This is a genomic window from Amycolatopsis saalfeldensis, from assembly GCF_900110575.1.
GTDB lineage: Bacteria > Actinomycetota > Actinomycetes > Mycobacteriales > Pseudonocardiaceae > Amycolatopsis > Amycolatopsis saalfeldensis.
In genome coordinates, this window is the sequence record NZ_FOEF01000005.1 from 338280 (window position 1) to 393062 (window position 54783).

Annotated in this window: 56 protein-coding genes (2 of these 56 running past the window's edge); 28 read left to right on the forward strand and 28 right to left on the reverse strand. The window is 71.4% G+C overall.

What is annotated here, in order from left to right; genetic code table 11:
• The 3 genes in view from BMY97_RS14935 to BMY97_RS14945 are tightly spaced (each overlapping or abutting the next) and all read right to left on the reverse strand, a layout consistent with a single transcriptional unit that may run on beyond the window.
• A protein-coding gene (locus tag BMY97_RS14935) for a TetR/AcrR family transcriptional regulator (protein WP_091617398.1) crosses the window boundary here: on the reverse strand, window positions 1-398 show its 5' portion. Its footprint begins 253 nt before the window's first position; 398 of the gene's 651 nt are visible here — the first part of the coding sequence; the start codon lies at window positions 396-398; its stop codon lies off the left edge, out of view.
• A complete protein-coding gene (locus tag BMY97_RS14940; protein ID WP_091617399.1) occupies window positions 395-1930 on the reverse strand; it encodes an ATP-dependent acyl-CoA ligase in 1536 nt (511 codons plus the stop codon). The genes BMY97_RS14935 and BMY97_RS14940 overlap by 4 nt, the downstream gene beginning before the upstream one ends.
• Window positions 1927-2670: an enoyl-CoA hydratase/isomerase family protein gene (locus tag BMY97_RS14945; RefSeq protein ID WP_091617400.1), complete on the reverse strand. Its 744-nt coding sequence runs from the start codon at window positions 2668-2670 to the stop codon at window positions 1927-1929. Before BMY97_RS14945 ends, BMY97_RS14940 begins: the two co-directional genes overlap by 4 nt.
• A 47-nt stretch (window positions 2671-2717) precedes the next feature.
• On the opposite strand from BMY97_RS14945, the gene BMY97_RS14950 reads away from it, so the two are divergent.
• On the forward strand, window positions 2718-4406 hold the full coding sequence (locus BMY97_RS14950) for an amidohydrolase (protein ID WP_091617401.1): 1689 nt from the start codon (window positions 2718-2720) through the stop codon (window positions 4404-4406).
• Window positions 4407-4437: 31 nt separating this feature from the next.
• On the opposite strand, the gene BMY97_RS14955 is transcribed toward BMY97_RS14950, so the two are convergent.
• Window positions 4438-4758, reverse strand: coding sequence for a CHAT domain-containing protein (locus BMY97_RS14955; RefSeq protein ID WP_091617402.1), 321 nt, complete (start codon window positions 4756-4758; stop codon window positions 4438-4440).
• A gap of 47 nt (window positions 4759-4805) precedes the next feature.
• Here BMY97_RS14955 and BMY97_RS14960 point away from each other — a divergent pair, with 47 nt between their 5' ends.
• From BMY97_RS14960 to BMY97_RS14985, 6 genes are all read left to right on the forward strand, one after another.
• A complete protein-coding gene (locus BMY97_RS14960) occupies window positions 4806-5246 on the forward strand; it encodes a GNAT family N-acetyltransferase (RefSeq protein WP_091617403.1) in 441 nt (146 codons plus the stop codon).
• Between the two features lie 62 nt (window positions 5247-5308).
• Window positions 5309-5992: a metal-dependent transcriptional regulator gene (locus tag BMY97_RS14965; RefSeq protein WP_091617404.1), complete on the forward strand. Its 684-nt coding sequence runs from the start codon at window positions 5309-5311 to the stop codon at window positions 5990-5992.
• Between the two features lie 80 nt (window positions 5993-6072).
• Window positions 6073-6894, forward strand: coding sequence for an LLM class flavin-dependent oxidoreductase (locus tag BMY97_RS14970; protein ID WP_091617405.1), 822 nt, complete (start codon window positions 6073-6075; stop codon window positions 6892-6894).
• Between the two features lie 76 nt (window positions 6895-6970).
• Complete coding sequence (locus BMY97_RS14975) at window positions 6971-7321, forward strand: transcriptional regulator (protein ID WP_091617406.1); 351 nt, start codon at window positions 6971-6973, stop codon at window positions 7319-7321.
• A gap of 20 nt (window positions 7322-7341) precedes the next feature.
• Window positions 7342-8397: an alcohol dehydrogenase catalytic domain-containing protein gene (locus tag BMY97_RS14980; RefSeq protein WP_177231344.1), complete on the forward strand. Its 1056-nt coding sequence runs from the start codon at window positions 7342-7344 to the stop codon at window positions 8395-8397.
• Window positions 8397-9017 carry an alpha-ketoglutarate-dependent dioxygenase AlkB family protein gene (locus tag BMY97_RS14985; RefSeq protein ID WP_425425274.1) on the forward strand — a complete coding sequence of 207 codons (621 nt, stop codon included), beginning with the start codon at window positions 8397-8399 and terminating at the stop codon, window positions 9015-9017. Before BMY97_RS14980 ends, BMY97_RS14985 begins: the two co-directional genes overlap by 1 nt.
• Here the strand turns inward: BMY97_RS14985 and BMY97_RS14990 are convergent.
• The 7 genes from BMY97_RS14990 to BMY97_RS15020 form a co-directional block, all read right to left on the reverse strand.
• On the reverse strand, window positions 8986-9582 hold the full coding sequence (locus BMY97_RS14990; protein WP_091617408.1) for an ArsR/SmtB family transcription factor: 597 nt from the start codon (window positions 9580-9582) through the stop codon (window positions 8986-8988). The genes BMY97_RS14985 and BMY97_RS14990 overlap by 32 nt on opposite strands.
• Window positions 9583-9756: 174 nt before the next feature.
• On the reverse strand, window positions 9757-10302 hold the full coding sequence (locus BMY97_RS45950) for a hypothetical protein (protein WP_143086199.1): 546 nt from the start codon (window positions 10300-10302) through the stop codon (window positions 9757-9759).
• 516 nt (window positions 10303-10818) lie between these two features.
• On the reverse strand, window positions 10819-11676 hold the full coding sequence (locus BMY97_RS15000) for a 5-oxoprolinase subunit C family protein (protein ID WP_091617409.1): 858 nt from the start codon (window positions 11674-11676) through the stop codon (window positions 10819-10821).
• Between the two features lie 699 nt (window positions 11677-12375).
• A complete protein-coding gene (locus tag BMY97_RS15005) occupies window positions 12376-12981 on the reverse strand; it encodes a 5-oxoprolinase subunit B family protein (protein WP_091617410.1) in 606 nt (201 codons plus the stop codon).
• A complete protein-coding gene (locus BMY97_RS15010) occupies window positions 12978-13727 on the reverse strand; it encodes a LamB/YcsF family protein (protein WP_091617411.1) in 750 nt (249 codons plus the stop codon). The genes BMY97_RS15005 and BMY97_RS15010 overlap by 4 nt, the downstream gene beginning before the upstream one ends.
• A 1-nt stretch (window position 13728) precedes the next feature.
• On the reverse strand, window positions 13729-14523 hold the full coding sequence (locus BMY97_RS15015) for a putative hydro-lyase (protein ID WP_091617412.1): 795 nt from the start codon (window positions 14521-14523) through the stop codon (window positions 13729-13731).
• A complete protein-coding gene (locus BMY97_RS15020; protein WP_091617413.1) occupies window positions 14520-15788 on the reverse strand; it encodes an MFS transporter in 1269 nt (422 codons plus the stop codon). The genes BMY97_RS15015 and BMY97_RS15020 overlap by 4 nt, the downstream gene beginning before the upstream one ends.
• Window positions 15789-15912: 124 nt before the next feature.
• Between BMY97_RS15020 and BMY97_RS15025 the strand changes: the two genes are divergently transcribed.
• Window positions 15913-16599 (forward strand): GntR family transcriptional regulator, encoded by a 687-nt coding sequence (locus BMY97_RS15025; protein WP_091617414.1) that lies wholly within the window; start codon window positions 15913-15915, stop codon window positions 16597-16599.
• A 343-nt stretch (window positions 16600-16942) separates the two neighbouring features.
• On the opposite strand, the gene BMY97_RS15030 is transcribed toward BMY97_RS15025, so the two are convergent.
• The 3 genes from BMY97_RS15030 to BMY97_RS15040 all read right to left on the reverse strand — a co-directional run bounded on the left by BMY97_RS15030 (window position 16943) and on the right by BMY97_RS15040 (window position 21089).
• Window positions 16943-18301, reverse strand: a complete 1359-nt coding sequence (locus BMY97_RS15030) for a chitinase (RefSeq protein WP_091617415.1) — start codon at window positions 18299-18301, stop codon at window positions 16943-16945.
• Between the two features lie 28 nt (window positions 18302-18329).
• Window positions 18330-19571: a glycoside hydrolase family 16 protein gene (locus BMY97_RS15035; RefSeq protein WP_091617534.1), complete on the reverse strand. Its 1242-nt coding sequence runs from the start codon at window positions 19569-19571 to the stop codon at window positions 18330-18332.
• A gap of 279 nt (window positions 19572-19850) precedes the next feature.
• Window positions 19851-21089, reverse strand: a complete 1239-nt coding sequence (locus tag BMY97_RS15040; protein ID WP_091617416.1) for an ROK family transcriptional regulator — start codon at window positions 21087-21089, stop codon at window positions 19851-19853.
• 121 nt (window positions 21090-21210) lie between these two features.
• On the opposite strand from BMY97_RS15040, the gene BMY97_RS15045 reads away from it, so the two are divergent.
• The 9 genes from BMY97_RS15045 to BMY97_RS15085 all read left to right on the forward strand — a co-directional run bounded on the left by BMY97_RS15045 (window position 21211) and on the right by BMY97_RS15085 (window position 31909).
• Window positions 21211-22416 carry an ROK family transcriptional regulator gene (locus BMY97_RS15045; RefSeq protein WP_091617417.1) on the forward strand — a complete coding sequence of 402 codons (1206 nt, stop codon included), beginning with the start codon at window positions 21211-21213 and terminating at the stop codon, window positions 22414-22416.
• A 224-nt stretch (window positions 22417-22640) separates the two neighbouring features.
• Window positions 22641-24308, forward strand: coding sequence for an ABC transporter substrate-binding protein (locus BMY97_RS15050; protein ID WP_177231345.1), 1668 nt, complete (start codon window positions 22641-22643; stop codon window positions 24306-24308).
• A 3-nt stretch (window positions 24309-24311) separates the two neighbouring features.
• Entirely contained in the window at window positions 24312-25418 is a 1107-nt protein-coding gene (locus BMY97_RS15055; RefSeq protein WP_091617419.1) for an ABC transporter ATP-binding protein, read from the forward strand.
• Complete coding sequence (locus tag BMY97_RS15060; RefSeq protein WP_091617420.1) at window positions 25415-26395, forward strand: ABC transporter permease; 981 nt, start codon at window positions 25415-25417, stop codon at window positions 26393-26395. Before BMY97_RS15055 ends, BMY97_RS15060 begins: the two co-directional genes overlap by 4 nt.
• Window positions 26396-27388, forward strand: a complete 993-nt coding sequence (locus BMY97_RS15065; RefSeq protein ID WP_091617421.1) for an ABC transporter permease — start codon at window positions 26396-26398, stop codon at window positions 27386-27388. It begins immediately after the preceding gene.
• Window positions 27385-28410, forward strand: coding sequence for an ABC transporter ATP-binding protein (locus BMY97_RS15070; protein ID WP_091617422.1), 1026 nt, complete (start codon window positions 27385-27387; stop codon window positions 28408-28410). Before BMY97_RS15065 ends, BMY97_RS15070 begins: the two co-directional genes overlap by 4 nt.
• Before the next feature lie 19 nt (window positions 28411-28429).
• Window positions 28430-29836: a GH1 family beta-glucosidase gene (locus BMY97_RS15075; protein ID WP_091617423.1), complete on the forward strand. Its 1407-nt coding sequence runs from the start codon at window positions 28430-28432 to the stop codon at window positions 29834-29836.
• A 240-nt stretch (window positions 29837-30076) separates the two neighbouring features.
• Complete coding sequence (locus BMY97_RS15080) at window positions 30077-30799, forward strand: DUF2306 domain-containing protein (protein ID WP_091617424.1); 723 nt, start codon at window positions 30077-30079, stop codon at window positions 30797-30799.
• A gap of 210 nt (window positions 30800-31009) precedes the next feature.
• A complete protein-coding gene (locus BMY97_RS15085) occupies window positions 31010-31909 on the forward strand; it encodes a TIGR03619 family F420-dependent LLM class oxidoreductase (protein WP_091617425.1) in 900 nt (299 codons plus the stop codon).
• A gap of 4 nt (window positions 31910-31913) precedes the next feature.
• On the opposite strand, the gene BMY97_RS15090 is transcribed toward BMY97_RS15085, so the two are convergent.
• Window positions 31914-33050, reverse strand: a complete 1137-nt coding sequence (locus BMY97_RS15090) for an acyl-CoA dehydrogenase family protein (RefSeq protein WP_091617426.1) — start codon at window positions 33048-33050, stop codon at window positions 31914-31916.
• Window positions 33047-35398: a bifunctional salicylyl-CoA 5-hydroxylase/oxidoreductase gene (locus BMY97_RS15095; RefSeq protein ID WP_091617427.1), complete on the reverse strand. Its 2352-nt coding sequence runs from the start codon at window positions 35396-35398 to the stop codon at window positions 33047-33049. The genes BMY97_RS15090 and BMY97_RS15095 overlap by 4 nt, the downstream gene beginning before the upstream one ends.
• A 67-nt stretch (window positions 35399-35465) precedes the next feature.
• Here BMY97_RS15095 and BMY97_RS15100 point away from each other — a divergent pair, with 67 nt between their 5' ends.
• The gene (locus tag BMY97_RS15100; RefSeq protein WP_091617428.1) at window positions 35466-35858 is read left to right on the forward strand and encodes a RidA family protein; all 393 of its coding nucleotides are present in this window, start codon (window positions 35466-35468) and stop codon (window positions 35856-35858) included.
• A gap of 4 nt (window positions 35859-35862) precedes the next feature.
• Here BMY97_RS15100 and BMY97_RS15105 read toward each other — a convergent pair whose 3' ends face one another.
• Together BMY97_RS15105 and BMY97_RS15110 are read right to left on the reverse strand one after the other, a co-directional pair.
• Complete coding sequence (locus BMY97_RS15105) at window positions 35863-36711, reverse strand: PaaX family transcriptional regulator (RefSeq protein WP_091617429.1); 849 nt, start codon at window positions 36709-36711, stop codon at window positions 35863-35865.
• On the reverse strand, window positions 36708-37487 hold the full coding sequence (locus tag BMY97_RS15110; RefSeq protein ID WP_091617430.1) for a tyrosine-protein phosphatase: 780 nt from the start codon (window positions 37485-37487) through the stop codon (window positions 36708-36710). The genes BMY97_RS15105 and BMY97_RS15110 overlap by 4 nt, the downstream gene beginning before the upstream one ends.
• A gap of 52 nt (window positions 37488-37539) precedes the next feature.
• Between BMY97_RS15110 and BMY97_RS15115 the strand changes: the two genes are divergently transcribed.
• The gene (locus BMY97_RS15115) at window positions 37540-38208 is read left to right on the forward strand and encodes a GNAT family N-acetyltransferase (RefSeq protein WP_091617431.1); all 669 of its coding nucleotides are present in this window, start codon (window positions 37540-37542) and stop codon (window positions 38206-38208) included.
• A 33-nt stretch (window positions 38209-38241) separates the two neighbouring features.
• On the opposite strand, the gene BMY97_RS15120 is transcribed toward BMY97_RS15115, so the two are convergent.
• Window positions 38242-38655, reverse strand: a complete 414-nt coding sequence (locus BMY97_RS15120) for a MarR family winged helix-turn-helix transcriptional regulator (RefSeq protein ID WP_245787328.1) — start codon at window positions 38653-38655, stop codon at window positions 38242-38244.
• A gap of 185 nt (window positions 38656-38840) precedes the next feature.
• On the opposite strand from BMY97_RS15120, the gene BMY97_RS15125 reads away from it, so the two are divergent.
• Window positions 38841-39245, forward strand: a complete 405-nt coding sequence (locus tag BMY97_RS15125; protein WP_091617433.1) for a nitroreductase family deazaflavin-dependent oxidoreductase — start codon at window positions 38841-38843, stop codon at window positions 39243-39245.
• A 15-nt stretch (window positions 39246-39260) separates the two neighbouring features.
• Here the strand turns inward: BMY97_RS15125 and BMY97_RS15130 are convergent, their stop codons facing one another.
• Complete coding sequence (locus BMY97_RS15130) at window positions 39261-40418, reverse strand: acyltransferase family protein (RefSeq protein WP_177231346.1); 1158 nt, start codon at window positions 40416-40418, stop codon at window positions 39261-39263.
• Between the two features lie 240 nt (window positions 40419-40658).
• Between BMY97_RS15130 and BMY97_RS15135 the strand changes: the two genes are divergently transcribed.
• A complete protein-coding gene (locus tag BMY97_RS15135; RefSeq protein WP_091617435.1) occupies window positions 40659-41195 on the forward strand; it encodes a DUF4232 domain-containing protein in 537 nt (178 codons plus the stop codon).
• A gap of 141 nt (window positions 41196-41336) precedes the next feature.
• Here BMY97_RS15135 and BMY97_RS15140 read toward each other — a convergent pair whose 3' ends face one another.
• A complete protein-coding gene (locus BMY97_RS15140) occupies window positions 41337-42437 on the reverse strand; it encodes an FAD-binding oxidoreductase (protein ID WP_091617535.1) in 1101 nt (366 codons plus the stop codon).
• A gap of 70 nt (window positions 42438-42507) precedes the next feature.
• On the opposite strand from BMY97_RS15140, the gene BMY97_RS15145 reads away from it, so the two are divergent.
• Window positions 42508-43401: a LysR family transcriptional regulator gene (locus tag BMY97_RS15145; RefSeq protein ID WP_091617436.1), complete on the forward strand. Its 894-nt coding sequence runs from the start codon at window positions 42508-42510 to the stop codon at window positions 43399-43401.
• 71 nt (window positions 43402-43472) lie between these two features.
• A complete protein-coding gene (locus BMY97_RS15150) occupies window positions 43473-44948 on the forward strand; it encodes an alpha/beta fold hydrolase (protein WP_177231347.1) in 1476 nt (491 codons plus the stop codon).
• A gap of 13 nt (window positions 44949-44961) precedes the next feature.
• Here the strand turns inward: BMY97_RS15150 and BMY97_RS15155 are convergent, their stop codons facing one another.
• Genes BMY97_RS15155 through BMY97_RS15165 form a run of 3 tightly spaced genes read right to left on the reverse strand, consistent with a single transcriptional unit; the run spans window position 44962 to window position 46876 of the window.
• Window positions 44962-45411 carry a GNAT family N-acetyltransferase gene (locus BMY97_RS15155; protein WP_091617438.1) on the reverse strand — a complete coding sequence of 150 codons (450 nt, stop codon included), beginning with the start codon at window positions 45409-45411 and terminating at the stop codon, window positions 44962-44964.
• A 43-nt stretch (window positions 45412-45454) separates the two neighbouring features.
• Entirely contained in the window at window positions 45455-46279 is an 825-nt protein-coding gene (locus BMY97_RS15160) for an NAD(P)H-binding protein (RefSeq protein WP_091617439.1), read from the reverse strand.
• Window positions 46280-46876, reverse strand: a complete 597-nt coding sequence (locus BMY97_RS15165; RefSeq protein ID WP_091617440.1) for an antibiotic biosynthesis monooxygenase — start codon at window positions 46874-46876, stop codon at window positions 46280-46282.
• Between the two features lie 94 nt (window positions 46877-46970).
• Here BMY97_RS15165 and BMY97_RS15170 point away from each other — a divergent pair, with 94 nt between their 5' ends.
• A complete protein-coding gene (locus tag BMY97_RS15170) occupies window positions 46971-47765 on the forward strand; it encodes an oxygenase MpaB family protein (RefSeq protein ID WP_245787320.1) in 795 nt (264 codons plus the stop codon).
• A 39-nt stretch (window positions 47766-47804) separates the two neighbouring features.
• A complete protein-coding gene (locus BMY97_RS15175; RefSeq protein ID WP_091617441.1) occupies window positions 47805-48770 on the forward strand; it encodes a DNA polymerase domain-containing protein in 966 nt (321 codons plus the stop codon).
• Here BMY97_RS15175 and BMY97_RS15180 read toward each other — a convergent pair.
• The 3 genes from BMY97_RS15180 to BMY97_RS15190 are packed head-to-tail and all read right to left on the reverse strand — an operon-like array spanning window position 48753 to window position 50883.
• Entirely contained in the window at window positions 48753-49502 is a 750-nt protein-coding gene (locus tag BMY97_RS15180) for a methyltransferase domain-containing protein (RefSeq protein WP_091617442.1), read from the reverse strand. The two genes, BMY97_RS15175 and BMY97_RS15180, sit on opposite strands and share 18 nt — an antisense overlap.
• Window positions 49499-49897: a 6-pyruvoyl trahydropterin synthase family protein gene (locus BMY97_RS15185; RefSeq protein ID WP_091617443.1), complete on the reverse strand. Its 399-nt coding sequence runs from the start codon at window positions 49895-49897 to the stop codon at window positions 49499-49501. Before BMY97_RS15185 ends, BMY97_RS15180 begins: the two co-directional genes overlap by 4 nt.
• Window positions 49898-49908: 11 nt before the next feature.
• Window positions 49909-50883, reverse strand: coding sequence for a zinc-dependent alcohol dehydrogenase (locus BMY97_RS15190; RefSeq protein ID WP_091617444.1), 975 nt, complete (start codon window positions 50881-50883; stop codon window positions 49909-49911).
• 55 nt (window positions 50884-50938) lie between these two features.
• Here BMY97_RS15190 and BMY97_RS15195 point away from each other — a divergent pair, with 55 nt between their 5' ends.
• The 3 genes from BMY97_RS15195 to BMY97_RS15205 are packed head-to-tail and all read left to right on the forward strand — an operon-like array spanning window position 50939 to window position 53486.
• Complete coding sequence (locus BMY97_RS15195) at window positions 50939-51715, forward strand: CDP-alcohol phosphatidyltransferase family protein (protein ID WP_091617445.1); 777 nt, start codon at window positions 50939-50941, stop codon at window positions 51713-51715.
• 56 nt (window positions 51716-51771) lie between these two features.
• Window positions 51772-52329 carry an eCIS core domain-containing protein gene (locus BMY97_RS15200; protein WP_091617537.1) on the forward strand — a complete coding sequence of 186 codons (558 nt, stop codon included), beginning with the start codon at window positions 51772-51774 and terminating at the stop codon, window positions 52327-52329.
• The gene (locus tag BMY97_RS15205; RefSeq protein WP_091617446.1) at window positions 52251-53486 is read left to right on the forward strand and encodes a hypothetical protein; all 1236 of its coding nucleotides are present in this window, start codon (window positions 52251-52253) and stop codon (window positions 53484-53486) included. Before BMY97_RS15200 ends, BMY97_RS15205 begins: the two co-directional genes overlap by 79 nt.
• A 13-nt stretch (window positions 53487-53499) precedes the next feature.
• On the opposite strand, the gene BMY97_RS15210 is transcribed toward BMY97_RS15205, so the two are convergent.
• Window positions 53500-54783: the final stretch of an AfsR/SARP family transcriptional regulator gene (locus BMY97_RS15210; RefSeq protein ID WP_091617447.1), read on the reverse strand. 1449 nt of this gene lie beyond the right edge of the window; 1284 of the gene's 2733 nt are visible here — the last part of the coding sequence; the start codon falls outside the window, past its right edge; its stop codon occupies window positions 53500-53502.

Consider the following 54783-nt stretch of genomic DNA (forward strand, 5'->3'; position numbering starts at 1 on the left):
CCGTCCTCGATGGCCTGTGCCCAGAGCTCTTCGTATTCGTCCCGCAGCGCGACGACACGGGCACGCGCGGCGTCCGAAAGCGCGTCGACTTCGTTGTCCACCACCCGGGTTTCGGCCGGCTGGGCGGCGTGCGCGAGGACGTGCAGCGCGACCAGCGCGCGCAGCCGGGCCACCGGATCGCCGGCGCCGGCCGTGGCCTTCGCCGCGGCGTCGAGCAGGCGCCGCAGCGACGTCGCCATGATCTCGACGAGCAAGTCCTCCTTCGTGCCCATGTAGTGGTAAAGGCTCGCGGACGACAGCTCCGCCTCCTGGGCCAGATCCCGGATGCCCGTGCCGTGGAAACCCTTGGCGGCGAACAGTTTCACCGCCGCCGCGCGCACCCGTTCGCCACTGCTCACAACCACTCCCCGGTGCTGCGGTCCCAGGCTCCGGCGCGCGGGTTCGGCGTCTTGCGCAGCTCGCCCTTCGCGACGCGCTCCGAAGGCGTCAGCGGCAGGTCTTCGGCGAACGCCCAGAAGCGCGGCACCTTGAAGTAGGCCAGCTTGTCCGCGCAGAACTCGGCCAGCGCTTCGGGTTCCGGCCGCGCGCCTTCACACACGATGTACGCCTTCACCTCTTCGCCGCGCAGCTCGTCCGGCACCGCGATGACGGCCGCGAGCCGTACCGCCGGATGGAGCAGCAACGCGCGCTCCACCTCGTCGGCCGAGACGTTCTCGCCGCTGCGCCGGATCATGTCCTTAGTACGGCCAACGAAATACACCCGGCCTTCGGCGTCCATGCGCGCCAGGTCGCCGGTGTGGAACCAGCCGCCCGCGAACGCGCGCGTGGTCGCCTCGGGATCTTCGTGGTAGCCGTGCATCAGGCCGATGCCGCGGATGAGCAGCTCGCCGGTTTCCCCGCGCGGCAGCGGCTTCCCGTCGTCGCCGGCGATCATCACCTCGCGGTCGCGGGTCGGGCGCCCGATGCAGCCGGTGCCGACGGCGGCTTCGTGGTCCGCTTCGGACACCCGGATGTCGCCGCCCGTCTCGGTCATCCCGAACGCCTCGTACCACGGCACGCCCCAGCGCTCTTCCAGCTCCGCGTGCAGTTCGCGCGGGATGGCGGACGCGCAGACCGCGCGCACCCGGTGGTTCCGGTCGTCCTCGTGGGGCGGCTGGCGCAGCAGCAGCGTCGGCATCAGGCCGAGGCAGTAGAACCAGGTGACGCCGTGCTCGCGGACCTTCGCCCAGAACGTCGACGGGTGGAACCGGTCCAGCACCACCAGGGTGGCGCCGCCCGCGAGCCCCAGCGCGACGTTCCACTGTGGATCGATGTAGTGGAACGGCTGGGCGGTGAGCAGCACGTCCTCCTCGCCGACGGCCGGGAAGTCCGCGGCCAGCCCGATCGCCAGCGTGGTCCAGTAGCGGTGCGGCAGCACACAGCCCTTGGGCGCGCCGGTGGTGCCGGAGGTGTACTGGAGGTTCACGGGCTGCTCGGCGACCACCGGGGCGGGCTCGTACGGCTTGGTGGCTTGTAGTTCGTCCGCCGTCAGGACGCGTTCCAACGCGGTGTCCGGCGCGATCTTCCGCAGCAGCTCGACGAATTCCCCGGCCGCCACGGCGAACCGCGCGCCGGAATGACGCAGCACGTGGGCGCCGTCGAACTCGCGGTAGCTCGTGTTCACCGGCACGAGCACCGCGCCGAGCTTCGCCAGCGCCAGCCACAGCAACGGGAACTCGGGCTGGTTGCGCAGCATCACCGCGACCCGGTCGCCCGGGCGGACGCCCAGCCCGTGCAGCGCGGCGGCGAAGGCGGTGCTGCGGGTGTCCACGTCCGCGAAGGTGAAGCGCTCGCCGGTCACGTCGAAGACCCACGCGGTGCGCTCCGGCCAGAGCCGCGCGGCCCGCGTGACCAGCTCGACGAGGGTGTCCGCCTGGGCGAGCGACGTCACGACCGGCTCCGGAACGCCTCGGTCGACGCGCGGACCGCGGCCGAGTGCTCGGTCACCAGCGCGTGGCTGACTTCCAGCTCCAGCGCCGATTCCAGGGCGTGGTCGATCCCGGCGTCGAGCGCGCGCTTGGCCATGGTGGCGGCCTCCGCGGGGTGGTGCGCGATCTTCTCGGCCCAGCCCTGGGCGAGAAGCATCAGCTCGGCGGCCGGGACGGCGGCGTTGACCAGGCCGAGGTCGTGCGCGCGAAGGCCGTCGAAGCGCTCGCCGAGCAGCAGCAGCTCCTTCGCCTTCATCGGGCCGACCAGCAGCGGCAGCAGCCGTGAGGCCGCGCCCGTGACGCTGAGCCCGAGCGACACCTCGGGGAACGCGAACACGGCGTCGTCCGCGGCCAGCACCAGGTCGCAGCCCAGCGCGAACTCCGCGCCGGCGCCGATCGCATAGCCGTGCACGGCGGCGATCACCGGCTGCGGCAGTGCGCGCAGCCGCCGGGTGACGTCCTGGAGCCGGTCGAGCCGGACGCGCGAGTCGCCTTCCGGCGTCGGCTCCTTCAGGTCGTGCCCGGCGCAGAACGCCCGGCCGTTGCCGGCCAGCACGACCACGCGGGCGTCGCAGCGCGCGACGCCGTCCAGCGCGGCGAGGAAGTCGTCCACCAGCACGGGGGCGACGGCGTTCAGCCGCTCGGGCCGGTTCAGCCGGATCTGCGCGATGCCGCCTTCGACGGTCAGGTCCACGGTGCTCATGGCGGCGAGCCTAGACGTTCGATCGATCGATCGATAGTGTCAGCGGCATGCGGGTCGACGCGGTTTACGAGAACGCACACCTGATCACCGGCGAGAGCGCGCTGGCCGTGCTGAACGGCCGGGTGGTGGCGCTGGGCGAGGACGCCGAGGGGCTTTCGGCGCGCCGCCGGGTCGACCTCGGCGGCGCGTACGTGGTGCCCGGCTTCCACGACGCGCACAACCACATGGCCTGGTACGGCATGGGCCTGGACGACGTGCCGCTGAGCGGCTGCCGCAGCGTCGAGGAGGTCTACGACGCCGTCGCGCGCCGGGCCGCCGGGCTGCCTGCCGGGAGCTGGGTGATCGGCAGCGGTTACGACCAGAACAAGCTGGCCGGCGGCCACCCCGACCGGCACGGCCTGGACCGCGCCGCGCCCGGCATGCTGGTCCGGCTCAAGCACACCTCCGGGCACATGACCGTGGTCAACTCGGCGGTGCTCGACCGCCTGGACCTGGCGAATGTGCCGGTGGGCGGCGACGTGGTGCTCGACGCCGCGGGCTCGCCGACCGGGCTGCTGCGCGAGCAGGCCCAGCTGCTGCTGCGACCGTTGACCTATCCGACGCCGCTGGAGTCCGTGGTCCGCGGCCTGGACCGGGCGGGCGAGCAGTACCTGTCCGAGGGCATCACCAGCGTGCAGGAGGCCGGGATCGGCGGCGGGCTGGTCGGCGAGACCCCGGCGGAACTGGCGGCGTACCAGCTGGCTCGCTCGCGCGGGCTGCTGCGCGTACGGAGCACCGTGATGGTGGCCGCGAGCGTGCTGCACGACCTGCCCGACGGCGCCGGTTTCGGCCTGGACCTCGGCCTGCGCACCGGCCTCGGCGACGACTGGCTGCGCGTCGGGCCGATGAAGCTCTTCGCCGACGGCTCCCTGATCGGGCGGACCTGCGCGATGCACGAGCCGTTCGCCGGCACCGGCCCGGATGCCGGGGCTGCCGCAAGCTCCGGCGCGGCCGCTGGTTCCGGAGCTGCCTCAGCTCCCCGCGCTGCCTCAGCTCCCGGCGCTGTCTCGGATCCCGGCGAGGCACAGAACCGCGGCTACTTCCAGGTGCCCGAGGACGAGCTGGCCCGCACCATCCGCCTCGCGCACGAGGCCGGCTGGCAGATCGCGACCCACGCCATCGGCGACCGTGCCGTGACGGTGGTGCTCGACGCGTACGAAGCCGCTCTGGCCGCTTCGCCGCGCGCGGATCACCGGCACCGCATCGAGCACTGCGCGGTGCTTCAGCCCGCAGAGCTGAGGCGGCTCGCCTCGCTGGGCCTGATCGCCTCGCCGCAGGGCCGCTTCGTGAACGAACTCGGCGACGGCATGCGCGCAGCCCTGGGCGAGCACCGCGTGCCGTGGTGCTACCGGCTGCGCAGCGTCCTCGACGCGGGCGTTGTCCTACCCGCCAGCTCCGACCGCCCCGTGGTCAACGGCGCGCCGCTGCTCGGCCTGGCGGACATGGTGCGCCGCCGGACCTCGTCGGGAGCACCGTTCTCCCCCGAGGAGGCGATCACCCCCGCGGAAGCCCTGCGCGCGTACACGTACGGCTCGGCGTACGCGACCTTCGCCGAAGACCGGCTCGGCACCCTGGAGCCGGGCAAGCTGGCGGACTTCGCCGTGCTCTCCGGCAATCCCCTTGACGAGTCCGGAATGGACGATCTGCGCGTGCTCGCCACCGCGATCGACGGCGAACTCCGTTACGAGGCCCCATGACCGATCGGTCCATGACTCAGCACCCCATCATTCACCTCCCGCCGACGAACGCCAGCGCCTCGCGAGCGAGCGCTTCCCACTGGTACGAAGATTCGGTGTCGAGGGTGAACCACTCCTTCATCGGCGTTCCTTTGTTGGCGTCGAACCGGATTCCGTGGCCCTCGTCGACCAGCGCGTCGACCCGGGGCCGCGGCAGTTTCAGCACGAGGTGCCCGCGCACGAACTTGGCGAAGATCCGGTTGTCCACGCGCAGGGCGTGCGAACCGAACCCGCGCCCGGGCGTGGGCGGGGTGACGCCTTCGGCACCCAGCATCTCGTCGATCAGGTCCTCGAACCGCTCCTGCGGAGTCATGCCAGCACGATAACCACGACCACCGACAGAAATGAGGCTGCTCGCCGATGCCCGTTCGCGAAGCCGTGTTCGAAGACGCCGAAGAAATCTGCGCGCTCATCGAAGAACACGCTGTCTACGAAGACAAACACGACCTGAAGCTGGACCGCGCCGAGATGAGCGGGCACCTGTTCGGGCCGGAGCCGAAGGCCTGGGTGCTGATCGCCAGCCCACCCGGCCGCCCGGACCTGGTCGCGGGCTTCGCCTTCTGCAGCTGGAACTTCTCCACCTGGGAGGCCCGCCCCGGCATCTGGCTCGACGATCTGTTCATCCGCCCGGAGCACCGTCGCCACGGCCTCGGCCGGGAGCTGCTGAACGCCCTGCGCGAGCGCACCGCCGGCCGCGTCGAATGGGACATGCAGGCCGGGAACGAAAAGGCCGCGGCCTTCTACGCGCAGCTGGGCGCCGAGCCCGTGCCCGGCTGGACCCGGTACCGCTGGCGGCCGTGACGCGCCCGCGCACCTCGCGCCGGACGGCAGGAGTGTCGGGGCGGCCCCGTATCGTATGCGGCATGGGAGATGGTTCCGTCCGGAGGTCGTCGTCGGTCGAGGACTACGTGCGGGTGATCTACGGGCTGGTCGAGCGAGGTGAAGCGGTCACGAACGCGTCGCTGGCGGGGCGGCTCGAGGTCAGCCCCTCGTCGGCCTCGGGCATGGTGACGAAGCTTTCCCAGCTCGGCCTCGTGGCGCACGTGCCGTACCGCGGCATCGAGCTGACCGCCGAGGGGCGGCTGCTCGCGCGGTCCGTGCTGCGCCGGCACCGGCTGATCGAGACGTACCTGGTCTCCGAGCTGGGCTACACCTGGGACGAGGTGCACGCCGAGGCCGACGCCCTCGAGCACGCGGTGTCCGATTGCCTGGTCGAGCGCATCGCGGCCAAGCTCGGCAACCCCGTCCGCGACCCGCACGGCGACCCCATCCCCGCCCCGGACGGCAGCGTCGAGGAGCTGCCGATGCGCATCCTGGACGACCTCCCGCCGGGCGCCGTCGGCGAGATCGTGCGCGTCTGGGACACCGACCCCGAGCTGCTGCGCTACCTGACCGAGCACGCGATCGGCCTCGGCGAGCGGATCGAGGTCGTCGAGCGCCAGCCCTTCGGCGGCCCGATGGTCGTGAAGGTCGGCCAGCCGCCGGACGCCGCCACCCACGCCATCGGCAAGGAGATCGCGCAGGCCCTGTCGGTCGCGGTGCGCTGAGACTGCGTCGCCGGACGTACGCCGGGGTGACGTCGCCTGGCGGATGTGCCCGCACCCGTCGCGGGCCGAGGATGACGTCCATGACCACCAAGCCGTTCCGCTTCGGCATCGTCTCCGGGTTCGCCCCCGACCTGGCCGCCTGGACCGCCCAGGCCCGCCGGTTCGAGGAGCTGGGCCTCGACACGATGCTCGCCACCGACCCCGTCGGCGACCTCGACCCGCTCACGCTCGTGCCGGCCGCCGCGGCCGTGACCAGCGAGCTCACCCTCGGCACATTCGTGCTGGCCGAACCGTTCCGCGACCACCGGCAGCTCGCCTGGGCGGTGCGCACGCTGCACCAGAGCACCGGCGGCCGGTTCGAGCTCGGCCTCGGCGTCGGCCGTCCCGACGCCGGCGTGCGCGCCCAAGCCTTGGGTCGCGCGTTCGGCTCGCCGGGCGAACGGATCGCGCGGCTGGCCGACACTGTCGCATTCCTGAAGGAGACCCCGGACCGGCCGCGCCTGCTGCTGGCCGGCAGCGGGCCGAAGATGCTCGCGCTCGCCGCCCGCGAGGCGGACGTCGTCACCCTCTCCTGGATGCCCCGGACCACCGAGGCCGAGGCTGACTCCATTGTGGACAGATTCCGCGAACTCGCGGGCAACCGACTGTCGGACATCGAACTGTCCATGAACTTGATGGCCATCGGGGACCGGCCGGCGCCGCACGTCGCGCGCTTCGCCGGGGTGGACGTGCCCGAGCTGGTCGCGGGTGGCGCGGTCACGGTCCTGCCGGAAAACGTGGCTGCGGCTGGGGAAACCCTTCTCCGCTGGCGCGAACGGTGGGGGATTTCCTACGTCACGGTCAATTCCGGCTATGCGGAACCCTTCGCCGCGATCGCCCGATCGCTGCGCGCACCCGGGTGAGAGCCCTTCCGATCAAGCCCGGACCCGGCCTACGCTCCTGTGTTTTCGAGGCGACTTGGTTCGGAGCGTGTTAACCATGACCGGTCAGCGGACACCGACAGTCGACCGGGGGGAACAAGCGGAGCGGGAGCTCGGGCGGCTGCTCGAAGTGGGACCGTTCGCCGAAGCCTTGCGGGCGGCCATCCGGGCCCGCGGCCTCGGCCTGGAGCGCATCAGATATCGCCTGCGGGGCCGGGGGACCTCGCTGAGCCTGGCGACGCTGAGCCACTGGCAGTCCGGCCGCTGCCGCCCGGAGCGACCGGAATCGTTGCAGGCGCTCAGATATCTGGAGGAAATCCTCCGCGTACCGGACGGTTCGCTGCGGAGACTGCTGGGCCCGCCGCGCTCCCGCGGCCAGTACCACCAGCCGGCACCGCCGCTCGGCTGAGCTCACTTACGATCGGGCGCATGCGTGCCGTGGTGATCGAGGAGTTCGGGCTGCTGCCCCGGGTGGTCGAGGTGCCGGACCCGGTCGCGCCGCCGGGTGGCGTGGTCGTCGCGGTGGACGCGACCGGCGTCTGCCGCAGCGATTGGCACACCTGGCAGGGGCACGACCCGGACGTCTCGCTGCCGCACGTCGCCGGGCACGAGCTGGCCGGTCGGATCGAGGCGGTCGGTGAAGGGGTGCGGGGCTGGGCGGTCGGCGCGCGCGTGACCGTCCCGTTCGTGTGCGCCTGCGGCGTCTGCGCCCAGTGCGCCCGCGGCGACCAGCAGATCTGTGACGACCAGTTCCAGCCCGGCGCGACGCACTGGGGCTCGTTCGCCGAACTGGTCGCCATCGAGCACGCGCAGGCGAACCTGGTGGCGTTGCCGGACGGCCTGTCCGCAGTGGAGGCGGCGGCGCTCGGCTGCCGCTTCGGGACGGCGTTCCGCGCGGTGGTGCGCCAGGGCGGCGTGCGCGCCGGGCAGTGGGTGGCGGTCTACGGCTGCGGCGGCGTCGGCATCTCCGCGGTGCTGCTCGCCGCGGCCGCGGGCGCGAAGGTCGTCGCCGTGGACGTCTCGCCGCACGCTCGCGCGCTGGCCGAGCGGTCCGGCGCCGTGCTCAGCGTCGACGCCGGCGCGTTCGACGGGCCGGAAGCGGTGGCCGCGCACGTCCGTTCCCTGACCGACGGCGGCGCGCACGTTTCGCTCGATTGTCTTGGCTCGCCGCAGACGTGCGCCGCGTCCGTCGGCAGCCTGCGCAAACGCGGCCGTCACGTGCAGGCGGGGCTGATGCCGCCGGGCCAGGGCGTCGCGCCGATCCCGATGCACCGCGTGATCGGCGGGGAGCTGGAGATCGTCGGGATCCACGGGCTGCCGGCGTACGAGTACCCGGAGCTGCTGAGCGTCGTCGAGACCTCGGGCATCAACCTCGCGGCGCTCGTCGGAAAGCGGATCGGGCTGGACGACGTGCCCGCCGCGCTCGAGGCGATGAACGACCCGGTGCCGGCGCAGGCGGGCGTCACCGTGGTCGAATTTCCTTGATGGAGCTGCTGCCCCGCCCCCGGCGGGAGGTCGCGCCCGGGGCGGTTCACGTGCCGGACTGGCTGAATCCCGAAGCGCAACGCGAGCTGGTCGAGTCCTGCCGCGGCTGGCGCGGCTACCGCGCGACGCGCCTGCCCGGCGGCGGCGTGATGTCGGTGCGGACGGTCTGCCTCGGCTGGCATTGGAGGCCGTACCGGTACACGCGCACGGTCGACGACGGCTCGCCCGTGCTGCCGTTCCCGGGCTGGCTGGCCGACCTCGGCCGTCGCGCGCTGGCGGAGGCGTACGGCGCTGCTGCCGACTATCGCCCGGACGTCGCGCTGGTGAACTTCTACGACGCCGCCGCCAAGATGGGCCAGCACCAGGACAAGGACGAGCGCGCGCTGGACCCGGTCGTGTCGCTCAGCCTCGGCGACACGTGCGTATTCCGCTTCGGCAACACGGAGAACCGCAACCGGCCCTACACGGACGTCGAACTGCGCTCCGGCGACCTGTTCGTCTTCGGCGGCCCTTCGCGGCTGGCGTACCACGGCGTGCCGAAGACGTTGCCCGGCACGGCGGAGCCGGAGCTGGGGCTGAAGGGGCGGCTCAACCTGACGTTGCGGGTTTCGGGGTTGTGAGTTCTTCCTCGGGCAGGACGACGAGCCGGATGGCCATCTCGCGGGCGTCGGGGCTGTCGGAGTTGTGGTACTTCCACAGCAGCGCCCGGTAATCCTCGACGAAGCTTTTGACCTGCTCTTTCGTCAGGGTGAGCCCGCTGCGGTAGATCTGGTTCCAGCCCTCGGCTTCGTCGTAACCGGCGTATGCGCGCACGACGAGGTTCAGGTCGTGGCTCATCTTCAGCACGCCGATCTGCATCGCGGCCTCGCGCTCGTCGGGGCTCATCGGGATGCCGGGCGGGGTGTAGATGTCGGTCATCAGCGACCGCCACCACCGCTCCCGCCCCGCCGACCGCTCGACGACCTCCGTGATCAGCCGGAGCTCCGCCAGCTTGCGGAGGTGGTAACTCGTCGTCCCGGTGCTCTCGCCGAGCGCCTGCGCGACGCTCGTCGAGTTGGCCTCCCCGTGTTTGCCCAGGTAGGTGAGGATGTCGCGGCGCACGGGGTTGGTGAGGGCCTTCTGCAACGCCTTGAGGTCAGCGCCGGTGAGGACGCGCTGTTCCGGTGGCTCCGGTTGTTCCGCCATGGGGGTGAGGGTACTGCAGAGAAGTGCTGCAGAGAAAGTTTGCAGAAAGTCTCTGCAGTTGGCTATGGTGGGGCGGTGACGAAGGGGGACGTTATGGAGCAGGCGATGGAGGACGGGCGTGGAGCTGGTGGCGCTGAGGGCGCTCGGCTTCGGCGGGGCGGGGACTCCGCGGGTTCAGTGGGTTCGGCGGACGCCGGTGGGTTTGCCGCAGGGGCGGCGGGGCGCGCCGGTGAGACTGGGGTTGCGGGCGAGGCGGCTGGGCCGAGGGAAGGTTCCGGTGAGGCTGGGGTTGAGGTTGCGCGAGATGGGCGGGCGGCCGGTCGTGCTGGTGAGGCTGGGGTTGTGCCGGGTGCGTGGCAGGTGGGTCGTGTGGGTGAGGCCGGGGTTGCGCGAGGTGCGGGGCGGGCTGGTCGTGCTAGTGAGGTCGAGGTTGCGCGGGATGCTCGGTGGGCTGGTCGTGCCCGCGAGGGCGGGGCTGCGCGTAGCGCGGGTCACGAGGGTGAGGCCGCGGCTGTCCGAGGTGGGCGGCGGGTGGGTCACGAGGGTGAGGGTGGGGCCCGGCGAGGTGCCCGGTGGGCTGGTCGCGTGGATGAGGCCGGGGGTGCGCGGGGTGTGCGGCGGGTGGGTTACGAGGGTGAGGGTGGGGCCCGGCGAGGTGCCCGGTGGGCTGGTCGTGTGGGTGAGGCCGGGGTTGTGCGGGGTGTGCGGCGGGCGGGGCACGAGCGCGAGGGCGGGGCTGTCCGAGGTGCCCGTTGGCCTGGTTGGGTTCGTAAGGCTGAAGTTGCATGGCGCGCCTGTCGGGCGGGCCGCGCACGTCGGGCCGGGGTGGCGCGAGGTGGGGTGTTCGCCCGGTGGATGCGGCGCGTCGGAGTCGGGTGGGTGGTGGGGGTCGCCGGGGTGGCGATGGTGCCGTGGCTGGGGGTCCTGGCAGCGACGTTGCCCGACACTTACCCCGCGCAGCATTGGCGGTTCGCGTGGGTCGGGCTGGACGTGCTCGAGATGTCCGGATTGTTGGCCACCGCGTGGCTTCTTCGCCGTCGGGACCACCGCGCGGCGCTTGCGTCGGCCGGGACTGGGGTGTTGCTGATGGCCGATGCGTGGTTCGACGTCACCACTGCTGGGCCGGACGTCGGGGAGTCGCTGCTGATGGCCGTGGGGTTCGAGTTGCCGTTGGGGGCCCTGTGCGTGATCACGGCGCTGCGGGTCGCCGGACGTTCGGCGCGATCCCCGCTGGTCTCAAGCGAGGGTGAAACGCAGCCGTTGACCCGGTCTGAGCTGGGCGGCGATGTCCAGGTCGGGCTCCTCGACGACGGCCGGGACGGGATAGCCGCCCGTCACGGGATGGTCGGCCAGGAACAGGATCGGCACGCCCGACGGGGGGACCTGCAGGGCACCCGGCACGCAGGCCTCCGGGGCCAGTTCGCCGGCGCGGGCGCGGGTGAGGGCGGTCCCGGCGAGGCGGATGCCGATGCGGTCCAGCTCGGCCGTCACCGTGTACGGCGTACTGACCAATGTGGACAGTGCGGCCGACGTGAACCAGTCCAGCCGGGGGCCCGGGGTGACGCGGAGCGTGGGCTCGTCGGGCAGACGGCCGCGCGGCGCCAGGTCGACGGCGGGCGGCGGGCCGGCGACATCGCCGATGGGCAGCGTCATCCCGGGCGTCAGCACCGCCGGGCCGAGCCGGCCCATGGTGTCGGTGGAGCGCGCGCCCAGCACCGGCCGGACGTCGAAGCCGCCGCGCACCGCCACGTAACAGCGCAGGCCGCGGTCGGCTGTGCCCAGCGTCAGCTCCTCGCCGGGGCGTAACGCGATCGGCGCGTTCGGCGCGGCCGCCCGCCGTCCCGCGCGCACGGGCACCTCCGCCCCGGTGACGGCGACGGTCGTGTGTTCGGAAACTCGCAGCCGCAACCCACCCAACGTCACCTCCAGCGCCGCATGCCCCTCAGGATTCCCGACGAGCCGGTTCGCCAACCGCAGCGAGCCCCGGTCCGCAGCGCCCGCCCGCCCGACGCCGACCGCCGCCAGCCCCGGACGGCCGAGGTCCTGGATGGTCGCGAAGGGGCCGGTGGTGAGGATTTCGGCTTTGCCGCTCATGTAGGGGTTCCGTGGGCTGGGTCGGGTTGCCGGGTACCGGTTGCCGCCGGTTCTGGGTGGGTGACGATCTCCGCTTTGCCGCTCATGACAGGGCTCCGTGGGCTGGGTTGGGCTGCCCGGTGCCGATCGGCGCTGGGTGGGTGGTTGCGAAGGGGCCTGTCGCGACCATCGGCGCGAGGGTGGGGTGAACGGCGGCTTGGTCGGCTCCCCAGATAGCGGGCATCGATCGACCGCCTGCCGTCGCCGGCAGGTTCCGGCCGCCGGGGCTCGGGCGGACGTCAGCCGCCGACGGGCTCACGACGGCAGCCGTCGCTGGCGGCGCCACGAAGACGGCGGTCCCTGGCGGCGCCACCAGGGCGGTGGTGGGCGGTACCGCGACGGCGGTGGTGGTGGGTGGTGTCGCGACGGCGGTGGTGGTGGGTGGTGTCGCGACGGCGGCGGTCGCTGGCGGTGCCGCGATGGCAGTGGTTGTGACAGGCCCCGTGACGACGGCGGTCGCTGGCGGTGCCACGACGGCAGCGGTCGTGACAGGCCCCGCGACGACGGTGGTCGTGGGTGGTGCCACGACGGCGGCGATCGTGACAGGCCCCGCGACGGCAGCAGCCGCGGGCAGCGCCGCGAGGGCGGCGGTCGTGACAGGCCCCGCGACGGCAGCGGCCACGGACGGCCTCGCGGCCACAGCCGTCGCGGGTGGTGGCATCACTGGAGCACCTCGAACCGCACCCGTGTCCCCGGTACCAGCAGGTTCGGTTGACCCCGGTCGGTGTCCCAGACCGGGGTCATCGTGTGGCCCAGCAGGTGCCAGCCGCCCGGGGAGGGGTGGGGGTAGACGGCTGTGTAGGCGCCCGCGATGGCGATCGCGCCGGAGGGGACGCGGGTGCGCGGGGTTGGGCGGCGCGGCAGGTGCAGGGCCGGGTCCAGGCCCGTCAGGTAGGCGAAACCCGGGGCGAAACCACAAAAAGCCGCGACGTACGTGACTGACGAGTGCCGCTGTACGACCTCCGCAGCCGTCAGCGAAGACGCGGCCGCCACCAAGTTCAAATCACTGCCGTCGTAACGCACGGGCAGTGTCACAGTGGCGGGAGAAGCAACCGAAGAGTCCACAGAGGACACAGAGCGCAACGACGAGGCCAGCGTGTCCCAGGAAGTCGCCGAAGGGTCGTAGCGGACCAGCAGGGTTTGCGCCGCCGGGACCAGTTCCACCACGCCCACCAGTGGCGAGAGTTCCAGCGCGGCCTGGAAACCCAGCACGTCCGACGTCTCCACCAGCGCCGCGGAACCGCCGTACCGCAGAACCTCCGTCATGCGAACGGCGCCAGCGTCACGCCCGCGGCCTCCAGCGACTCCCGGATCCGCCGCGCCAGCTCCACCGCGCCGGGCGTGTCCCCGTGCACGCACAGGGAATCCGCGCGCATCGTGAGCTTTCCGCCGGACGCGTCGAGCACCTCGCCCGTCGTCGCCATCGTGACGGCGCGCGAGGCGACGGCCGCCGCGTCGTGCAGGACCGCGCCCGGTTCCTTGCGTGACACCAGGCGTCCTGAAGGCGTGTACGCGCGGTCGGCGAAAGCCTCCGCGTGGCCGGTTAAGCCCGCTGCCACGGCCGCGTGCAGCATCGCCGAGTCCGGTGGGCACAGCAGCGCCAGGTCCGAGCCGTAGCGGCGTACGCCCTCGACGAGCGCCGCCGCCTGCTCCGCGTCCACCGCCGCCGTGTTGTACAGCGCGCCGTGCGCCTTCACGTAGCGGACGCGGCTTCCGGCCGCGCGCGCGAACGCGTCGAGCGCGCCGATCTGGTACAGCACGTCGTCGGCCAGGTCCTCCGGCGCGATGTCGAGCGCGCGCCGCCCGAAGCCGGCCAGGTCGCGGTAGCCGACGTGCGCGCCGATCGTCACGCCCCGCTCGGCCGCGCGCTCGCACACCCGCCGCATCACGCCCGGGTCGCCCGCGTGGAAGCCGCACGCGACGTTCGCGCTGGTCACGATGTCGAGCATGGCTTCGTCGTCGCCCATTTTCCAGGCGCCGAAGCCCTCGCCGAGGTCGCTGTTGAGATCCATGTCAGTCCACCCGGTAGTCGCTGTCGAGCTTGTCCGTCACGAGCATGTACCCCGGCGCGTGCGTGATGGCGAACGGTGGCCGCGAAGCCATCAGCGCCGCCTGCGGGGTGACGCCGCAGGCCCAGAACACCGGCACGTCACCGGGTTCCGGCAAGGCGTACTCACCGAAGTCCGGCCGCTGCAGGTCCGTGATGCCCAGCTTCGCCGGATCCCCCACGTGCACCGGCGCGCCGTGCACCTCGGGCATCGCGGCGGTGAGCCGCACCGCGTCCGCCACGCGCGCGGCCGGGATCTGCCGCATCGACACCACCATCGGCCCGTGCAGCCGCCCCGCGGGTTCGCACGGCCGGTTCGTCACGTACATCGCGACGTTGCGGCCCTGGTCCACGTGCCGCAGCGGCACGCCCCCGGCGCGCAGCGCCGTTTCGAACGTGAAGCTGCAGCCGATCGAGAACGCCACCATGTCGCTGCGCCACAACCCGGTCGCGTCCGTCACCTCGCCGGTGAGCACGCCGTTGTGCCAGATCCGGTAACGCGGCAGGTCGGTGCGCAGGTCCGCGCCGGGCGCGAGCCGGGTGGCCGGGTCGCCGGGCGCGCTGACGTCGAGCACCGGGCAGGCCTGCGGGTTGCGGACGCAGAACAGCCGCACGTCCTCGGCCCAGTCCTGCGGGACGGCGATCAGGTTCGTCTGCGTGTACCCGGCCGCCCAGCCGGTGGTCGGCCGCTCGGTGCCGGCGCGGAACAACGCGCGGGCAGCGGACGGCGCGAGCGTCGCCGGGTTCTCGAACGTGGTCATGATCCCTCCTGCGCCACAACGCTTTCCGGCAGCTCGGTGCCGCGCGTCTCGGGCAGCCCGAGCAGCGCGAGCGCCGCGATGACGTAGCCGACGGCGCCGAGCGCGATCGCGCCGCCCGCGCCCATGAACCCGACCACGGCCGGGAACGCCGCCCCCACCGCGCGGCCGAAGTTGTACGTGAAGCCCTGTCCGGTGGCGCGCAGCTCGCTCGGGTACAGCTCCGCGAGGTAGGCGCCGAAGCCGCTGAAGATCGCCGATGTCGAGAAGCCGAGCGGGAAGCTGATCAGCAGCATCAGCCCGTTCGCGCCGTAGGGCAGCTGCACGAACAGCAGGATCAGCGCCGCCGAAAGCACCGAGAAGAGCAGGAAGGTTTTCTTGCGCCCCAACAGGTCCGCGAGGTAGCCACCGCAGACGTAGCCGACGAACGCACCCGGGATGAGCAGCGCGAAGTACCCACCGGTGCCGACCACGGACAGGCCGCGGCTGACCTTCAGGTAGTTCGGCATCCAGGTGAACAGCGTGTAGTAGCCGCCCTGGACGCCGGTCGCGAGCAGCGCGGCGAACAGCGTGGTGCGCAGCAGACCGGGCCGGAAGATCCCCGCGAGAGAGCCGCGGACGGGTGCTTTCTTCCGTCGTTCCGTGACCGCCGGCGCGTCCTCGACGCTGCGCCGCACCCACAGCACGAGCAGTGCCGGGATGACGCCGACCCAGAACAGCACCCGCCACGCGACGGCCTCGTCGAGCACGCTGAACAGCACCGTGTAGACGATCACCAGCAGGCCCCAGCCGACGGCCCACGCGCTCTGCACGAACGCGACGGTGCGGCCGCGATAGCGGGCCTGGCAGTACTCCGCGACCAGCGCGGCGCCCACCGCCCACTCGCCGCCGAAGCCGAGGCCCTGCAGGCCGCGCAGGACCAGCAGCGTCTCGAAGTTCGGCGCGAAGCCGCAGAGCACGGTGAAGATCGTGTACATCGCGATGGTCAGCTGCAGCGTGCGGACGCGGCCGATCCGGTCGGCCAGCACGCCGGCGCCGATGCCGCCGATCGCGGACACCACCAGCGTGGTCGTGCCAAGCAGGCCGGCCTCACCCGAGGAGATGCCGAAGTACGCGGTGATGGCGGCCAGCCCGAACGGCAGGGTCTGGTAGTCGAAGGAATCGAGCCCGTAGCCGCCGAACGCGCCGGCGAAGGCCCGTTTTCCCTTGTGGCCAAGGGAATGGAACCAGTCGAACGGCCGGGTGGCGGAGCTGGCTGTCACGTTCATGGGGTACCTCGCAGGGGGAGCACTCATCGTGGCACGGGTCACATGGCCACCACCGTACGGATCGTTCAACAATCCCACAAGACTCCGATTGCATTGTTCTCATCGCGCTGGCTAGGCTGGGTCCGTGGTCAACGAGGACGCCCCCTTGGGCCTGGAAGCCGACCGCGGCCTGCTCAGCCGCACGAGCACCGCGGAGCGCGTCGCGGGAGTGCTGCGCACCCGCATCGCCGAGGGCTATTTCCTGCCCGGCGGCCGGCTTTCCGAGCAGGACATCGGCAACGCGCTGGGCGTCTCCCGCAACACGCTGCGCGAGGCGTTCCGCCTGCTGACCCACGAGCGGCTGCTCACCCACGAGCTGAACCGCGGGGTGTTCGTGCGCGTGCCGACGGTCGAGGACGTGCGTGACATCTACCGCGTGCGCAAGATCGTCGAATGCGCCGCGGTCCGCGGGATCACGGTCAAGCCCGGTTCGTACGCCAAGATCGCGGGCACCGTGGCGGACGGCGATCTCGCCGCGAAGCACGGCCGCTGGCAGGACCTCGGCACGGCCAACATCCGGTTCCACCGCGAGCTGGTGGCGCTCACCGGCAGCGAGCGCGTCGCCGAGCTGATGCAGGGCCTGGCCGCCGAGCTGCGGCTGGTCTTCCACGTGATGGCCGACCCGCGCCGGTTCCACGAGCGCTACCTGCCGCGCAACCACGAGATCCTGGTGCCGCTGGGCGCCGGGGACGGGGCGCGCACGGCGGAGCTGCTGGACCAGTACCTCACCGACGCCGAGGCTCAGCTGGTGGAGGCGTACGCGGAACGCTGAGTTCCAGCGGCGTCGCGCAGTTGCTTCACCTGGCGAAACTCCGCACGGATGGGCATTCGCCGGTGTCCGATCGGGTCGTCCGGCGCCCGGGTGCCTGCCGCGGGCGGGTGGGGCTGGCTACCGTCGGCGGCAGGTCGCGTGATTCGAAGCCGTCCCGGGCCCTGGGCCCCCAGCCGGGGCGCGGGACTTCGAAGCGCCGGATCGGCGCTGGTCGCCCCAGGCCGGTCCGGCGCCACGCGACCAGGGAGATGGTGGAGGGCAGCGGCGGACCGTGAGCCAGGGGGGTGTACACGGTCCGCCGTCTGCGTTCTCGATGCTATCCATTAAGGACAGTGCCAGGCCTTCAGCCCGCGTACGAGGCGAAAGCCCTGGTGTAGTCCCAAGCCTGCTGGGACACACCGGAACAGCTGTCCGCCGGGCCGCCGGTGCAGGGCCGGTCCCGGTTGGCGGACCAGAAGGTCAGGCGCGCCAGGTGGTGGGAGTTCGCGTAACCCAGGATGGTGCCGAAGTCCGCCACGGTGACGATCTCGTTCTGGTCCGTGACCCCGTTCATGGACGAGATGCCCATGTGCCGGTACGCGGTGTCGTCGCTGTAGCCGTAGGCGTTCTTGACGACCGTCTTCAGCCCCTCCGCCGCCCGCGTGGTCAGCGTGCCCATGTTCTGGCCGGCGCCGCCGAAGTCGAACGGCATGATCACCCAGCCGTCCACGGTCAGGCCGGACGAAGCGGCGCGGTTGACCAGGCTCGAGTCCGGGCCGTTGGTCCCGGTGCCGAACGTGACGTAGATCTTGATGCCGGAGTTGTTGGCCCGGATGGTTTTCAGCGCGTCGACGGTGCGCTGCTGCACGGTCGGGTTGCTGTAGGCGTCGGCCTCGATGTCGATGTCGATCGCCTTCAGGCCGTACGCGCTGATCACCTTCTGGTACGCCCCGGCCAGCTCACCCGCGCTGCCGCAGGACGACTCCAGCTTGTTGCCGCTGTAGCCGCCGAACGACGGGATGATGTCGCCGCCCCCGGCGCGCACGGTGTTGACCGTGCCCTGGTCCACCCCGCCGGTCAACGCTCGCGCGCCGTCCCACTGCGGGTTGCAGTAACCGTTGGACAGCACGAAGGCGAGCGTGAACCACTTGACGCCGGTCGCGTTCGTGATCGTGGACGGGGTGGGCGGGCTGCCCCAGCCGTTGTAGAGGTACGGGGCGACGGCCATGGCGCCGGACGACGGGGGCGGGGTCGTGCCGCCGCCGGGCGCGGTCCATTTCTGGTTGGCGCCGCCGCCGCAGGTCCAGATCTGCAGGCGGGTGCCGTTGGCGGAGCTGTTTCCGGTGGCGTCCAAGCATTTGTTGGCCGCGGGGTTGACGATGTCGTGGGCGGCGGTGACGACCCATTGCTGGGCGCCGGTGCCGTTGCAGTCGTAGAGCTGGACGGGTGCACCGTCCGCTGTGGACGCTGCGGTCACGTCCATGCACTTGCCGAGCGCGCGGATCGTGCCGTCGCTGCCGACGTTCCACTGTTGCGCGGCGTTGCCGTTGCAGTCGGTGATCTGGATCGGGGTGCCGTTGGCGCTGTTGGCTCCGGCGACGTCGACGCACTTGCCGCCGATGCCGGTGATCGTGCCGGTGGCCGCCTGCGCGCTGGCCGGGACCAGGGTGACGACGGTCGCGGCCAGCAGGCCGCCGATCGCCGCGAGGGCTCTTCGTCTCATCGGATTCTCCTAGGCAGGCAGAGCGGGATCAGGGTGCGGTCCACTTCTGGTTGGCGCCGCCGCCGCAGGTCCAGATCTGCAGGCGGGTGCCGTTGGCGGAGCTGTTTCCGGTGGCGTCCAAGCATTTGTTGGCGGCCGGGTTGACGATGTCGTGGGCGGCGGTGACGACCCATTGCTGGGCGCCGGTGCCGTTGCAGTCGTAGAGCTGGACCGGCGCACCGTCCGCTGTGGACGCTGAGGTCACGTCCATGCACTTGCCCAGCGCGCGCAGGGTGCCGTCGCTGCTGACGGTCCAGCTCTGGGCCGCGTTGCCGTTGCAGTCGGTGATCTGGATGGGCGTGCCGTTCGCGCTGTTGGCTCCGGCGACGTCGACGCACTTGCCGCCGATGCCGGTGATCGTGCCGGTGCGCCCGGTCGGCGGAGTGCCGCCACCGCTGTCGGTGGTCACGTGGACGTAGTCGACGACCAGCTGCTGCGGGAACTGCGTGTTGCCGTCCGGGTCACCGGGCCAGTAGCCGCCGACCGCGAGGTTCATGATGACGAAGAAGTTGTGGTCGTAGACCCAGCGGTTGCCGTTCAGATCGGCGGGGGTGCGGGTCTGGTAGGCGTTGCCGTCGACCGACCAGACGATCTTGTTCGGCGACCAGTCCACGGCGTAGGTGTGGAAGTCGTCGGAGAAGTTCGGGCCGTTGTACGCGGCGCCGATGCCGTTCGCGCCGGAGTAGCCGGGGCCGTGGATGGTGCCGTGCACGGTGTTCGGCTCGAAGCCGACGTTCTCCATCACGTCGATCTCGCCGTCGGTCGGCCAGTTCCCGCCGCCGAGCATCCAGAACGCCGGCCACATGCCCTGTCCGCGCGGCAGCTTCATGCGGGTCTCGAAGTGGCCGTAGGCCTGGCTGAACTTGCCGGAGGTGTTGAGCCGCGCGGAGGTGTACTCGCAGCGGCCGTACCAGCAGTTGTAGTTGCCGGGGTTCTCCTTCTTGGCGGTGATGACCAGGTGGCCCTGGCCGTCGAGCGCGGCGTTGTTCGTGCCGGAGGTGTAGTACTCCCGCTCGTGGTTGTTGACGTTGTCGCCGGTTTCGTAGTTCCACTTCGAGGGGTCCGCGGGGCTGCCGGCCGGGCCGTTGAAGTCGTCGGTGAAGCTGGCCGCGGCCGACGCTTCGGGCGGGGCGATGGCGGCGGGCGCCACTTGGCCCGCGAGGGTCAGCAGGGCGGCGGCCGCGAAGAGACCGGCCCAGCGGGTGCGTCTCAGTGAGCGCGAGAAGGACATCATTGTCACCTCGGTCTGCGGAGGGACCACGCTTTCACGCGCGCAGCACGAAAACGCGGTGGGGCGGAGGAGAGATGGTGTGGTGCGCGGCCGGGCGCTTCGTGTCCACTCGGGGTGGACCGCAGGCGGGCGGCCGGTGGGGACCAACCAAGGGCTTACTTTGTTGTGGCGGCCAACAAAGTAAGAGAAGTATGCATGGTCCGTACCACTTGCGGCAATGCTCCGCTGCACGAAAATCTTTAACTCGAATTAAGGCCGGGGAGTTACCCCCGGTCGTGGTCAGGCGACGCCGGTCCGGTCCGCGGACCTGGCCCGCAGCCGCGGGTCCGCGCCCTGCTCCAGCAGATCGGCGACCGGCAGGGTGGCGGCGCCGGTGGCCACCGCGTCCAGGCCGAGCTGGGCCAGCCGGATCGTGGTCTGGCCGAACGGGTGGCGCAGCGCGTGGGCGGCCGCGGTCGAGCGGACCAGCGGCAGCAGGTCCTCGCCCAGCGCCAGCCCCACCCAGCCGCCGACGACGATGCGCTCCGGGTTGAACAGATTGATCAGGTTGGCGATGCCGGCGCCGAGGTAGCCGGCCGTCTCCTCGATCACCTTCTGCGCCGTCTTCGACTTCGGCACCGCGGCCAGCAGCGCGGCCAGCTGATCCTGCTCGTTCTCGCCGGAGGCGGGCTTGCCGCGCGCCCGGCGGTACCGCTCCAGGATCGCCTCCGCGCCGATGTACGCCTCGAGGCAGCCGTGCGAGCCGCAGCGGCAGGCCTGCCCGCCGTAGACGATGGTGGTGTGGCCCCATTCGCCGGCACTGCTGGTGGAACCGCGGTAGGTGGCGCCGTCCGCGATCACGGCGGCGCCGACGCCGGAGCCGATGAGGACTATCACCGCGTGCCGTGCCCCGCGGCCGGCGCCGAACCACATCTCCGCTTGGCCTTGGGTCTTGGCGCCGTTGTCGATGAACAGCGGCAGGCCGATGCCCGCCGCGCGCAGCTCCTCGCCCAGCGCCACGGCGTCCCAGCCGATGGTCGGGGCGTGCACGAGCACCCGTTCGCCCTGCTCGACGGTGCCCGGCACGCCGACGCCGACGCCCAGCACCGCGCTCTCGTCGACCTCCGCGGTCGCGATCACCTCGCGCAGTCCCGACACCACGGCGGCCACCACGGCTCCCGGTTCGGTGCGCGCCGGCGACAGCTCGTGTTCCACCAGCGCCAGCCGCTGCATCGCGAGGTCGAACAGCTCCACTCGGACGCCCGTCTCGCCGATGTCGACGCCCGCGACATGCCCGTACGCCGGGTCCACGCGCAGCAGCACCCGCGGCCGCCCGCCGTCGGATTCCACCAGCCCGGCCTCGGTGATCAGCCGTTCCTCGCCCAGCTCCGCGGTCACATTGCTGACCGTGGCGGCCGACAGGCCGGTGAGCCGGCTCAGCTCGTGTCGCGAAAGCGGGCCGTCGAAGTACAGTTTCGACAGCAGCAGGGAACGGTTGTGCCGCCGCAGATCGCGGACGGTGGTGCGCTTGCTAACCATGTATGCCCATCCGGCCCTTGAAGTGTCCCGACACCAGAATGCCTGATCACCGTAAGTTGTTGCCATGTATTAACTAGTGAACTAAGTCCCGAACGTTTGGTCGTCTGGCAGAATCCCCTGGGTGACGAGGGTGTTGCGGCAGACGACCCGGGACCTGAGGCGGCGCAACCGGGCGGTGCTCCTGTCCTCGCTCTACCTGCGGGGGCCGGTGAGCAGGCTGGAGCTGGTCGCGGAGTCCGGGCTCAGCCCGGCGACCGTGACGAACGTGGTGGCCGAGCTGATCGGCGACGGGGTGGTGGCGGAGGCGGGCTCGGTGGAGTCCGACGGCGGCCGTCCTCGCACGCTGCTGCGGGTGCGGCCCGAATACGGCCAGGTCGTGGGCGTGGACGTCGGCGAGACGCACGTGCGCGTGGGCCTGTTCGACTGCGCGCTCGAGACGCTCGCGACGGTGCAGCACCCGCTGGGCGGCACGAGCCTGGACCCGGTCGAGGTCGTGGAGCTCGTGCGCACCGGGGTGGCCGAGGTGCTGGCCGACAGCGGGGCGGACGCGTCGGGGGTGTTCGGCGTCGGCGTCGGGGTGCCCGGCGCGGTGCGTGAAGGCGGCATCGTGCACGCGCCGACGCTCGGCTGGGACGGCGTCGGATTCGCCGATCTGCTGCGTGCCCACCTGCAGTTCGCCGCCGCACCGCTGCACCTGGACAACCGGGCCCGCACGCTGGGGCAGGCCGAGATGTGGCGTGGCGCCGGCCGGGGTTCGGAACGCGCGGTGATCGCGTTGCTCGGGGTGGGCGTCGGCGCGGCCTTCGTCACCGGCGGCGGCTCGTTCCCCGGGATCACCACCAGCGAATGGGGGCACACCGTGGTCCAGGCAGCGGGCGCGGCCTGCCGCTGCGGCTCGCGCGGCTGCCTGGAGGCGTACGTCGGCATGGAGGCGGTGGTGCGCCGTTACGGCGAAATGCCCGGTGCGGAACCGGTGCTCGGCGTCGAGAGCGAGGCCCGGCTCGCCGAGGTCGTCGCCCGCGCCGGGGTGCCGGGACCGGCCGCCGAAACCCTCGCGGAAACCGGCGAGTACCTGGGCATCGGCATTGCCAACCTGATCAACCTGCTGGCCCCGGACCGGGTGGTGCTGGCCGGCTCGGCCGGGGCGGTGATGGGCCCCGCGATCCTCGCGCACGTGCGTGACGCCGCCTCCCGGCACGCGCTCGGCTACCTCGCCGAGAGCACCTTGGTGGAGCTCGGCCAGCTCGGGCCGGAGGCGGTGGCCCTCGGCGCCGCTACCCTGCCGGTCGCGGCACTGCTGACCTCGGGCGGCCGTTCAGCCGGCTGAAATTCCTTGCCGGGCAAGGGGTTCGACAGCCGGCCACCGAGTGTGACCCTTTCTTTCAGTACTTAAACTTAGGTACAAAATGTTACCGCCGTGTTATTGACGTGACCCGAGTCACCCGGGTTGACTCCTCCTGTCGTGCGGCCGGTCCGAGCCCTGGAGTCAGTTGATGGCGGGGGCGGGGGCGAGGCCCGCAGCAGGACCCGTTTCCGGACCTAGGAGGACGAATGCGAGTCAAGCGCTCCATCGTCGCAGCGCTCGCCGCCGTGGTGGCGACAATAATGCTCGCCGCCTGCGGTGGCGGCTCGGCGAACGCCGGGGGCGGCAACGCCGCGGCCGTGTTGAACGTCGGCATGCCGAACGGCCCGCAGGCCGAGAACAACAACCCGTTCCTGGAGACCTCGGCGGCCGCCTCGCTGGGCTACCGGTATGTGATCTACGAGCCCCTGGTGATGCTCAACCGGGTCAAGCCGCAGGATCCCGGCAAGCCCTGGCTGGCCACCAAATGGGACTGGTCGGACAACTACAAGAAATTGGTCCTGACCATCCGCGACGGGGTGAAGTTCTCCGACGGCACGCCGATGACCGCCGAGGACGTGGCGTACACCTTCCAGCTGCTGCGCGACAACAAGGCGCTGAACATCGACTCGGTCCCCTACAAGGACATCACGCCCAGCGGGAACCAGGTCACGCTGGCGTTCGACAGCTCGCAGTTCGTCAACCAGGTCAAGATCCTGCAGACCATCGTGGTGCCCAAGCACATCTGGTCCACGATCAAGGACCCGACCACCGACACGGTGAAGAACCCGGTGGGCACCGGCCCGTACACGCTGAAGTCGTTCACGCCGCAGACCATCACGGTCTCGCAGCGCACCGGCTACTGGCAGGAAGCGCCGAAGGTCAAGGAGATCCGCTACACCTCCTACAACGACAACAACGCGCAGGTATCGGCGCTGACCAGTGGTGCGGCCGAATGGAGCTTCGTCTTCATCCCGAACTACAAGACGGTCTACGTGAACAAGGACCCGCAGCACTACAAGCTGTGGTTCCCGGCCCAGCTCGCCGTGCACGGCCTGTGGTTCAACACCGAGAAGGCGCCGTGGAACAACGCCACGCTGCGCCAGGCCATCAACAAGGTGATCAACCGCGACGACATCTTCAACCAGGGCGAGGCCGGCTACTTCTACCCGAAGAACGACCAGGCCACCGGCATCCCGTCGCCGGCGGGCGACCCGTTCATCGCGCCGCAGTACAAGGGCCAGACCGTGAAGGTCGACGTGGCGGCCGCCAAGGCGCAGCTCACCGGCGCGGGCTTCAAGCTCAACGGCAACCAGCTCGTGGACCCGGCCGGCAAGCCGGTCACCCTCAAGCTGTCGGTGCCGTCGGGCTGGTCGGACTACATCACCGACCTGGAGATCATCAAGGACAACCTGGCGCAGATCGGCATCACCGCCACGGTCGACAAGATGAACCAGGACGCGTGGACGAAGTCGGTCGACACCGGTGACTTCGAGGGCGTGCTGCACTGGACCAACGACGGTGCGACGCCGTACGACATGTACCGCGACGTGATGGACGGCAACCGCTACAAGCCGACCGGCCAGGGCGGCATCAACGGCAACTACGGCCGGTACAAGAACGACGCCGCGACCGCCGCGCTGCAGACCTACGCCAACGCCGCCGACGACGCGAGCCGCGCCACGGCGATGGCCACGCTGCAGCAGATCATGATCAGCGAGCAGCCGATGATCCCGCTGATGGCGGCCAACTCCGGTGGCGAGTACAGCACCCGCAACTGGACCGGCTGGCCGGACGAGAACAACCAGTACGGCCCCGCGCAGCCGACCCTGCGCAACGCACTGGACATCGTCCTGCACCTGAAGCCCGCGGCCTGACCTATGGCGGAAGAGAACACCGTCGCCACGGAACAAGCTGTGGCCGACCGGGAAGCCGCCCCCGCTACGGCGGGGGCGGCCGCCCCGGACGACGTGGTGCTCGAGGCGTCCGGGCTGACCAAGCACTTCGCCGTCCGCAAGCGCGGCCGGGACCTGCTCACCGGCACCAAGCGCAGCGTGCGGGCGGTCGACGACGTCGACCTGGTCCTGCGCCGCGGCCGGGTGACCGCGCTGGTCGGCGAGTCGGGCTCGGGCAAGTCGACCGTCGCGCGGCTGCTGGCGCAGCTCTACCCCCGCACCGGCGGTGACATCCGGTTGCACGGGAAGTCGGTGACTGTCAAGGGCGGCAAGGCTTTCCGGGCGTACTGCCGGCAGGTCCAGATGATCTTCCAGGACCCGTTCGCGTCGCTGAACCCGGTGCACACCGTGCGCTACCACCTGACCCGCGCGCTGAAGATCCACGATCGCGCGGGCGAGGACGTCGAACAGGCTCTGCACGACCTCCTCACGCGGGTGCAGCTGACCCCGCCGGAGCGTTATGTCGACAAGTTCCCGCACGAGCTGTCCGGTGGCCAGCGGCAGCGCGTCGCGATCGCGCGGGCGCTCGGCGCGGACCCGGAGGCGCTGCTGGCCGACGAGCCGGTGTCCATGTTGGACGTTTCGATCCGGCTCGGCGTGCTGAACCTGTTGCGGGACCTCAAGGAACGGCTGCACCTGGCGATCCTCTACATCACCCACGACATCGCCTCGGCGCGTTACTTCGCCGACGACACGTTGGTGATGTACGCGGGCCGCATGGTCGAGGGCGGGGACAGCGAGACCGTCACGCAGTCGCCCGCCCACCCGTACACGCGGCTGCTCATCGAATCCGCGCCCGACCCGGACCGGCTGGACCCGGGCACCGGCAAGGAACCCGGCGAGGTGCCGGAGGAGAAGGGCGCCGGCGAGCCGCCGAGCCTGATCGCGCCGCCGTCCGGCTGCCGGTTCCACCCGCGTTGCCCGGCCGCTATGCAACGGTGCGAGACGGACCTGCCGCCGCGCTTCGAGGTGGACGACAGCCCCGGCCACTGGGCCGCGTGCTGGCTGTACGACTCGGCGGTGACGCCGTGAGGTACCTGCTCCAGCGGCTCGGCTTCTACGTGTTCACCGCGTGGGCCGCCGTCACGATCAACTTCTTCATCCCGCGGCTGATCCCCGGTGACCCGGTGCAGTCGCTGATCACGAAGAACCAGGGCAACCTGAGCGCGGACGCGATCCAGTCGTTGTATGTCCTTTTCGGACTGGACAAGAACGAAAGCCTGATCACCCAGTACTTCCACTACTGGGCGCAGCTGTTCCGCGGCGACCTCGGGCTGTCGTTCACCTTCTTCCCGACGCCGGTCACGTCGGTGATCGGCGACAGTCTGCCGTGGACGATCATCCTGGTCGGCATCACCACGGTGGTCGGCTTCCTGATCGGCACCTCGCTCGGCGTGGTGGCGGGCTGGAAGCGCGGGTCCTGGGTGGACGGCCTGCTGCCGGTCACCACGTTCCTGTCCTCGGTGCCGTACTTCTGGCTCGGCCTGATCGCGATCACCCTGCTGGCCGGCCCGGGCAGCTTCTTCCCGTCGTCCGGCGGTTACGACCCGGGGCTGGTGCCCGGCTGGGACGGCACGTTCATCGGCAGCGCGGTCCAGCACAGCCTGCTGCCCGCGCTGACCATCCTGATCAGCTCGATGGGCAGCTGGATCCTCGGCATGCGCAACATGATGGTGACGGTCGCTTCGGAGGACTACATCACCGTCGCGCACGCCAAGGGCCTCAAGGAACGCCGGGTGATGGTGAGTTACGCGGCGCGCAACGCGCTGCTGCCGAGCGTCTCCGGTTTCGCGCTGGCGCTGGGTTTCATCGTCGGCGGCACGCTGCTGGTGGAGATCGTGTTCTCCTACCCCGGCGTCGGCTACGAGCTGTTCCAGGCGGTCGGCTCGCAGGACTACCCGCTGATGCAGGGCATCTTCCTGATCATCACGCTGTCCGTGCTGGTGGCGAACCTGCTCGCCGACGTCGCGTACCTCGTGCTCGACCCGCGCACCCGGAAGGAGGGCTGAATGGCACTCCCCGCAGCCGACTTCAAGGCCGTCGCGCCGCTGCCGGCCGAGGCGATCGCCGGGCCCGCCGCGAAACGCCGCCGGTTCCGGTTCCTCACCGGCGGCAAGACGCTCACCGGCCTGATCGTCCTGGCCTTTTTCGTGGTGATCGCGATCATCGGGCCGTGGATCGCGCCGTTCGACCCGTCGGCGCGCAGCAACGACCTGCTCGAATCGCCGTCCGGCAAGCACTGGTTCGGCACCACGCACCTCGGCCAGGACATCTTCAGCCAGGTGATCGTCGGCACCCGCAGCGTGATGCTGGTGGGGCTGACCGCCGGGATCGTGGCGACGATCCTGGCCGTGCTCGTCGGCGTCACCTCGGGGTACCTCGGCGGGAGCGCGGGCGAGGGGCTTTCCGCGCTGTCCAACGTGTTCCTGGTGATCCCGGCGCTGCCGCTGATCATCATCATCGGCACGGCGCTGCCCAGCGGCGGCGACTACCTGGTGGCCGTCATCATCGGCTTCACCTCGTGGGCGTGGGGCGCGCGGATCCTGCGGGCGCAGACGCTTTCCTTGCGCAGAAGGGAATACGTCGAGGCGGCGCGCGCGAGCGGCGAGTCGACGTGGCGGATCATCTTCTTCGAGATCCTGCCCAACCTGACCGCGGTGATCGCTTCGAGCTTCGTCGGCACGGTGGTGTTCGCGGTGATGTCGGAGATCACGCTGGCGTTTGTCGGCGTCTCCAGCTTCTCGGAGTGGAACTGGGGCACGATCCTGTTCTGGGCGCAGAGCCAGCAGGCGCTGGCGCAGGGCGCCTGGTGGTGGTTCGTGCCGGCCGGGCTGGCGATCGCGATCCTCGGCACCGCGCTCTCACTGCTCAACTTCGGCATCGACGAGTTCGTCAGCCCGCGGCTGCGCTCGGGCGGCAAGACCAAGGCGAAAAACGCGGCGGGCAAGACGGTGCGCCTGCGCGTCGGCTTCACGCCGGTGCTCGGCCGGGAGAAACCATGAACGAACCCGTACTGGAGATCAAGGGCCTCGACGTCGACTACGGCGTGGGCGCCGAAGCCGTGCACGCCGTGCAGGACGTGCACCTGACGCTGCACCGCGGCGAGGTGCTCGGGCTGGCCGGGGAGAGCGGCAGCGGGAAGTCCACTTTGGCCTACGGCCTGACCCGGCTGCTGCCGCCGCCCGGCGTGATCCGCGGCGGCGAGGTGATCTACCACCCCGACGACGGCGAGCCGTACGACGTCTTGCAGCTCACGCCCAAGCAGCTGCGCGACTTCCGCTGGGCGGAGACGTCGATCGTGTTCCAGGGCGCGATGAACTCGCTCAACCCGGTGCACAAGGTCTCGACGCAGCTGATGGACGTGATCAAGGCGCACGACCCGCGCAGCACGCGGGCGTCGCGGCTGGCGCGGGCGCGTGAGCTGCTGCGCCTGGTGGGCATCGCGGCCGACCGCCTCGACGCGTACCCGCACCAGCTCTCCGGCGGCATGCGCCAGCGCGTGATGATCGCGATGGCGCTGGCGCTGGAGCCGCGGGTGGTCATCATGGACGAGCCCACCACGGCGCTCGACGTGGTGATGCAGCGGCAGATCCTCGCGCAGCTGGTGGAACTGCGGGAGCGGCTGGGCTTCTCGGTCCTGTTCATCACGCACGACCTCTCACTGCTGGTGGAGTTCTCGGACCGGATCGCGATCATGTACGGCGGGCGGATCGTGGAGCAGGCCCGCGGCGTGGACCTCTACCGCGACGCGCTGCACCCGTACAGCGACGGCCTGCTGCACTCGTTCCCCGCCCTGCGCGGCCCGCGCCGCGAGCTGACCGGCATCCCCGGTTCGCCGCCCGACCAGCGGTCGCTGCCGCTGGGCTGCGCGTTCGCGCCGCGGTGCCCGCACGCGTTCGAGCCGTGCGCCGGCCACGTGCCGGTGCTGGGCGCGCCCGCCGACCGGGACGACACCACGCGGACCGTCGCGTGCTGGCTGCACCCGGCCGAGGACGACGCCACCGCCACGTTGTCGCTGTCGTAGTCGTAGAGAAGGAGAACCGTTGACCGAGACCACCGACGCTGCGACCCGTGAGCAGCAGGCGTTGATCGACTCGCTGCCCCAGGACTTCCGGTGGGGGGTGGCGACCGCGGCGTACCAGATCGAGGGCGCGGTGGCCGAGGACGGCCGCACACCGTCCATTTGGGACACTTTCTGCCGGGTGCCGTCGGCCATCGACAACAACGACAACGGCGACGTCGCGTGCGACCACTACCACCGGATGCCCGAGGACGTCGGGCTGATCAAGGAACTCGGCGCCGACACGTACCGGTTCTCCGTGGCGTGGCCGCGGATCCAGCCCGGCGGCAAGGGCCCGGTCAACGAGGCCGGGATGGCGTTCTACGACCGGCTCGTCGACGAGCTGCTGGAGAAGGACCTCGCCCCGTGGCTCACGCTGTACCACTGGGACCTGCCGCAGGAGCTGGAGGACGCGGGCGGCTGGCCTTCGCGTGACACCGCGTACCGCTTCGCCGACTACTCGATGCTGGTCTTCGACCGCCTGTCCGACCGCGTCAAGCATTGGACCACGCTGAACGAGCCGTGGTGCTCCGCGATGCACGGTTACGTGCACGGGGTGATGGCGCCGGGCCACCGTGACTTCGGCGCCGGCGTGCGGGCCGTCCACCACCTGCTGCTCGGCCACGGACTGGCGACGCAGCGGATGCGCGCGGCGGCGCCCGAGGGCACGCAGTTCGGCATCACGCTGAACATGGGCACGTCCGACGCGGCGTCGGACAGCCTCGCGGATCGCGAAGCGGCCCGCAACGCCGACGGCATGGGCGTGCGGATCTACCTGGACCCGCTGGTGCACGGCCGTTACCCGTCCGACGTGCTCTCCGATATCGCGGTGCGCGGCGCCGCCCTGCCGATCGAGGACGGCGACCTTTCGGTGATCTCGACGCCGCTGGACTTCCTCGGCGTGAACTACTACTTCGGCCAGCAGTACTCCGGCGTCGACGAGCAGGGCAGCGCCGTCGGCGAGGACGGCTTCCCGGCGCAGCGCCCGATCCCGTTCGGCGAGCCGACCACGGCCATGGGCTGGGAGATCCTGCCGGGCAAGTTCACCGAGCTGCTCACCCGCATCGGCCGCGACTACCCTGGTCTGCCCATTTTCATCACGGAAAACGGCTCCGCCTTCGACGACGAGCCGGACGAGTCCGGTTTCGTGGCCGATGAGGGCCGCACCGCCTACCTGGCCTCGCACCTGGCCGCGGTCGCCGCGGCTCGCCAGCAGGGCGCCGACATCCGCGGGTACTTCGCCTGGTCACTGCTGGACAACTTCGAATGGGCGTACGGGTACGCGAAGCGCTTCGGCCTCGTACGCGTGGATTACGAGACGCAGCAACGCACGATCAAACAGAGCGGCTACTACTACCGCGACACGGTCCGCCGAGTCCGCGGCTCCTGACCCTCGGGGGAGGTGGGTGGAGAAGGGCGTCCTTCGGGGCGCCCTTTTTCACTGTTCCGGAGGCAGGCGGCCGCACCCGGACGGTCCGCGTCAACCCGGTCGCCCAAGATCCACCCGTCCGAGGGTAAGGCTTTCCCCACCCCCGGAACGCAGGCGCGCACCATGGTTGGCCACCCCTATCGGCCCCTAACGTCGTCACGGTCAGGAGCAACCACCTGGGGCAGAGGGAGCGTGGCGAGCATGACGGCGGGGACAGACCTACGACCACCGCGAGTGGAGCCGGCTCGGGCGACGGAGCCGAGGCGGCCGTGGTGGCGACGCCCGTGGGTCGGGCCGTTGGGGCTGGTCGTGGTCGCCTTCCTGGCCTACTCGCTGCCGCCGTATCTGGCGTTCGACCCGGCGCAGTCGCGGGTTCCGGCGCCGGAGGGGTTCGCCGCGCACTACTGGTTCCTGGTGGCGCACGTGTTGTTCGGGTCGATCGCGATGATCGGCGCGCTGGTGCAGGTGTGGCCGTGGGTCCGGCGCCGGTTCCCGCAGGTGCACCGCTATGCCGGGCGGGCGTACGTGTTCGCCGGGGTGCTCCCGTCCGGGCTGATGGCGCTGACCATCGGCGCGGACAGCCCCTTCGGCCCCGCCACCCGGGCCAGCGACGTGATGCTCGCGGTGCTCTGGCTCGGCGTCACCTGGGCCGGCTGGCGCGCCGCCCGCGAACGCCGCTTCGGCGACCACCGCCGGTGGATGGTGCGCAGCTTCGCGCTGACGATGTCCATCATCCTGAACCGGCTCATCTCGCCGATCGCCGTCCTCGTGCTGGAGCCGCAGATCGGCTCCACCTTCGGCGGCAGCGAGGTCGCGTTCATGCAGTCGGTGGCCGCGATCGCGGCCTGGGTGAGCTGGACGGTCGCGCTGATCGGGGCCCAGCTTTGGCTGGACCGCAAGCCGAAGAAGCTCAGCGCGCGCTGAACCCCGCAGGTCCACCAGCCGGTACGGGCTGCCGTCGTCATCCGCGACGGCGAGGCGGGCTATCTCCGACGACGGAACCCGTGGTACTCCGGGCCCCTGCCGAGGTGGGGTTCGGGCACGCTTCGCCGGGACGGATGGCCGTCCCGGCGGCCGGGTCATAGCTTCGAGGTGACATCCGCAGCAAGCTCGCCGGAGAAGGAAACGACTTTCATGAAAATCGGTTTCAGCATTCCGCAGTACGCCAGGCTGGCCTCGGACGCCGGGCAGACCGCCCGGTTCGCCCGCGAACTCGAGGCGGCGGGCGCGGACAGCCTGTGGGTCGGCGACCGGCTGTTCGCGGCCGTGGACCCGCGGGTCGGCTACGGCGGGATGATGGACACCATCCCCGAGGAGTTCAACTCCGCGCTCGACCCGTTCACCCTGCTCGGCGTCGCCGCCGGGGCCACCGAGCGGGTGCGGCTCGGCACCCACGTGCTGGTCGCCACCTGGTATCCGCCGGTCGTGCTCGCGCGGGCGCTGACCACGGTCGACGTGGTCAGCGGCGGGCGGCTGCTGCCCGGCCTCGGCGTCGGCTGGTCGCCCGAGGAGTACGAATCCGTGGGGCTGGAGTTCCGGCAGCGCGGCAAGCGGCTGGACGAGACGCTGGACGCGCTCGAGGCCATCTGGACCACCGACCCGGCCGAGTACCAGGGCAAGCTGGTCACCGTGCCCCGCCACCACGCGAACCTCAAGCCGGTCCAGCGGCCCCGGCCGCCGATCTACCTCGGGGCGTTCTCCGAGGCCGGGCTCCAGCGGGTCGGCCGTCGCGCCGACGGCTGGCTGCCGATCCTGATGCCGGGGCAGCCCGACATCGACGGGCTCCGCGGCCAGCGGGCGATCGTCGAGAAAGCCGCGGTCGAGGCCGGTCGCGACCCGAAGGCGATCGAGGCGATCGTCCGGGTCAACCCCGCGAAGGGCGACGCCCCGCAGACGATCGTCGACGACATCAAGCGCGTCGCCGAAGAACTCGGCTTCGAGCACTTCTTCATCGAGCAGATGTACACCGACGACACCGTGGACCAGGCCATCACCTCGGCCAAGGCACTGCTCGACCTCCTCGGCGAGCGCTGAGCCGTCAGCGCAGTGACCGCGCGATGATCGTCCGCTGGATTTCCGACGCGCCTTCGTAGATGCGCGGCGCGCGGACCTCGCGGTAAAGGTGCTCCAGCAAGTGCCCGCGCCGCAACGCCCGCGCGCCGTGCAGCTGCACGGCCGCGTCCACGACGTACTGAGCGGACTCGGTGGCGAACAGCTTAGCCATGGCTGCGCGCCCACTGAGGTTCTGCTCGCCCGCGTCGTACGCCGAAGCGGCCGCGTAGACGAGCAGGCGCGAAGCCTCGGTACGGGTCGCCATCTCGGCGAGGGTGTGCGCCACCGTCTGCTGCTTCGCCAGCGGGCCGCCAAAAGCGACGCGCTGCCCGGTGTACTCGACCGTCGCGTCGAGGGCCGCCTGCGCCATGCCGACGGCGAACGCGCCGACGCTCGGCCGGAACAGGTCCAGCGTCCGCATCGCGACGGCGAAGCCGCGGTTCTCCTCACCCAGCAGCTCTTCGCGGTGCACCCGCACGCCGTCGAACGTCAGCGTGCCGATCGGATGCGGGCTCACCAGGTCGAGGTGCTCGCCGGACAGGCCCGCGCGGTCGCCGGGGACGACAAACGCGCTGACACCACGGGAGCCCGCGTCCGGCGTCGTGCGCGCGAAAACGGTGTAGAAGTCCGCTTCCGGCGCGTTCGAGATCCACATCTTCTCGCCGGTGAGGCGCCAGCCGTCGCCGTCGGGCTCGGCGGCGAGGCTCAGCGCGGCCGCGTCGGAGCCCGCGTCCGGCTCCGTCAGCGCGAACGCCGCGACGGCGTCACCCGCCGCCACCGCGGGCAGCCAGCGCCGGACTTGTTCGTCCATTCCGGACTGGAGAACGGGGTAACTTCCCAATCCCTGCAACGCGAGCGCCGTCTCCGCCTCGGTGCTCTGCGTAGCCAGCGCCTCCCGCAGCAGGCACAGGTCCGTCGCCGCGGCCTGACGCGCCGGGCTCCCGCTTTCGACGCCCGGGAACAGCCGCGCGAGCAGGCCCAGCGAGCCCATCGCCTTGAGCAGCGGCCGGTTCACCGCGCCCTCCTCACCGGCCTCGGCGAGCGGGCGCAGCTGCTCCGCGGCGATTTCCTTGACCGAGCCGGCAAAAGCGCGCTGCTCGGCGGACAGGGCGAAGGCGTTCATCGGTCACTTCCCGGTCGCCAGCGGGCATGGGCGGTGTGGTGGCCGCCGGTGCGGACCAGTTCCAGCCGCGGCTCGGGCCCGTCCGTGCGGCCGGTCTGCGGCTTGCGCTTTCCCGCGGCCCACGGCTTCGGCCACGGCATCGCGTAATCCTGCTCCGCCGCCGCGTGCAGCGTCCACTGTGGATCGTAGAGGTGGCTGCGGCCGATCGCGCACAGATCGGCGCGCCCGGCCAGGATCAGCGAGTTCACGTCGTCGTAGGAGGAGATGGCGCCGACGGCGATCACCGCCATCCCGTGTGGTAACCCCACCTCGTTGCGGATCCGGTCGGCGTACGGGGTCTGGTAGCTGCGCCCGAACTGCGGCCGCTCCTCGCTCACCACCTGGCCGGTGGACACGTCGATCGCGGCGGCCCCGTGCTCGGCGAAGGCGCGCGCGATCGCGACGGCCTCGTCGGCGCCGATCCCGCCGTCGTGCCAATCGGTGGCCGAGATGCGGACCGTCATCGGCCGCTCGGCCGGCCACACCGCGCGGACGGCGTCGAACACCTCCAGCGGGAATCGGAGCCGGTTTTCCGGGGAGCCGCCGTATTCATCGGTCCGGTGGTTGGTCAGCGGCGAGAGGAACGACGACAGCAGGTAGCCGTGCGCGCAGTGCAGCTCCAGCAGGTCGAACCCGGCCCGCGCGGCTCGGTGGGCAGCGGCCACGAACTGTGCACGGATCTCCGCCAGCTCGTCGACGCTCAGCTCGCGCGGCGTCTGACTGTCCACTCGGTACGGCAGCGGCGACGGTCCGCAGACCTCCCAGCCGCCTTCCGGCAGCGGGTCGTCCATGCCGTCCCACATCAGTTTCGTGGCGCCCTTCCGCCCGGAATGGCCCAGCTGCAGCCCGATCTTCGCCGGCGTCCGACCGTGCACGAAGTCGACGACGCGGGCCCACGCGCGTTCCTGCTCTTCGGTGTAGAGCCCGGGGCAGCCCAGCGTGATCCGGCCCTCGGCCGAAACGCAGATCATCTCGGACATCACCAGCCCGGCGCCGCCGAGTGCCTTGCCGCCCAGGTGCACCAGGTGGAACTCACCGGGCACCCCGTCTTCGGCCGAGTACATGTCCATCGGCGAAACGACAATGCGGTTCGGCAGTTCCAGCTCGCCGATCCGCACCGGCTGGAACATCGGCGGCGCCACGGCGGTGCCGAGCGTGCCGGCGAGCCATTCGTCCAGCGCCGCGGCGAATTCGCGGTCACGCAGTTTCAGATTGTCGTAGGTGACGCGGCGGCTGCGCGTGAGCAGGTTGAACGCGAACTGCTCCGGCGCCTGGTGCGTGTACTGCGCCAGGTTCTCGAACCACTCCAGGCTTGCCTGCGCCGCGCGCTGCGTGGACGCGACCACCGGGCGCCGCTCCTCCTCGTACGCGGTGAGAGCTTCAGGCACCGACGGCTGCTCGTGCAGGCACGCGGCCAGCGCGAGGGCGTCCTCCATCGCCAGCTTCGTGCCGGAGCCGATGGAAAAGTGCGCGGTGTGCGCGGCATCGCCCAGCAGCACGACGTTCTCGTGCACCCAGCGCTCGCAGCGCACCGTGCCGAAGGTGCCCCACTTCGAGTTGTTGGCCAGCACCCGGTGCCCGTCGAGCACCTCGGCGCACAGCTCGCGGATCAGCGCGATGGACTTCTCGTCGCTCTCGCCCGGCGCCAGGTCCGTCGCGGCGATCGGCGCGAACGCGCGCTGCCAGACGTCCTCGTGCAGCTCCAGGATGAACGTGCTGCCCTCGCGGCCGTACGGGTAGCCGTGGATCTGCATGATCCCGTGCGGGGTTTCGAGGACGTGGAACTTGAAGGCGTCGAAAACCAGGTCGGTGCCGAGCCAGATGTAACGGCAGCGGCGGGTTTCGACGGTCGGCGCGAAGGACTCGGCGAACCGTGTGCGGGCCGCGGAGTTCACGCCGTCGGCCGCCACCACCAGGTCGTACTCGCGGGACAGCTCGGCCACGTCCGGCGCGCCGGTGCGGAAGCGGACGTCGACGCCCAGCTCCCGGCAGCGCTGCTGCAGGATCGCGAGCAGCCGTTTGCGGCTCATCGCGGCGAACCCGTGCCCGCCGGAGGTGGTGACCGTCCCGCGGTAGTGCACGTCGATGTCGTCCCAGCGCGCGAACTCGCGGCTCATCGCCTCGTGCACGCCCGCGTCGGCGTGCTCGATGCCGCCGAGCGTCTCGTCGGAGAACACCACGCCGAAGCCGAACGTGTCGTCCGGCGCGTTGCGCTCCCAGACCGTGATCTCGTGCCCGGGCCCGAGCTGCTTCGCGAGGGCGGCGAAGTACAGGCCCGCCGGGCCGCCGCCGAGAACCGATATCCGCACGACGATGAGGATATGTCGTCTGCCCTACGATCGTCAAGAATGCGATAGATGGGTTAGGCTCGGCCGCATGGAGCGTTTCAACCCGCCCGAGCTGGGCCGTCCGTCGGGCTTCTCGCACGCCGTGGCCGCCGAGGGCCGGGTGGTTTTCCTCGCCGGGCAGACCGCGCTGGACGCGGGCAACAAGATCGTCGGCGAGGGGGTGGTCGAGCAGTTCGAACGCGCGCTCGGCAACCTGCTGACGTCGCTGCGCGCGGCCGGCGGCGAACCGGCCGACCTCTGCAGCGTGACGATCTACCTCGTCGACATGGACGACTACAAGGCGCACGCGCGCGAGATCGGCCAGGTGTGGAAACGCTTGGTGGGCAAGGAATACCCGGCGATGGCGGGCATCGGCGTGAGCCGGTTGTGGGACGTCGAGGCGCTGGTGGAGGTGCAGGGCTTCGCGGTCCTCAGCCGCTGAATTGTCAACCGCCGAGCGTCTCCAGCAGATACGCGCGCGCCGGGGCTTCGAGACGCTCGTGCAGCGTGAAGAACACCTCGGCGGCGCGGATGCCGGACCAGCCCGCGGGCAGCAGCTCGGCGGGCAGGCCCGGGTCGAGGTAGGGCATGCGGCGCCAGCCGGTGAGCACGCGGATGTAGTCGGCGAACGCTTCGTCGCCCGGCGTGGCGCGGCGGCGGCGCCAGCGCTCCAGCACGGGCGCGTGCTCGTCGAGGAAGGCCGTGTACAGCTGGTCGAGCTGGTCGAGGTCCCACCATTCGCGGACCTTGGCGGCGGGGTCGCCGAAGGCCAGGTGCTCGGCGCGGAACAGGTCGGCGTATTCGGCCAGGCCCAGCCGCGTCAGCGTCTCGGCGGTCACCCGGTGCAGGTGCGCCGGCGCGATCCAGACGCCGGACGCCGCGGTGCCGAAGCCCAGCCGCGCGAGCTGGGTCCGCAGCACGTGCCGTTTGTGGCGCTCGGCCTCGGGCACGGAGAACACGGCGAGCAGCCAGCCGTCGGCGACCGTGGCCCGGTCACGGCGGAAGATACGGTCGTCGCCCTCGCGCAGGATGTCCAGCGCGGTCTCGGAAAGCTCGTACCCCGCGGTGGCCTCGTGGCGGATCGCTTCGAGGATGCCGCGCCGCTTGAGCCGCGAGATGGACGAGCGCACGGCCGGCTCGTCGACCCCCACCGCCGCGAGCAGCCCGATCAACGCGGCCACGGACAGCCAGCCACCCTCGCTGCGGTGATAGAAGCCGTACACGGACACGATCAGCTGCCGGGGTTGGGCCGCCCGCCCGGCGTCCGCCTCGGTTGACTCCGGCACGACCGTCATCCGCTCACCATAACCAATCGGCTGCGGAGATTCTCCAGGTCCGCGGAGCTCACACCGGCGTCAAGCAGGTACTTCTCCGCATCGAAGCCGTCGAGGGTGCGTAAGACGGCTTCCCGCCTGGTGGTCCCGTGCTCGGCGAGCATCGACTCGATCAGCGGTCCTTGGTCCTCAACGCCCAGCGTGGCGTAGAGGGGCCGCACCCCCTCAGTGGACAGCTCGTAGTCCGCCGCGATGGCCTCGGGCTCGACTCGGGCCAGTCCCAGCAGCATCAGCGAAACCAGGCCCGCCCGGTCCCGGCCGGACCCGCAGTGGAAGAGGACGCCGCCGGGATCTGTCCGGGCGAGCGCGGTGATGAGCGCGGCGCAGCGCTCGGGCTTCCGCTCGAGGAAGACGCGGTAGTAGAGCGGGCTGCCGTCCAGATGCTCATCGCTGATGTGCTGCCACAGCTCGACGTCTTCGACATCGTCGAGGGGGATTTCGACGCGGGTGATGCCGGACGGGGCGGTGGTGCCCGCGGCCGCGGTGAACCGGGCCGAACCCGCCGGGGTGGCGGAAGACTCCGCCGTGGGCCGGATTTCGGCGGCGTTGCGCAGGTCGACGACGGTCCGGAGGCCGGCTTCCCGGGCCTGGGACCACCCCGCTTCGGTGACGAACCGGAGATCGGCCGAGCGGAAGAAGGCGCCATGGCTGGTCAGGGGACCCGGCCGGGTCGGGAGGCCGCCGAGGTCTCTGGTGTTGAAGAAGCCTTCCCAGCCCACTGTTCTGCTCGCGTCCATGGGTTGAGCATTGTTCCGGCCTGATCCACGCCCGAGTACCATTTCCCGCGAGATGGCGAACGTGTCCGAAGCACCGCTGTTCGGCAGGCTGACCCGCCGTGGCCGGTTGATGGCGAAGCGGACCTGCGATCGGCGCGGGCATGCGTTCGCCCTCGGCCGGTTTCTTTTCCGTACCCCCACGGCGTGGGAGTACGCGGCGGCGGTGGCGTGCGGCAGCGACCCGGCTGCGCAGCGCTGGCTGGGCTGGCTGCCCGATTCGGTGGTCGAGGAGTCCCTGCGCGCGGAGGCCATGCGGGTGGTGCCGGGCACCGGCCCGGACTGGGCGACGCCCGACCCGCATTCGGTGGACATCGTCGCGATCGACCTCGGCGCCGGCCGGTGCGCCGGGCTGGTGAGCGTCCACTCCGGCGAGGACGGCGGGCCCGAGACCGGCGGCTACCTCGCCCCGGGCTACCGCGGCCAGGGCCTCGGCCGCGACCTGTTCGCCGCGGGCCTGCTGCTGGCCCACGAGCACCTCGGCCTGTTCCGCGTCCGCGCCGGAGCCGAGGTCGGCAACGTCGCCAGCGGCCGCTCCCTGGAAGCCGCCGGCCTCCGCCGCGCCGCGGGCCCGCCCCGCTACACACTGCCGAACGGCCGCGTCAGCGAAGCCTGGTGGTATCAGCACGACAGCCCGCGGCCGCACCGCTGCACCGGGCCGCAGGCGCAGTGGCTGGCCGGCTGAAATCGTTGTGCCGCAGTGATTTCCGCGCGTTTGTCAGCGGTCTTCCGGACAGCAGTCCCCGACGTCCTGCTCGTACGCCCGCAGCGTCGAGATCACCAGCTGCCGCTCTGCGGGGGTCAGCGGCGCCAGCGCGCGTTCCCAGGCCTGCGCGCCGCGCGCCAGCCAGGCGTCGACGGCGCGGCGCTTGTCTTCCTTGATGCTCACGATGGTGCGGCGCCGGTCGCCCGGGTCTTCGGTGCGGTCGAGCAGGCCCTGGCGCGCCAGGTCGCCGACCATCAGGCTGGTCGTGGTCGGCGCGACCTTCAGCCGGCCGGCGAGTTCGGTGACCGTCATCGGGCCGTCGAACAGCAGGTAGGAGAGCAGCGAAAGGTGCCGCGGCGCGAGCGACAGGTCGGCCAGCTGCGCCGGCACCGGCGCCCGCTTCGCGCGCCCGACCAGGCGCGGCATCAGCAGGAGCAGCTCGCGGACCCCGTCGGCCACGCTCAGCCCGGGCTTGCTCTCCTCGGGGTCCACACGATCACCTCTCCAGCCGGAGACCATACCGGCCGGCTGCCGGGCCCCGGGTTCGTTGACTTCGTCTTTGCTGGCAAACTACGTTTGTTGTCAACGTCAACAACTTGGGAGAGGTACGCATGTCGGACTGGAACCAGCAGATCATCGACGAGTTCCACGCGAACGAGGGCAAGGTCGGTGGCATGTTCGAGGGCAAGAACATGGTGCTGATCACGCACACCGGCGCGAAGAGCGGCAAGGAGCGGGTCCTGCCGCTCGTCTACACCACCGACGGCGACCGGTACGTCATCGCCGCGTCCAAGGGCGGCGCCGACACCAACCCGGACTGGTACCACAACCTGATCGCGAACCCGAAGGTCAAGGTCGAGATCGGCACCGAGAAGTTCGACGCGACCGCGAAGCTGATCGAGGACCGCGCCGAGCGCGACCGCCTGTACGCCGGCATGGTCGCCCACAACGAGGGCTTCGCCGAGTACGAGAAGAAGACCACGCGCCTCATCCCGGTGTTCGTGCTGGAGCGCTGAAACACCCCCAGCCGCTCAGCCGACGGTGGCCTCGATCCGGGGCTCTTCCACCACCGCCGGCTGGGCGGCTTTGGCGTTCCCGCGGGTATGGCGCCACGAGATCAGCCGCTTCCCGGTGGCGATCAGCGGCTGCTCCACCCAGCGGTGGATCAGGTCCGCGATGGCGAGCGCCACCACGAACACCGTCACGGCCGAAACGAGCCGGTTCTGCGCCAGCGACGGCACCGCCTGGATCACGGCGAAGTGCACCGGCCCCTGCAGCAGGTACAGCGAGTACGAGCGCTCCCCGACGAACCGCATCGGCCGCGTCGCCAGCAGCCAGCGCGCCGGTCCCGGCGACAGCAGGACCACGAGCAGCAGCATGGTCGCCGCGGCGTAGGCGACGAGCAGCAGCAGGTTCTGCCGGGTCTCGTTCCACAGCGAGTCCAGATTCGTGTGCAGCACCAGGAACCCGGCGACGATCACCAGGCCGGCGACCGGGTGCGTCAGCGGCCGCAGGAGCGCGAAGCCGCGCCGGTGGTGCAGCACGATCGCGAGCAGGCAGCCGCTGAGCAGGATGAAGTAGTGGATGCTGGAGCGGTAGACGCTCGGGGTGAAGTCCAGCAGCCAGCCGTCGGTGGTCAGCGGCACGAGCGCGAGCAGCACGATCATCGCGCCCAGCACCAGCGCGACCTTCCGCCGGGCCGCCCCGATCCCGATCGCGACCAGCAGGAACGGCCAGACCAGGTAGAACTTCTCCTCGATGCCGAGCGTCCACGAGCCGGAGAAGAAGTTGTCCGAGCCGTTGCCGCCGGAAGCGGGGAAGAACTCGTTGAGGAAGGTCAGGTAGTACTTCAGCGCGTGCGGGAAGTCGCGGGCGAGGAACTCCCCGCGCAGCAGCACGAACGCGATGATCCCGCCGAGGATCACCAGGTACGGCGGCAGGATCCGGAACACCCGCCGCAGGTAGAAGTCCGCCAGCGAGATCCGCCCGGTGCGGTCCTGCTCGCGCAGCAGCAGCGTGGTGATCAGGAAGCCGGACAGCACGAAGAAGACGTAAACGCCCACCCAGCCCGAAAGCCAGGACCACTTGGGCCCGGCGAAGTGGAAGAACACGACGATCGTCGCGGCGATCGCCCGCAGCCCGTCGAGGCCGGGAAACCTGCGCATGCCGAGGTACTCGTCATGGCTCATGGTGCGCACAGGCTGGACCCCCGTCGACGGTTCGGTGGCGGAAGTATAAATGGGGCGTTTGGGGCCCGTGACGTGCGCGGTGCACTCGGGTTGCCTCCGTGCGGACGATCCCACAACGGCGCATCCCCACGGGGGTGGTGAGCATCTACCACTGTGAAGGCGATCGAGGTGAATGAATCACCAGCGGATCGCCTGCCCCGGGCGGAGCGTCCGCCCGGGCCCAGCAGGAGGGGAAAACCGATGAACACTCTTCGCCGCACTGTCGCCGCCCTCGCCGTCGCCGGTGCCACCGCCGGGCTGACCGCGCTGGCCGCCGGAACCGCGAACGCGATGCCGACCGACTTCACCTGCACCTCCGGCCAGCTCACCACCAAGCTCGTCTACGGCGGGGCCGGCGCGGGCAACCGTGAGGGCTTCATCCAGTTCACCGCCAACCCGGGCGAGACCTGCACGCTGCCCGCCTCGCTGCCGGTCGACCTGGTCGGCGCCCACGACGTGCTGCTGAACCAGCAGGTCCCCGCCGAGGCCCCGGCCGTGCACCTGAGCAACGGGTCCTCGGCCTACATCCCGCTGCACTGGACGGCGATCGAGGCCCCCGCACAGCAGCAGACCCCGCTGGCGATCGACGTCACGGCGCCGCAGGAGACCACGCCGCGCGGCGATCAGAGCGACCCGCGGATCGCGGTGCCGTGGAGCCTCGGTGACGTCGACGCCTCGCCGGAGAGTCACACCATCGACGTCGGCGCCGTCACCGCGGGCTTGGCGCCCGCCGTCTGACGCTTCCTGGGCATGGTCCAGAAGTTCGTGCGGGCCGGTTCCGCGCCGGCCGGGACGCTGAGCCGGGCCCCGCGGCCGCGGGGCCCAGTGCGACCTGGCTGCCAGCCTCAACGTGCCGATGAGCAAGCTGATCGCGTTCGGTCAGAGCGGCTGCCCGTAGACGAAGCTCGACAGCCGTCCCGTCGTGTCGGGCCCGAACGCTTCGAACAGCTTCTCCTGCCCGGAGGTGTCGGCGGGGTCGGACAGGGCGCGGACCGCGTACCGGGAGTTCGGGGCCAGGTGGCGGCCCGGGGCGTAGGCGCCGCCGAGGAGGTCCAGGATCTGCACGACCGGGGCGTCCGTGGTGGTGAGGATGGCGTCCACGGATTCCTCGGACAGGGTGGACAGCGTCCGGTTGTCGCCGACGTAGGCATGCGGGTTCGGCGGCTCGGCGGCGATCGTGCCGGACTTCGTGAACGGCAGCGTCGTGAGGGTGTCCATGACCGGGCCGAGCGCGCGCAGCGGGGCGACCAGGCGTTCGCCCTCCTCCGGCGAACCGAGGTAGGCCACGCGGATCTGTGCGATGTGCTTGCCGCGCAAGGGTTTTGGGATCATCGGGAGGTCCGGGTACGGGACCAGGGCCAGTGACGTCGTCAGCGCGTCCGGCAGGTCCGCGGTCCAGTCTCGCCAAGCGCGGAGCGCGGTTTCCTGCGTGGTGAAGGAAAGCGCGCCGCCGTAGAGCGTGGTGACGGGGAACAGGCCGAACTCCAGCGACGTCACCACGCCGTCGAGCCCGGTGCCGAGAGTGCCGTCCGGGGCGACGGACTCGGCGGCGGCCACGTGGTCCGCGGCGAGGCCGTGCCGGCGGCCCATCAGGCTGAACCCGCCGCCGAGCGTGTAGCCGACCACGCCGACGCCGGGTGCCGAACCGCTCAGCGGAGCCAAACCGTGCCCGGCCGCGGCCTCGATCACCGCGCCCCAGGTCGCGCCGGCCTCGACCCGGGCGACCGCGCGCGCCGGGTCGATCGAGACGCCCGTCATGCGGCGCGTCGAGATCAGCACGCCGGTGGCCGGTTCACGCAGGCCGTGGCCGGTCGCTTGCACCGACACCGGCAGGCCGTGCTCCGCGGCGTACCGGACGCCCTCCGCGACGTCGCCGGTGTTCGTCGCGCCGACGACCAGCCGCGGCCTCGACGGCACACCGGTCTGGAAGCCGGCGATCTCGGTCTCGTACCCGTCCTGACCAGGGGTGAAAGTGAGCATGTCCCCAGCCTGACGCGGGATCTGGAAGAAGTCCAAGAGATGTTGCTTCCCCTGTCTAGAATCAATGCTTATGGAACTGCACCAGCTCGAGTACTTCGTCGCCGTCGCGGAGGAAGCCGGTTTCACACGGGCCGCGGCGCGGTTGCACGTCGCGCAGCCCGGCGTCAGCGCGCAGGTCCGGCGGCTCGAACGCGAGCTGGGGCAACCGTTGTTCGACCGGTCGGGCCGCGCGGTGCGGCTCACCGACGTCGGCGCCGCCGTGTTGCCGCACGCGCGCGCCGCGCTCGCTTCGGTGAACGCCGTGCGCGAGACGGTCGCGGAGTTCGAGGGGCTGGTCCGCGGCCAGGTTGCGATCGGCATCGTCACCTCGGCCGGCCCGGTCGCGTTGCCGGAGTTCCTGGCGGGCTTCGCGGAGCGTTACCCCGGCGTCGAAATCACCCTGGCCGAGGCGAACTCCGACGTGATGGTGGAAAAGCTGCGTGACGGGCGGCTGGACCTCGCGGTGATCGGCCTCGCGGACGGCGAGCCGGCCGGGCTGGCCACCCAGACCGTGCTGGACGAGGCGCTGGTCGCGGTCACCGGGCCGCAGGACGCGCTGGCCGGCCGTCGCGAGGTGACGTTCGCCGAACTGGCCGAGCGGTCCCTGATCTGCCTGCCCAAGGGCACCGGCCTGCGCGGGGTGCTCGACCGCGGGTTCGCCGCGGCCGGCCTGCGGGCACGGGTGACGATCGAGGCCAGCGACCCGGATGTGCTGGCACAGCTGGCAATCCGGGGCCTCGGCGTGGCGCTGGTGCCGGAGTCGCTCGCGCGGTATTACGCGGCCGAGCTACACACGCTGCAGCTGCGACCCCGGCTGCGCGGCAAACTCGCGCTCGCCTGGCGCGACGGCGGACCGGCCGGGCCCGCCGCCCGCGCACTGATCGACTTCGCCAGGACGACCGTGCGTGAACCCGACGCTGGGTGAATCCGACGAAAGTAGGATGATCCCTCGCTAATGTCGGAGTGGTCCCGGCTTTTCCGGCAGAAGGGTCCCGCGTGCGGAAACTGCTCACCGTCGTTTTCGCGGCCACGGTCGCGCTTGTCGTCCCCGCACTCCCGGCTTCAGCCGCCGGAATCGACTGGAGCCCCTGCTCGGACGGGCAGAACGTCGAGTGCGCCACGGTCGGGCTGCCGGTCGACTGGAACCAGCCCGACGGCGCGAAGGTCGGCATCGCGATCAACCGGCTGAAGGCGGCGAAACCCGCGCAGCGCAAGGGAGCCCTGCTGGTCAACCCCGGCGGCCCGGGTGGCTCGGGCCTCAGCTTCGTCTACTCGGCCTCGGCCGGGAACTACTTCTCCCAGTCCATCCTGGACTCGTTCGACCTGATCGGCTTCGACCCGCGCGGGATCGGGCAGAGCAGCGAGATCCAGTGCGACAAGGCAGTGCTGTCGCAGCCGGTCGAGCTGATCCCGACGACGAAGCAGCAGTACTCGGACCTGCTGGCGCACAACGGCGCGGTCGCCCAGGACTGCGCCAAGCACAACGCCGGGCTGGATTCCCATGTGGACACCGAGAGCGTCGTGCGCGACATGGACGGCATCCGCGCCGCGCTCGGGGAAGAGCAGATCAGCTTCTACGGCGTCTCGTACGGCACGCAGATCGGCCAGCAGTACGCGGAGCTGTTCGGCTCGCGGCTGCGCGCGCTGGTGCTGGACTCCAATATGGACCACAGCGTCCAGTCGGACGGCTACCTGACCGCCGCGAACAAGGCGTTCGAGAACTCGTTCACCGACTTCGCCGCGTGGTGCGACCGGACGACGTCGTGCGCGCTGCACGGCCAGGACGTGCTGGCACTGTGGGACAAGCTGTACGCCCAGGCGTCGGCGGGCAAGCTGATCGACCCGGGCACCGGTCAGGTGCTGCCGGTGGAAGCCTTGCGGGACAACGCGTTCGGCGCCATGTATCACCCAGACGGGCAATGGAGCGGGCTGGCGGGCCGCCTCGCGACGCTGGCCGGGACGGGCGCGCCGGCGGCCTCGGCCCAGGCGGAGCTGATCGGCAACAGCTACCAGGCCATCTGGTGCTCGGACTGGACCTGGCCCGAGGTGGGCGACTTCGCGAGCCTGAGCAAGCTGCGGGAGAACGTCGAAGCCCTCGCGCCGCACACGCATTTCAGCGGCTTCTTCTCCGACATCACCAACTGCCTCGGCTGGACCGGCCCGGTGCGGAACCCGCAGCACCGGCTGCACGTCACGCAGGCCCCGCCGATCCTGATGACCAACGGCGTCCACGACGTCGCCACCCCGTACGAATGGGCCACGAACGTCGCGAAGCAGCTGCCGGACACGGTGCTGCTCACCTACGACGGCACCGGCCACGGCGACTACGGCAACAGCACCTGCGCCCGCGACGCGATCGACACCTACCTGCTGACGCTCGCGCGCCCGGCCCCGGGCACCCACTGCGCCGCCGAATGGCCCACCGGCGCCGCGCCGCGGACCGCGCCCCATCCGGTGACCCGCGTCTACTGAGCAGACTCACGAGCTAGGAAAGGCTGCGGTGGAACACGATCCGGTCCACCCCGGGCCCGTCGTAACCGGCGACCGGGCCGGTGACGCTGAAGCCCATCGCCCCGTGGAAGGCGATCGAGGTGGCGTTCTGCGGTGAGGTGACCGCCCGGACGTACGAGCGGCCGTCGGCCTCGGCGAGGGAGAAGAACCGGTTGTAGAGCTTCCTCGCCAGGCCCGCGCCGCGTAGTTCCGGTGCGACGCCGAGGAAGTGGATGTAGGCGGCTTCGGGGTCCGAGTCCGACAGCAGCCCGACGAGGAAGCCGGCCAGCGAGCCGGCTTCCTCGGCGATGAGGCTGGTGCGGAAGAAGTGGTCGAGGAAGAGCCGGGGCAGGATCGCGCTGACCGGGCGCCCCCACCACTCGTCGGCAACGGTGATGATCCGGTCGTAGTCGGCGGGCTCGGCTTGTCGCAGCTGCACGTCCATGCCCGGTATTCGACCAGACCGGCCGGTCGGCCCCGGCCCGCGGTCAGCGGAAGTCCGCCACGTGGTCGGCGGCCCACCGCGCGAACGTCCGGCCCGGCCGGCCGGTGACCGCCTCGACCACCCCGGTCGCGGGCGCGGAGGTCGCCAGCCCACCGAGGTAGACGTCGGCGATTCCGGGCGGCATCACCGGCTCGATCCGGCGGCGCAGCTCGTCCGGGCCGATGTCCACCCAGCGCAACGGCCGGCCGAGTGCGGCGCCGATGGCCGCGACCTGGTCGATCTGGCTGATCGGCGCCGGCCCGCTGAGCAGGTGGCAGGCGCCGTCGTGGCCGTCTTCGGTGAGCGCGCGGACGGCCACCGCCGCGATGTCGCCCTCGTGGATCAGCGGCTGGGCCTGATCGCCGTGCGCGCCCTCCACGACGTCACCCGCGCGGATCTGTTCGGCCCAGCTGAGGGTGTTGGTCGCGAAACCGCCGGGGCGCAGGAAAGTCCAGCTCGTGCCGGACGCGCGGATCGCGTCCTCGACCACGGCGTGGGCCCGGCCGATGACGTTGGGCTGCTCGGCCACGTCGTCGACCACGGCGGCCGAAGACAGGAAAACCAGCCGCCCGGCGTCGGCCAGCACCTCGACCGCCTCGCCGACCTCACCCATGCGGTTCATCAGGAAAACACCGGTGACGTCGGCCATCGCGGCCTTGAGCGTGTCCGGCCGCTCCAGATCGCCCTGGACGATGTCGACGCCGTCCGGCAGCTTCGCCTTCGCCTTGGCCGGATCGCGAACGAGCGCGCGCACGGCCTCGCCGCGTTGGTGCAGCTGCCGCGTGACCTCGCCGCCGACGTGACCGGTGGCACCCAGTACCAGGAACATTCAGCTCTCCTTCGTGCGCTCGGCGGTGCGGTGGACAACGGGCCGGAACCGCTGGACGTCGCCGCCCACCACCCCCGGGAATGCCTTCACGTCCTCGAACTTGGGCGACTTCCCGACCGCGCCCTGCCCGGACGACTCGATCGCGTCGAGGTGGTCGGCCGCGCTCCGCCACTCGGCGTAGTTGGCGATGCGGGTGCCGTCGTCGCTGAGGTGGAAGTGGGCGGAGATCCCGCCGGGGTGCGGGGTTTCCTCGTCGCCGAGGGCCTCGAACACCAGGTCCACCCAGCGCTTCAGGCGGTCCTCGTCCGGGCCGTCGAACTCGACGGAGACGAGCACGATGCAGCCGGGCACCGGCGCGTCCGGCCGGGTGCCGCTGCGGTGGAGCCGGAACTCGCTGCCGTCCGGCTCGGGTTCCGTGGCCCACTGCTCGTAGCTGAACCAGCCGTTTTCGTTGGTGTAGCCGGTGAAGCTCAGCAGGCCCTCGGGCCACGGCGTTGGCTCGAAGTCCGGCTCGCCGTCGCCGCGGCGGATCCGGACGACGGCGACATCGGGACGGGTCGGATCGGGCAAGCCGGCGCGTTCGGTCTGGATGCTCATGGGGACAGCGTGATACTTCAAGTTCTGTTGAAGTCAAGCGCACTCTTGACATGTGGTAAACAGCCGCGTTCCCTGGAGCCCAGGAGGTGCCGGTGTGGGCGACGCGCTGAGGGAGTCCCTGCTCGGGGCCGGGCTGCTGGCCGGGAGCGCGAACGTGATCATGCAGCTGGGCCGCCCGCCCGTGGGCTACGGAGTGCTGGAGAGCCGGGTGGAGAGCGGCAGCCTGTTCCGGCATCCGCTGAAACGCGCGCGCACCACCAACACCTACCTCGCCGTGGCCGTGTTCGGGACCGATGAAGAGCGCGCCGCGTACCGGCGGGCGGTGAACACCTCGCACGTCCGGGTGCGTTCGACGGACGAGAGTCCCGTTCGCTACAACGCCTTCGACACTGAGTTGCAGCTGTGGGTGGCCGCCTGCCTGTACCGGGGGATCGAAGACATCCTCGAGGCCATGGGCCGCCCGTCACCCGAAGGGCTCTACGAGCAGGCCGCGGTGCTGGGGACGACCTTGCAGGTGCGGCCGGAGATGTGGCCCGCCGACCGGGCGGCCTTCGCGGAGTACTGGGCCGCGGGACTCGAGCGGGTCGAGATCGACGACCGCACCCGCGCGTACCTCGTGGACATTGTGGACCTGCGCTTCCTGCCCCGCCCGTTCTCCGTCCTCTTCGGACGGTTTCACCGGTTCGTGACTACGGGGTTCCTGCCCGGCTGCTTCCGCGAGCAGATGCGGCTGCCGTGGTCGGCCGCCGACCAGCGGCGGTTCGAGCGGCTGATGCGCGGGATCGGCTTCGTGGTCGAACGGCTGCCGAGGGCGGCGCGGCGGTTCCCGTTCAACGTGTACCTGTGCGATCTCCGTCGGCGCCGGCGAGACGGCCGCCCGCTCGTGTGACCGGTTGACCGGGCGTCGGGAGTGGGCAATGGTGGGCCGATGACCAGCCAGGATGTGCGTGAGGGTGTGCCGCTGACCAACCTCGACCAGCAGCTGTTCGCCGAGTCCGGCGCGACCAAGCGCGACCTGCTGGACTACCTCGACGCCGTGTCGGCGCGGCTGCTCCCGGTGCTGGCCGACCGGCCGCTGTCCGTGGTGCGGGTGCTGCGCGGGCAGGACGCGTTCATGCAGAAGAACCTGCCGAAGTACACCCCCGAGTGGGTGCCGCGGGTGAAGCTGTGGGCGGAGACTTCGAAGCGGAACGTGTCGTACGCGCTGTGCAACGACCGTCGCACGCTGCTGTGGTTCGGGAACCAGCGCGCGATCGAGTACCACCCGACGCTCACCCGGATCGACCACGAAGCCGGGCCCACGCACCTCATCATGGACCTCGACCCGCCGGAGGGCGCCGCGTTCGGCGTCGCCGTCGCGGGTGCGCAGCTCGTGCGCCGGGCGCTGGCCGACGCCGGGCTCGCGGGCGCGCTGAAGACGAGCGGTTCCAAGGGGGTGCACGTTTTCGTGCCGCTCGCCCCGGGGCAGGCGATGGACGACGTGGCCGCGGCCACCCGCGCCGTCGCGGCCCGGGCCGAGCGGCTCGACCCGGACCTGGCGACCACGGCGTTCATCCGCGAGGACCGCCACGGCAAGGTTTTCCTCGACTCCACCCGGGCCGGCGGCGCGACGGTGGTGGCCGCCTACAGCCCGCGGGTACGGCCGGGCGTGCGCGTCTCGTTCCCGGTGCCGTGGTCCGACGCGGAGAACGTGACGCCGGACGACTTCACCGTCCACAGTGCAGTGAAACTGCTCGGCGGTGACGATCCGTGGGTCGCGGAGATGCCCGCGCCGCAACAGCTTCCGGCCGATCTCGTCGAGGAGGGACACACCATCCCGATCGCCCGCGTGGCCGCGATGCACGAGGGCAAGCGGCGCGCCCGCGCCCGGCGCGAGTCAGGGGAGAGCGAGTAGGTCCTCGTGGTGCACGGTGACGGCGGCGGGCGGCTGGTCCCGGTAGTGCGCCAGGCTCGGGTCCTCCTCGGCCGCCGCCGCGACCCAGCCGTGGAACCAGGCCGTGATCAACGCGGAGTCCGCCGGGCCGAGCCGCCAGACGCTCGGCGCGCGGCGGACCGTGTAACCGCGGGCGGCGAACTCTTCCGCGGCAACGGAAACCGCTTCCGGACCGAGTCGCCCGTCGCGGCGTTGGTGAGTGTTGAACGCGGCCGTGACGGTTTCGTCCAGCGGGTCCGTGGGTGACAGCTCCACCCGGCCGACCACGGAAAGCGTCAGCAGCGCCGGGCAACGCGCGCCCGCGCAGGCGTCGACCAGACGGTTGATTTCCGCGTGGGTGAACAGGTCCAGCAACGCCGAAGCCGTGACCAGCGACGTTTCCGCGAGGTCCGCGGCGGTCAGCCGGGTGACGTCGAGCTGCTCGGTCTCGGTGGTGACGCCGTCCGGGAGGCTGCGCGCGGCCAGCGTGAGCAGCCGCGGGTCCTGGTCGTGCAGGATCCAGTGCTGCGGCCCGGGCAGCCGTCCGGCCAGCCAGCGGCCCATCGAGCCCGTGCCGCAGCCGAGATCGCGGATCGTCGACGGCGGTCGCAGCGCGAGCTTGTCCACAAGGGACGCCGAGCGGGCCGCCGCGTCCGCGCCCTCGCGCAGGCGAAGCCACTCCGGCGCGTAACCGGAAGCGTCCACTGTGGTCACAGGTCGCGCTCGTAACCGGCCGAAGCGACGTGTGATTCGTGCAGCGTCACCGAAATCGAGGCCAGGCCGTGCGCGCCCTCGCCGAGGTCGCCGGCGTGCACTTGGCCCGCCAGCCGGTCCGCGATCACCTTGGCCAGGAACTCCGTGGACGTGTTGACGCCCTTGAACTCCGGCACCTCGTCGAGGTTGCGGTAGTTGAGGTCGGCCAGCACCGCGCCGAGCCGCTCGGTGGCGAGGCCGATGTCGACCACGATGTTGTCCGCGTCCAGCTCGGCGCGGCGGAACGTGGCGTCGACGACAAAGGTGGCGCCGTGCAGGCGTTGCGCGGGCCCGAAGACCTCGCCGCGGAAGCTGTGGGCGACCATGATGTGGTCTCGCACGGTGACGCTGAACAAGGTTTTCTCCTTTACGGGTAAACGATCCGGTGGCCGAGTCCCGGCAGCGACCCACCGGCGAGGCGGGTGAGCAGTCCGGGCAGTTCGTCGAACGCCGACTCGCCGGTGATCAGCACGTCGAACGCCGGGTCGGCCAGCAGCCGCAGCGCGAGCGCCAGCCGGTCCCCGTACGTGCGGCGGGCCGCGCGGGCGGGGGAAACGGTGCCGACCTGGCTGCCGCGCACGGTCAGCCGTCGCGAGTGGAAGTTCTCACCCAGCGGCACGCTCACCCGGCGGTCGCCGTACCAGCTCAGCTCCACCACCGTGCCCTCGTGCCCCAGCAGTTTCAGCGAGCGGGCGAGCCCGGCTTCGGACGCGCTGGCGTGCACCACCAGGTCCAGCCCGCCTTCGGCCTCGTCCGGGGTGGCGAAGCGGATGCCGAACGCTTCGGCGATCTTCGCGCGTTCCGGGTCGACGTCCACGAGCTGGACGTCCACGCCCGGGAAGCGGGACAGCAGCCCGGCGACGCTGCTGCCGACCATGCCCGCGCCGACCACCGCGATCCGGTCGCCGACCAGCGGCGCCGCGTCCCACAAGGCGTTCACCGCCGTCTCCACGGTGCCCGCGAGCACCGCGCGCGCGGCCGGCACGGCTTCGGGCACGACCGTGACCGCCGTCGCGGGCACGACGTACTCGGTCTGGTGCGGGTAGAGGCAGAAGACGGTGCGGCCGACGAGGTCCGCGGGCCCCTCCTCGACGCGGCCGACGTTCAGGTAGCCGTACTTGACCGGCCACGGGAAGTCACCCTCCTGGAACGGCGCGCGCATCACCTCGTGCTGGCTCGACGGCACCCCGCCCCGCAGCACCAGGCTCTCCGTGCCACGGCTCATGGCCGAGAACAGCGTCCTGACCAGCACCTCGCCGGGCCCGGGCGCCGGGAGCACGGCGTCCCGGAGCTCACCGGTCCCGGCGGCGGTGAACCAGAGGGCCCTTGCCTTACGTGTCATGGATGTCCACCTGTCCGGCGGGATACCCGCACCCGCGGCGAGATCGAGGGGTTCGATGGCTGTCACCACCACTACACGATCACACCCCGGCGTGGGTTCAGTCGCGCTCGCGCAGGCCGCCGGCGCGGGTGTCCAGCTGGCCCTGCTGGCGGTCCTCGGGCTCACCACCGGGCTCGGCGCCGTCGGCTGGGTCGCGGGCCTCGTCTACACGGCGGGGCTGTGGGCCCTGCTCGCGGGCGCCGCCCGGCGGGCCGGCGCCCGGTCACTCGGCCCGGCCGACCACGTCACGCTCGCCCGCGCCGTGCTGATCGGAGGCGTCACGGCGCTGGTCGTGGATCACCTGAACGGGGGAGCCCCGGTGGCCGTGGTGGTCCCGCTCGCGTCCGTCGCGCTGGCGCTGGACGCCGTGGACGGCCGGGTCGCGCGCCGCACCGGCACGTCTTCGGCGCTCGGCGCGCGGTTCGACATGGAGGCGGACGCGTTCCTGATCCTCGTGCTGAGCACGCTGGTGGCCGGTTCGCTCGGCCAGTGGGTGCTGGCCATCGGCCTGATGCGCTACGCCTTCGTGGCGGCCGCCCGGGTGCTGCCGTGGCTGCGGGCGGAGCTTCCGCCGAGCCGCGCGCGCAAGGTCGTCGCGGCGCTGCAGGGAGTGCTGCTGGTGACGGCGGGCTCCGGGCTGCTCCCGGCCGGTTTCGCCTTCGCGGCCACGGTTTCCGCGCTGGGGCTGCTCGTCTGGTCGTTCGGGCGTGACGTCGTGTGGCTGCGCCGCCGGGAGCTGGTGACACGGCCCGCGCTTCAGCTCCAGTGCGCCGGCACCGTCCTCAGTGGATAGAGCACAGCGCGGCCCGTGGTGACGCGGCGGTGACGGCGCTCGGTTACACCGTTCCCATGACCCGTCACTTCGACCCGCAGGCGGCGGCCGTCCACGCGCCGAAGATCGTCGACGAGGTGGTCCGCGCGCCTGGTGAGCCGCTCTCCGAGGCCGCTCTCGCGCCCCGGCTCGGCGGGGATTTCAGCCAGGTGCGCGTGCACACGGGCGGGCGTGCGGCCGAATCGGCCCGCGCGGTCGGCGCGGACGCGTACACCGTGGGCAACGACATCGTCTTCGGCGCCGGTCGTTATGCCCCGGGAACGAGCGAAGGCGACCGTCTGCTGGCCCATGAGCTGGCCCACGTGGCCCAGCACCGCCAGTCCCCGTCGGCTCCGGCCAACGCCCTGAGCGGTCGGCCCGTGCTGCGCCGCCAGGTCTCGGCCGCGCCTGCCGCCGATCTCGCCGGCGCGCCGGGCTGGCGGCCCTGGACACCGAGGCCCGCGGGCAGCTCCGGTCGGCCGCGGTGCGGCTCGATCCGAGCCCGGGCAACCAGTTCGTGCCCGAGATCGAAGGCATCGAGACGGCCTCGCCCGCGCCTCGGCGCATCCAGGCCGGGCCCGACGTCTCGGCGATGAGCAGCCCGGACAAACTGCTCAAGGTCTGGGACTACGCGAAGCCGCGGCTCGGCCCGGACGTGGTGGCACAGCTGGAAGCGCTGTTCACCCGCCAATCCCTCGGCATGCTGGCGGCGTTCGCCGTGGTCTACCTCGCCGCGCAGCTGACCCCGGCCGGGTGGGTCGCCGACGGCATCGCGCTGGCGACCCTCACGGTCAGCGCGGTTTTCGTGGGGATGACGGTGTTCCGGGTGGCCGCGAACATCGGGCGGTTCTTCGCGGCGGTGGACGCCACCACCGATCAGGACCTGCGCGCGGCGGGCGAGGCGCTGTCGCAGGCGATCGCCGAGGGCGGCGTCGGCCTCGCGATGGCCCTGCTGACCAGGTCGCTGGGCCGCGGTGGCGGTGGTGGCCGTCCCTACGAGGGCCCGCCGCCGACCGGGTACGTCGAGGCGCTGACCGAGGTGGGACTGGTGCGGATGCCCGTCACCGCGGCCGCCGCGGTGCCCAAAACCGCGTCGGCGGCGCAACGGCTGGCCTCCTTCGCCGTGATGACGCCGCCGGTTTCCGGCGGGCCGGGCCCCAGCGGGGGCTCCGGGCCCGTGTCGGGCAAGCCGCCGAAGGGCCCCGAGATCTGGGAGGAGATCAGCAAGGAGCTGAAGCTGGATCCGGCCAGGGCCGAGGCCGCCCCGGTCGACGTCGCCGGTTCGGTGCGCGACGCCCGCGCCGCCGGGCTGACCGGTCCGCCCGGCCGGCCCGGGACGGTCGACCTCGCGACCCAGCCGCATCGGACCGCCCCGGCCGCGCGCGAGGGCTACGGCGTCTCCGGGAAGGACGTGCAGTCCGCGCATATCGCGCCCACCTCGTTCCTGCGCGACCTGCCCGGCTACCGCCGCGGCGGGGCGGACACCGTGCTGCTGGACCGCGCGACGCACGCCGCCTTCGACCAGTACTGGAAGGACTGGGCGATGGAGCAGCGCCGGAACGGCCGGACGGAGGTCACGGTGTCGCAGCTGTACGCGAAGATGCTCGACGCGATCGACCAGATCCCGAACATGGAGCAGCGCACCAAGAACGCGATGGCGTGGCGGCTGCAGCTCGAACTGTTCCGCGATCTCGGCCTCGCGCCGACGGACAGGGTCACCCTGCCCTACGCCAACGTGACCCCGGTGCCCTGACCTCCGATGGCGGTCACGGCTCCAGCTTCGCCTCGAGCAGGTCCGCCTCGCGGATCCGCCGGTGTTCCCGGTAGAGGTCCCGCGCCTGCTTCCACGCGGCGCGCGCGTCGTCGGCCTGGCCGAGTGACGCGTGGGTGTCGCCGAGGTTGGCGAGGATGCCGGGCTCGTCGTAGACGTCGTCGGTGTCGCGGGCGAGCGCCAGCGCCGAGCGGTAATGGCCGAGGGCGACGACGTACTCGCCGAGTTCCTGCGCGATGTAGCCCAAGCTGTCGAGTGTCACGGCTTCGGCGCGGCGGTGATCGTGCCGGCGGCAGAGCTCCAGCGCCCGCGTGCAGAAGTCCCGGCCCTCGCGCAGCCGGCCGAGGCGGGCGGAGTACCAGCCGAGGGTGTTGAGCGCGTCCGCCTGGCGCAGCCCGTTGCCGGCGGCGCGGTAGTACGCCAGCGCCTCGGCGGTGTGCCGCAGCGCGCCGGTGAAGTCGCCGCTCTGGCCCAGCGTCCAGCCCAGAGCCCGCTGCGCGTCCGCCTCCACGGCCGGGGATTTCGCTTCCACCGCAAGGTCAAGCGCCGCCCGCCCGTGCCGGATCGCGGAGTCGTGCGAGCCGACGCGCGTGTGCGCCGTGCCCAGGTACATGTGCGTGATGGCCAGCGGCTCCGGCCGTCCCAGCGCCCGCGCGGCCGCCACCGCCGCGCGCCAGGCCGCCAGGTCCGCGACCAGCTGCCCGCGGATCACGTGGAACCCGCTGACGCTCCAGGCCAGTCGCCACACGTCCTCGTGCGCGCCGCGCTGCACGGCCGAGTCCAGCACGGCCATCAGGCACGCGTGGTCGTCCGCGAACCAGGCCGCCGCTTCGGCCCGGTCCGCCAGCGGCAGGGGCGCGCCGCCGGGCGCGGGCGGGGCCAGCTCGATCGGCTGGCGCTCCGGGCGCAGCAGCGGCGTCGCGGCGCAAGCGGTGTGGAGGTAGTGATCGACGAGACGGCGCAACGGTTCCGGCCGTTCCGCGTCGTCCACCAGCTCGTCGACGTACAGTCGCAGCAGGTCGTGCATCCGGTACCGGCCGGGCACGTGCTCCTGCACCAGGTGCGCGGCGCCGAGCCGGCGCAGCAGCGCGCGCACGTCCGGCGTCCGCAGCCCGAGCAGCGCGGCCGCCGCGGCCAGGCCGATGTCCGGCCCGGGCGCCGCGCCGAGCAACCGGAACGCCCGCGCCGGCTCGGCGTCGAGTGCCTGATAGGACCACGAGAACACCGCGCGCAGGTTCGTGCTCAGGTCACCCGCGTCGAGCGCGTCCAGCCGGGCGGA

Bases quoted from the DNA above. Each gene is read 5' to 3' on its own strand.
- BMY97_RS14945 (WP_091617400.1), bottom strand. From the start codon at position 2,670: ATGAGCACCGTGGACCTGACCGTCGAAGGCGGCATCGCGCAGATCCGG.
- BMY97_RS14950 (WP_091617401.1), top strand. From the start codon at position 2,718: ATGCGGGTCGACGCGGTTTACGAGAACGCACACCTGATCACCGGCGAG.
- BMY97_RS14955 (WP_091617402.1), bottom strand. From the start codon at position 4,758: ATGACTCCGCAGGAGCGGTTCGAGGACCTGATCGACGAGATGCTGGGT.
- BMY97_RS14960 (WP_091617403.1), top strand. From the start codon at position 4,806: ATGCCCGTTCGCGAAGCCGTGTTCGAAGACGCCGAAGAAATCTGCGCG.
- BMY97_RS14965 (WP_091617404.1), top strand. From the start codon at position 5,309: ATGGGAGATGGTTCCGTCCGGAGGTCGTCGTCGGTCGAGGACTACGTG.
- BMY97_RS14970 (WP_091617405.1), top strand. From the start codon at position 6,073: ATGACCACCAAGCCGTTCCGCTTCGGCATCGTCTCCGGGTTCGCCCCC.
- BMY97_RS14975 (WP_091617406.1), top strand. From the start codon at position 6,971: ATGACCGGTCAGCGGACACCGACAGTCGACCGGGGGGAACAAGCGGAG.
- BMY97_RS14980 (WP_177231344.1), top strand. From the start codon at position 7,342: ATGCGTGCCGTGGTGATCGAGGAGTTCGGGCTGCTGCCCCGGGTGGTC.
- BMY97_RS14985 (WP_425425274.1), top strand. From the start codon at position 8,397: ATGGAGCTGCTGCCCCGCCCCCGGCGGGAGGTCGCGCCCGGGGCGGTT.
- BMY97_RS14990 (WP_091617408.1), bottom strand. From the start codon at position 9,582: ATGGCGGAACAACCGGAGCCACCGGAACAGCGCGTCCTCACCGGCGCT.
- BMY97_RS15000 (WP_091617409.1), bottom strand. From the start codon at position 11,676: ATGAGCGGCAAAGCCGAAATCCTCACCACCGGCCCCTTCGCGACCATC.
- BMY97_RS15005 (WP_091617410.1), bottom strand. From the start codon at position 12,981: ATGACGGAGGTTCTGCGGTACGGCGGTTCCGCGGCGCTGGTGGAGACG.
- BMY97_RS15010 (WP_091617411.1), bottom strand. From the start codon at position 13,727: ATGGATCTCAACAGCGACCTCGGCGAGGGCTTCGGCGCCTGGAAAATG.
- BMY97_RS15015 (WP_091617412.1), bottom strand. From the start codon at position 14,523: ATGACCACGTTCGAGAACCCGGCGACGCTCGCGCCGTCCGCTGCCCGC.
- BMY97_RS15020 (WP_091617413.1), bottom strand. From the start codon at position 15,788: ATGAACGTGACAGCCAGCTCCGCCACCCGGCCGTTCGACTGGTTCCAT.
- BMY97_RS15030 (WP_091617415.1), bottom strand. From the start codon at position 18,301: ATGAGACGAAGAGCCCTCGCGGCGATCGGCGGCCTGCTGGCCGCGACC.
- BMY97_RS15035 (WP_091617534.1), bottom strand. From the start codon at position 19,571: ATGTCCTTCTCGCGCTCACTGAGACGCACCCGCTGGGCCGGTCTCTTC.
- BMY97_RS15040 (WP_091617416.1), bottom strand. From the start codon at position 21,089: ATGGTTAGCAAGCGCACCACCGTCCGCGATCTGCGGCGGCACAACCGT.
- BMY97_RS15050 (WP_177231345.1), top strand. From the start codon at position 22,641: ATGCGAGTCAAGCGCTCCATCGTCGCAGCGCTCGCCGCCGTGGTGGCG.
- BMY97_RS15055 (WP_091617419.1), top strand. From the start codon at position 24,312: ATGGCGGAAGAGAACACCGTCGCCACGGAACAAGCTGTGGCCGACCGG.
- BMY97_RS15065 (WP_091617421.1), top strand. From the start codon at position 26,396: ATGGCACTCCCCGCAGCCGACTTCAAGGCCGTCGCGCCGCTGCCGGCC.
- BMY97_RS15070 (WP_091617422.1), top strand. From the start codon at position 27,385: ATGAACGAACCCGTACTGGAGATCAAGGGCCTCGACGTCGACTACGGC.
- BMY97_RS15080 (WP_091617424.1), top strand. From the start codon at position 30,077: ATGACGGCGGGGACAGACCTACGACCACCGCGAGTGGAGCCGGCTCGG.
- BMY97_RS15085 (WP_091617425.1), top strand. From the start codon at position 31,010: ATGAAAATCGGTTTCAGCATTCCGCAGTACGCCAGGCTGGCCTCGGAC.
- BMY97_RS15090 (WP_091617426.1), bottom strand. From the start codon at position 33,050: ATGAACGCCTTCGCCCTGTCCGCCGAGCAGCGCGCTTTTGCCGGCTCG.
- BMY97_RS15100 (WP_091617428.1), top strand. From the start codon at position 35,466: ATGGAGCGTTTCAACCCGCCCGAGCTGGGCCGTCCGTCGGGCTTCTCG.
- BMY97_RS15105 (WP_091617429.1), bottom strand. From the start codon at position 36,711: ATGACGGTCGTGCCGGAGTCAACCGAGGCGGACGCCGGGCGGGCGGCC.
- BMY97_RS15110 (WP_091617430.1), bottom strand. From the start codon at position 37,487: ATGGACGCGAGCAGAACAGTGGGCTGGGAAGGCTTCTTCAACACCAGA.
- BMY97_RS15115 (WP_091617431.1), top strand. From the start codon at position 37,540: ATGGCGAACGTGTCCGAAGCACCGCTGTTCGGCAGGCTGACCCGCCGT.
- BMY97_RS15120 (WP_245787328.1), bottom strand. From the start codon at position 38,655: ATGCCGCGCCTGGTCGGGCGCGCGAAGCGGGCGCCGGTGCCGGCGCAG.
- BMY97_RS15125 (WP_091617433.1), top strand. From the start codon at position 38,841: ATGTCGGACTGGAACCAGCAGATCATCGACGAGTTCCACGCGAACGAG.
- BMY97_RS15130 (WP_177231346.1), bottom strand. From the start codon at position 40,418: ATGAGCCATGACGAGTACCTCGGCATGCGCAGGTTTCCCGGCCTCGAC.
- BMY97_RS15135 (WP_091617435.1), top strand. From the start codon at position 40,659: ATGAACACTCTTCGCCGCACTGTCGCCGCCCTCGCCGTCGCCGGTGCC.
- BMY97_RS15140 (WP_091617535.1), bottom strand. From the start codon at position 42,437: ATGCTCACTTTCACCCCTGGTCAGGACGGGTACGAGACCGAGATCGCC.
- BMY97_RS15145 (WP_091617436.1), top strand. From the start codon at position 42,508: ATGGAACTGCACCAGCTCGAGTACTTCGTCGCCGTCGCGGAGGAAGCC.
- BMY97_RS15155 (WP_091617438.1), bottom strand. From the start codon at position 45,411: ATGGACGTGCAGCTGCGACAAGCCGAGCCCGCCGACTACGACCGGATC.
- BMY97_RS15160 (WP_091617439.1), bottom strand. From the start codon at position 46,279: ATGTTCCTGGTACTGGGTGCCACCGGTCACGTCGGCGGCGAGGTCACG.
- BMY97_RS15165 (WP_091617440.1), bottom strand. From the start codon at position 46,876: ATGAGCATCCAGACCGAACGCGCCGGCTTGCCCGATCCGACCCGTCCC.
- BMY97_RS15175 (WP_091617441.1), top strand. From the start codon at position 47,805: ATGACCAGCCAGGATGTGCGTGAGGGTGTGCCGCTGACCAACCTCGAC.
- BMY97_RS15190 (WP_091617444.1), bottom strand. From the start codon at position 50,883: ATGACACGTAAGGCAAGGGCCCTCTGGTTCACCGCCGCCGGGACCGGT.
- BMY97_RS15195 (WP_091617445.1), top strand. From the start codon at position 50,939: ATGGCTGTCACCACCACTACACGATCACACCCCGGCGTGGGTTCAGTC.
- BMY97_RS15200 (WP_091617537.1), top strand. From the start codon at position 51,772: ATGACCCGTCACTTCGACCCGCAGGCGGCGGCCGTCCACGCGCCGAAG.